Origin of the sequence: Coleofasciculus sp. C1-SOL-03 (assembly GCF_040220555.1) — a bacterium.
Classification (GTDB): Bacteria; Cyanobacteriota; Cyanobacteriia; order Cyanobacteriales; family Coleofasciculaceae; genus Coleofasciculus.
In genome coordinates, this window is record NZ_JAVJUO010000004.1 from 1 (window position 1) to 57,671 (window position 57,671).

General features: G+C 46.1%; 50 protein-coding genes (1 of these 50 running past the window's edge). 30 read left to right on the forward strand and 20 right to left on the reverse strand.

Features of this window, described 5'->3' with window-relative positions; genetic code table 11:
* Positions 1–59: 59 nt before the first annotated feature.
* The 5 genes from RIE73_RS00205 to RIE73_RS00225 all read right to left on the reverse strand — a co-directional run bounded on the left by RIE73_RS00205 (position 60) and on the right by RIE73_RS00225 (position 5,338).
* Positions 60–599 (reverse strand): RloB family protein, encoded by a 540-nt coding sequence (locus RIE73_RS00205; protein WP_446399252.1) that lies wholly within the window; start codon positions 597–599, stop codon positions 60–62.
* Positions 600–602: 3 nt separating this feature from the next.
* On the reverse strand, positions 603–1,898 hold the full coding sequence (locus RIE73_RS00210; RefSeq protein ID WP_446399253.1) for an AAA family ATPase: 1,296 nt from the start codon (positions 1,896–1,898) through the stop codon (positions 603–605).
* Between the two features lie 250 nt (positions 1,899–2,148).
* Positions 2,149–4,254 (reverse strand): M3 family metallopeptidase, encoded by a 2,106-nt coding sequence (locus tag RIE73_RS00215; RefSeq protein WP_446399254.1) that lies wholly within the window; start codon positions 4,252–4,254, stop codon positions 2,149–2,151.
* A 365-nt stretch (positions 4,255–4,619) separates the two neighbouring features.
* Entirely contained in the window at positions 4,620–5,051 is a 432-nt protein-coding gene (locus tag RIE73_RS00220; RefSeq protein WP_446399255.1) for an HHL1-like protein, read from the reverse strand.
* A gap of 125 nt (positions 5,052–5,176) precedes the next feature.
* Complete coding sequence (locus RIE73_RS00225) at positions 5,177–5,338, reverse strand: hypothetical protein (RefSeq protein ID WP_446399256.1); 162 nt, start codon at positions 5,336–5,338, stop codon at positions 5,177–5,179.
* Between the two features lie 281 nt (positions 5,339–5,619).
* On the opposite strand from RIE73_RS00225, the gene RIE73_RS00230 reads away from it, so the two are divergent.
* Positions 5,620–6,753: a LuxR C-terminal-related transcriptional regulator gene (locus tag RIE73_RS00230; RefSeq protein ID WP_446399257.1), complete on the forward strand. Its 1,134-nt coding sequence runs from the start codon at positions 5,620–5,622 to the stop codon at positions 6,751–6,753.
* Positions 6,754–6,910: 157 nt separating this feature from the next.
* Here RIE73_RS00230 and RIE73_RS00235 read toward each other — a convergent pair whose 3' ends face one another.
* The gene (locus RIE73_RS00235; protein ID WP_446399310.1) at positions 6,911–7,420 is read right to left on the reverse strand and encodes an N-acetyltransferase family protein; all 510 of its coding nucleotides are present in this window, start codon (positions 7,418–7,420) and stop codon (positions 6,911–6,913) included.
* Positions 7,421–7,495: 75 nt separating this feature from the next.
* Here RIE73_RS00235 and RIE73_RS00240 point away from each other — a divergent pair, with 75 nt between their 5' ends.
* Both RIE73_RS00240 and RIE73_RS00245 read left to right on the forward strand, forming a co-directional pair.
* The gene (locus RIE73_RS00240) at positions 7,496–8,797 is read left to right on the forward strand and encodes an ArsB/NhaD family transporter (protein WP_446399258.1); all 1,302 of its coding nucleotides are present in this window, start codon (positions 7,496–7,498) and stop codon (positions 8,795–8,797) included.
* Positions 8,798–9,068: 271 nt separating this feature from the next.
* The gene (locus RIE73_RS00245; RefSeq protein ID WP_446399259.1) at positions 9,069–10,937 is read left to right on the forward strand and encodes a PAS domain-containing sensor histidine kinase; all 1,869 of its coding nucleotides are present in this window, start codon (positions 9,069–9,071) and stop codon (positions 10,935–10,937) included.
* Positions 10,938–11,042: 105 nt separating this feature from the next.
* Here RIE73_RS00245 and RIE73_RS00250 read toward each other — a convergent pair whose 3' ends face one another.
* The gene (locus RIE73_RS00250) at positions 11,043–12,350 is read right to left on the reverse strand and encodes a septal ring lytic transglycosylase RlpA family protein (protein WP_446399260.1); all 1,308 of its coding nucleotides are present in this window, start codon (positions 12,348–12,350) and stop codon (positions 11,043–11,045) included.
* 399 nt (positions 12,351–12,749) lie between these two features.
* Between RIE73_RS00250 and RIE73_RS00255 the strand changes: the two genes are divergently transcribed.
* The 4 genes from RIE73_RS00255 (at position 12,750) to RIE73_RS00270 (ending at position 16,970) form a co-directional block, all read left to right on the forward strand.
* Positions 12,750–13,733, forward strand: coding sequence for a pyruvate dehydrogenase complex E1 component subunit beta (locus RIE73_RS00255; RefSeq protein WP_446399311.1), 984 nt, complete (start codon positions 12,750–12,752; stop codon positions 13,731–13,733).
* A gap of 226 nt (positions 13,734–13,959) precedes the next feature.
* The gene (gene secD / locus RIE73_RS00260; RefSeq protein WP_446399261.1) at positions 13,960–15,366 is read left to right on the forward strand and encodes a protein translocase subunit SecD; all 1,407 of its coding nucleotides are present in this window, start codon (positions 13,960–13,962) and stop codon (positions 15,364–15,366) included.
* A gap of 197 nt (positions 15,367–15,563) precedes the next feature.
* A complete protein-coding gene (gene secF, locus RIE73_RS00265; RefSeq protein ID WP_446399262.1) occupies positions 15,564–16,532 on the forward strand; it encodes a protein translocase subunit SecF in 969 nt (322 codons plus the stop codon).
* A gap of 21 nt (positions 16,533–16,553) precedes the next feature.
* On the forward strand, positions 16,554–16,970 hold the full coding sequence (locus RIE73_RS00270; RefSeq protein WP_446399263.1) for a hypothetical protein: 417 nt from the start codon (positions 16,554–16,556) through the stop codon (positions 16,968–16,970).
* Positions 16,971–17,123: 153 nt separating this feature from the next.
* Here RIE73_RS00270 and RIE73_RS00275 read toward each other — a convergent pair whose 3' ends face one another.
* Positions 17,124–17,816: a DUF4388 domain-containing protein gene (locus RIE73_RS00275; protein WP_446399264.1), complete on the reverse strand. Its 693-nt coding sequence runs from the start codon at positions 17,814–17,816 to the stop codon at positions 17,124–17,126.
* 686 nt (positions 17,817–18,502) lie between these two features.
* Between RIE73_RS00275 and RIE73_RS00280 the strand changes: the two genes are divergently transcribed.
* Both RIE73_RS00280 and RIE73_RS00285 read left to right on the forward strand, forming a co-directional pair.
* Positions 18,503–20,422 carry an AAA-like domain-containing protein gene (locus RIE73_RS00280; protein ID WP_446399265.1) on the forward strand — a complete coding sequence of 640 codons (1,920 nt, stop codon included), beginning with the start codon at positions 18,503–18,505 and terminating at the stop codon, positions 20,420–20,422.
* 673 nt (positions 20,423–21,095) lie between these two features.
* Complete coding sequence (locus RIE73_RS00285; protein WP_446399266.1) at positions 21,096–21,278, forward strand: hypothetical protein; 183 nt, start codon at positions 21,096–21,098, stop codon at positions 21,276–21,278.
* 132 nt (positions 21,279–21,410) lie between these two features.
* On the opposite strand, the gene RIE73_RS00290 is transcribed toward RIE73_RS00285, so the two are convergent.
* On the reverse strand, positions 21,411–22,001 hold the full coding sequence (locus RIE73_RS00290; RefSeq protein WP_446399267.1) for a hypothetical protein: 591 nt from the start codon (positions 21,999–22,001) through the stop codon (positions 21,411–21,413).
* A 543-nt stretch (positions 22,002–22,544) separates the two neighbouring features.
* Positions 22,545–23,528, reverse strand: coding sequence for an RNA polymerase sigma factor, RpoD/SigA family (locus RIE73_RS00295; RefSeq protein ID WP_446399268.1), 984 nt, complete (start codon positions 23,526–23,528; stop codon positions 22,545–22,547).
* A 126-nt stretch (positions 23,529–23,654) separates the two neighbouring features.
* Between RIE73_RS00295 and RIE73_RS00300 the strand changes: the two genes are divergently transcribed.
* On the forward strand, positions 23,655–23,828 hold the full coding sequence (locus RIE73_RS00300) for a hypothetical protein (RefSeq protein WP_446399269.1): 174 nt from the start codon (positions 23,655–23,657) through the stop codon (positions 23,826–23,828).
* A gap of 665 nt (positions 23,829–24,493) precedes the next feature.
* Here the strand turns inward: RIE73_RS00300 and RIE73_RS00305 are convergent.
* The 3 genes from RIE73_RS00305 to RIE73_RS00315 form a co-directional block, all read right to left on the reverse strand.
* Positions 24,494–25,132 (reverse strand): pentapeptide repeat-containing protein, encoded by a 639-nt coding sequence (locus RIE73_RS00305; protein WP_446399270.1) that lies wholly within the window; start codon positions 25,130–25,132, stop codon positions 24,494–24,496.
* A gap of 24 nt (positions 25,133–25,156) precedes the next feature.
* The gene (locus RIE73_RS00310; protein WP_446399271.1) at positions 25,157–26,542 is read right to left on the reverse strand and encodes a DICT sensory domain-containing protein; all 1,386 of its coding nucleotides are present in this window, start codon (positions 26,540–26,542) and stop codon (positions 25,157–25,159) included.
* Between the two features lie 169 nt (positions 26,543–26,711).
* The gene (locus tag RIE73_RS00315; protein ID WP_446399272.1) at positions 26,712–28,295 is read right to left on the reverse strand and encodes a photosystem II high light acclimation radical SAM protein; all 1,584 of its coding nucleotides are present in this window, start codon (positions 28,293–28,295) and stop codon (positions 26,712–26,714) included.
* A gap of 509 nt (positions 28,296–28,804) precedes the next feature.
* Here RIE73_RS00315 and RIE73_RS00320 point away from each other — a divergent pair.
* The 6 genes from RIE73_RS00320 to psb34 all read left to right on the forward strand — a co-directional run bounded on the left by RIE73_RS00320 (position 28,805) and on the right by psb34 (position 33,301).
* Complete coding sequence (locus tag RIE73_RS00320) at positions 28,805–29,191, forward strand: DUF1830 domain-containing protein (RefSeq protein ID WP_446399273.1); 387 nt, start codon at positions 28,805–28,807, stop codon at positions 29,189–29,191.
* A 105-nt stretch (positions 29,192–29,296) separates the two neighbouring features.
* On the forward strand, positions 29,297–29,731 hold the full coding sequence (locus tag RIE73_RS00325; RefSeq protein WP_446399274.1) for a DUF4079 domain-containing protein: 435 nt from the start codon (positions 29,297–29,299) through the stop codon (positions 29,729–29,731).
* A gap of 246 nt (positions 29,732–29,977) precedes the next feature.
* Positions 29,978–30,328, forward strand: a complete 351-nt coding sequence (locus RIE73_RS00330; protein WP_446399275.1) for a hypothetical protein — start codon at positions 29,978–29,980, stop codon at positions 30,326–30,328.
* 50 nt (positions 30,329–30,378) lie between these two features.
* Positions 30,379–32,322 carry a glycine oxidase ThiO gene (gene thiO, locus RIE73_RS00335; protein ID WP_446399276.1) on the forward strand — a complete coding sequence of 648 codons (1,944 nt, stop codon included), beginning with the start codon at positions 30,379–30,381 and terminating at the stop codon, positions 32,320–32,322.
* Between the two features lie 88 nt (positions 32,323–32,410).
* Entirely contained in the window at positions 32,411–32,962 is a 552-nt protein-coding gene (locus RIE73_RS00340; protein ID WP_446399312.1) for a Uma2 family endonuclease, read from the forward strand.
* A 159-nt stretch (positions 32,963–33,121) separates the two neighbouring features.
* A complete protein-coding gene (gene psb34 / locus RIE73_RS00345) occupies positions 33,122–33,301 on the forward strand; it encodes a photosystem II assembly protein Psb34 (RefSeq protein ID WP_446399277.1) in 180 nt (59 codons plus the stop codon).
* A gap of 131 nt (positions 33,302–33,432) precedes the next feature.
* Here psb34 and RIE73_RS00350 read toward each other — a convergent pair whose 3' ends face one another.
* Complete coding sequence (locus RIE73_RS00350; protein ID WP_446399278.1) at positions 33,433–34,200, reverse strand: tetratricopeptide repeat protein; 768 nt, start codon at positions 34,198–34,200, stop codon at positions 33,433–33,435.
* 371 nt (positions 34,201–34,571) lie between these two features.
* On the opposite strand from RIE73_RS00350, the gene psbP reads away from it, so the two are divergent.
* From psbP to RIE73_RS00385, 7 genes are all read left to right on the forward strand, one after another.
* Positions 34,572–35,111: a photosystem II reaction center PsbP gene (gene psbP / locus RIE73_RS00355; RefSeq protein ID WP_446399279.1), complete on the forward strand. Its 540-nt coding sequence runs from the start codon at positions 34,572–34,574 to the stop codon at positions 35,109–35,111.
* A 96-nt stretch (positions 35,112–35,207) separates the two neighbouring features.
* Positions 35,208–35,792, forward strand: a complete 585-nt coding sequence (locus RIE73_RS00360) for a Maf family protein (RefSeq protein WP_446399280.1) — start codon at positions 35,208–35,210, stop codon at positions 35,790–35,792.
* 121 nt (positions 35,793–35,913) lie between these two features.
* Complete coding sequence (locus RIE73_RS00365; RefSeq protein WP_446399281.1) at positions 35,914–36,339, forward strand: hypothetical protein; 426 nt, start codon at positions 35,914–35,916, stop codon at positions 36,337–36,339.
* A 15-nt stretch (positions 36,340–36,354) separates the two neighbouring features.
* Positions 36,355–37,926 (forward strand): hypothetical protein, encoded by a 1,572-nt coding sequence (locus tag RIE73_RS00370; protein WP_446399282.1) that lies wholly within the window; start codon positions 36,355–36,357, stop codon positions 37,924–37,926.
* 304 nt (positions 37,927–38,230) lie between these two features.
* Positions 38,231–39,391 carry an RRXRR domain-containing protein gene (locus RIE73_RS00375; protein ID WP_446399283.1) on the forward strand — a complete coding sequence of 387 codons (1,161 nt, stop codon included), beginning with the start codon at positions 38,231–38,233 and terminating at the stop codon, positions 39,389–39,391.
* 168 nt (positions 39,392–39,559) lie between these two features.
* Positions 39,560–40,360, forward strand: coding sequence for a hypothetical protein (locus tag RIE73_RS00380; protein WP_446399284.1), 801 nt, complete (start codon positions 39,560–39,562; stop codon positions 40,358–40,360).
* A 45-nt stretch (positions 40,361–40,405) separates the two neighbouring features.
* Positions 40,406–41,158 (forward strand): hypothetical protein, encoded by a 753-nt coding sequence (locus RIE73_RS00385; RefSeq protein WP_446399285.1) that lies wholly within the window; start codon positions 40,406–40,408, stop codon positions 41,156–41,158.
* Between the two features lie 415 nt (positions 41,159–41,573).
* Here the strand turns inward: RIE73_RS00385 and RIE73_RS00390 are convergent, their stop codons facing one another.
* The gene (locus tag RIE73_RS00390; RefSeq protein ID WP_446399286.1) at positions 41,574–44,471 is read right to left on the reverse strand and encodes a tetratricopeptide repeat protein; all 2,898 of its coding nucleotides are present in this window, start codon (positions 44,469–44,471) and stop codon (positions 41,574–41,576) included.
* Positions 44,472–44,735: 264 nt separating this feature from the next.
* Between RIE73_RS00390 and RIE73_RS00395 the strand changes: the two genes are divergently transcribed.
* Positions 44,736–45,287, forward strand: coding sequence for an REP-associated tyrosine transposase (locus RIE73_RS00395; RefSeq protein ID WP_446399287.1), 552 nt, complete (start codon positions 44,736–44,738; stop codon positions 45,285–45,287).
* A gap of 147 nt (positions 45,288–45,434) precedes the next feature.
* Here the strand turns inward: RIE73_RS00395 and RIE73_RS00400 are convergent, their stop codons facing one another.
* Complete coding sequence (locus RIE73_RS00400) at positions 45,435–46,436, reverse strand: caspase family protein (protein ID WP_446399288.1); 1,002 nt, start codon at positions 46,434–46,436, stop codon at positions 45,435–45,437.
* Positions 46,437–46,668: 232 nt separating this feature from the next.
* Here RIE73_RS00400 and RIE73_RS00405 point away from each other — a divergent pair, with 232 nt between their 5' ends.
* The 3 genes from RIE73_RS00405 to RIE73_RS00415 all read left to right on the forward strand — a co-directional run bounded on the left by RIE73_RS00405 (position 46,669) and on the right by RIE73_RS00415 (position 49,294).
* Complete coding sequence (locus RIE73_RS00405; protein ID WP_446399289.1) at positions 46,669–46,797, forward strand: hypothetical protein; 129 nt, start codon at positions 46,669–46,671, stop codon at positions 46,795–46,797.
* 296 nt (positions 46,798–47,093) lie between these two features.
* A complete protein-coding gene (locus RIE73_RS00410; RefSeq protein ID WP_446399313.1) occupies positions 47,094–48,275 on the forward strand; it encodes an aldo/keto reductase in 1,182 nt (393 codons plus the stop codon).
* Positions 48,276–48,481: 206 nt separating this feature from the next.
* Positions 48,482–49,294 (forward strand): EAL domain-containing protein, encoded by an 813-nt coding sequence (locus RIE73_RS00415; RefSeq protein ID WP_446399290.1) that lies wholly within the window; start codon positions 48,482–48,484, stop codon positions 49,292–49,294.
* A gap of 72 nt (positions 49,295–49,366) precedes the next feature.
* Here the strand turns inward: RIE73_RS00415 and RIE73_RS00420 are convergent, their stop codons facing one another.
* The 4 genes from RIE73_RS00420 to RIE73_RS00435 form a co-directional block, all read right to left on the reverse strand.
* Positions 49,367–50,224, reverse strand: coding sequence for a glutamine amidotransferase-related protein (locus RIE73_RS00420; protein ID WP_446399291.1), 858 nt, complete (start codon positions 50,222–50,224; stop codon positions 49,367–49,369).
* Between the two features lie 526 nt (positions 50,225–50,750).
* Positions 50,751–53,000 (reverse strand): CHASE2 domain-containing protein, encoded by a 2,250-nt coding sequence (locus tag RIE73_RS00425; protein WP_446399314.1) that lies wholly within the window; start codon positions 52,998–53,000, stop codon positions 50,751–50,753.
* Between the two features lie 68 nt (positions 53,001–53,068).
* Positions 53,069–53,908, reverse strand: coding sequence for a DUF928 domain-containing protein (locus tag RIE73_RS00430; RefSeq protein ID WP_446399292.1), 840 nt, complete (start codon positions 53,906–53,908; stop codon positions 53,069–53,071).
* 14 nt (positions 53,909–53,922) lie between these two features.
* Positions 53,923–54,057, reverse strand: a complete 135-nt coding sequence (locus RIE73_RS00435) for a hypothetical protein (RefSeq protein ID WP_446399293.1) — start codon at positions 54,055–54,057, stop codon at positions 53,923–53,925.
* 307 nt (positions 54,058–54,364) lie between these two features.
* Here RIE73_RS00435 and RIE73_RS00440 point away from each other — a divergent pair, with 307 nt between their 5' ends.
* The 3 genes from RIE73_RS00440 to RIE73_RS00450 form a co-directional block, all read left to right on the forward strand.
* Positions 54,365–56,113, forward strand: a complete 1,749-nt coding sequence (locus tag RIE73_RS00440; protein ID WP_446399294.1) for an NAD+ synthase — start codon at positions 54,365–54,367, stop codon at positions 56,111–56,113.
* A 103-nt stretch (positions 56,114–56,216) separates the two neighbouring features.
* Positions 56,217–56,915, forward strand: coding sequence for a PEP-CTERM sorting domain-containing protein (locus RIE73_RS00445; protein ID WP_446399295.1), 699 nt, complete (start codon positions 56,217–56,219; stop codon positions 56,913–56,915).
* A gap of 170 nt (positions 56,916–57,085) precedes the next feature.
* Positions 57,086–57,671, forward strand: partial view of a response regulator gene (locus RIE73_RS00450; protein ID WP_446399296.1) — the 5' end (the start) only. Its footprint extends 1,268 nt past the window's final position; only the first 586 of its 1,854 coding nucleotides appear in the window; it begins with the start codon at positions 57,086–57,088; its stop codon lies beyond the right edge, outside the window.

Below are 57,671 nucleotides of genomic sequence, written 5' to 3' on the forward strand. Positions count from 1 at the left end.
ATCGTTGTCCTGGGAGTATCTTTCTCACGCTAGGTGCTAGGTTTTTTACAAATCCTGTCTTATTTTCTTGCACAACAGCCGCAGAACAACTGCCTCAAAGCCTTGAAATATAAGGGTTTCCGACTTGTGCAGCAAGCCCTATTTAACTGCTCGATCACTTGTTTGCAATTTTCAAAGGGACTACTCGTATAGCGGAAATGGAGTAAAAACCAAAACTCAAAACAGGGAATAGACAGAATTGGCTTAATTGTGTAGCGTGAATAGCCATGAGCGTCATTTTTAGCTTCTTGATATTCTGGTCTATCCCCATCAAATAGGCAAAATACTTCATCATATTTTGGCTTGCCCTTCTTTTGATTATCTCTCTGGTTTGCTTCACAGAGCTTAATAGCATTTTTCACGATATCGACGCAAGAGCCACCAGAACCTGAAGCTACCTTTATAGTAGTTGTCGGTAATTTTAAATCCTCTTTTAAATCAGAAAAATAATTGTATTCTGTTTCTTGACCTTCAACAACAATAAGAATGAATTTCTTTGGTTGCCTAGACGATTTCTTTCGCTTTAGTTCTCGATCAGATTTTCCTCGCTTCTTTGGCATACCTTAAATATTGAGTCCACCGATAAATGGAATAGCTCCATATCGACCTTTTAAATAACCTTTTTGTAGGGATTCATCCTCACAAGGCTGGAATTCTACCAATGAGTATAGCTTGGTCATACTTTTGTCTTTTTCTGTAAACCATATCTGATCGGGACGGAAAATTTCTCCATCGAGAAGACTCGTATCATGAGTTGTGAATATTAATTGAGCCTGGTTTTTATTGATTTCTGGATTATTAAACATTCTAGCTAATGCTGTTGCCAAAATTGGATGTAGGCTTCTATCCAGTTCATCTATGACTAAAGAACATTTTCCCTTCTGAAGAACATCTAGTAATGGTTGAGCGAGTTCAAATAAACGTTTAGTGCCTTCAGATTCGTCCTCCAAGTTAAGTGTTATTTGTTCAGAATCCATGGTTCTATGGATAATTTTAACATCGGGAACTTCCATGTCTTTGAATTGTTCCCAATAAGAAAATGGGGTGTTCTTTATTGCTTTTTTGCCCTCAGATGCTGAAGGAAAAGGGCGCATCTCTATTTTTATATCTGATATATCAAGATCGGCTTGAATCAGAATGTTAACGACTTTTTTGCAAAACTCTTTGTCTTGTTCACATCTATCAGCAGTGTATAATCCCGAAAAATACGGGCTAATTAGTGGGCTGATCATATTTAAGTTTTCTTCAAACCAATCAAATAAATTTGTTAATTGAGGGTGGTTATTTTGTGCAGCATGAGAGAGGAATAAGGAATTGGAACGCACAAAATTTTTAATTCGTTCTTTTTCTCCTTTTAATCCCGCGCCAAACGACCATTCATAACCATCATCTGCCTGGAAGTCTGGATTGTCTGGCTTATAAGTACGAGAGAACCAAGTCTGGGCACGTTTTTTGGGATAGGCAAGTAGCCATTCTTCATAAACTCGGTTTTCGTCTAAAGTCAGTCCATATTCATAACGAATTTGATTATCTATAAAAATAACTTCCAAGTCCGTAGGTCGCTTTTGACATTCAGCATCAAGTAAAAAGGGTTGAATATCAAACTTATCACCCTTTTGCATTCGAGAGGCTGAACTAACCACAATATTCCGTAATGTCTGCATGGCTCGCAGTAAATTACTCTTACCAGAGGCATTCGCCCCATAGATGACAGCACTGGTGAGTAAGTGTAGATCCTTCGTCTTCGGCATAGGGAAGCTATTACTACTGAGCATCGCTTCATCTTCAGATGCCACCATACTGAAGGTTTGCCGTTCTTTAAATGAACGATAATTTTCTACACTGAACTCAACCAGCATAACTGATGTCTCACTTCATTAACTATTGAGTCTCATTCAAACATTACACTATGGAATTATAGCGGTTCTTCTACAGGGTACAAACAAATTATGGATTATATGTAGGGGCGCACCGACGTGCGCCCTTCGGATATAAATAAACAGTGGAGTAAAGGGCGACCCGATCCAATTAAATGGAATAGAGTTTTTGATTAATGCAAGCGGGTCGCCCCTACAGGGTGGTTTCGCGATCGCACCAGACCCAATTTCGTCAAGACGCCGCCACTAATCCACTATGACGCAGTAACGGTTCCGTACTCGGTTCCCGTCCTCGGAATTGCTTGAATACCTCCATCGGTGGTATACCACCGCCTAATGCCAGTACCGTATCCCGATACCGCTTTCCTGTATCCGCCACAGCCGTTTCATTCTCTAAACCGACTTCCTCAAAGGCGGCGAAGGCATCCGCACTCAAGACTTCTGCCCATTTATAACTGTAATACCCAGCCGCATAGCCGCCCGCAAAGATATGGGAAAAGGCACAGAGGAAGGAATCTTCCGGTAAGGGTTGTAACACGGTGGTGGTTTTGGCAATCCGGTGACGGACATCACTGGGACTTTCTTCCCCACCGGGCTGATAACGGTGGTGTAGTTCGATATCCACTAAACTAAAGTGCAATTGCCGTAACATGGCACTACCACTCATGTAAGTCCGGGCTGCCAAGAGTTTCTGATAATAATGTTCGGGTAGGGATTCCCCGGTTTCGTAGTGCTTCGCCATTCCCATCAGCGTGGGGCGATCGTAACACCAGTTTTCCATAAACTGGCTGGGTAGTTCTACGGCATCCCATTCCACATTATTAATTCCGGCTGCACTAGCATAATCCACTTTGGTGAGCATGTGTTGCAACCCGTGACCAAACTCGTGGAATAGGGTTTCGACTTCACCAAAGGTCATTAAACTGGGTTTACCATCAATCGGTGGCGTTTGGTTGCACACTAAATAGGCAACAGGTAAGCGCGTTGTTGTTGTCCCTGCTTCCGTGAGTTTGGCACGCCCCACACAATCGTCCATCCAAGCGCCTCCACGCTTCTCAGCGGGACGACTGTACGGGTCTAAATAGAAAAACGCGATCGCACTTCCTGTTTCATCGGTAACTTGGAAATAGCGGACATCTTCATGCCAGACGGGGGCTTGTCCATCCGCAGGCGTAACTGTTACCCCAAACAGTCGCTTGATTAAGCCAAACAAACCATCCAGCACTTGAGGTAACGGAAAATAAGGACGCAATTCTTCAGCACTGAAAGCAAACTTTTCTTCCCGTTGACGTTCTGACCAAAAGCTGATATCCCAGTGTTTCAACTCATTGGCTTCGGGGACACCTTTAGCCGCCGCAAATTCTTTCAACGCCTCTAAATCCTTAACCGCCGCATCGTAACTAGCACCACGCAGTTCTTCCAGTAATCCCTCCACCGCCTCAACATTCGGTGCCATTTTGCTGGCAAGGCTTAATTCAGCATAACTGCTAAACCCTAACAGCTTTGATTTTTCTTGACGCCGTTCTAAAATCCGCTCAATCAGGGGACTGTTATCCAACTCCCCAGAAGAGGCGCGGCTGACAAAGGCTTTATAGAGTTTCTCGCGCAAGTCCCGACGGGTACTGTGCTGCATGAACGGGATGTAACTGGGATAGTCCAGCGTGATCCGCCAGGGACCCTCTTCCGGAGTCGCCTTTTCTTCCCCAGCAGCACGGGCGGCTTGAGCAGCTAAACTCTTTAAGCTAGGGGGTAAACCCTCGACCTCGTCTGGACGGGTTAGGGTCATGCTAAATGCCTTGGTTGCATCTAGGACATGGTTGGAGAACTTCGTGGATAGTTCCGCCAACTCCATCTGAATTTGATTGAAGCGTTCCCGCACTTCTCCTTCAAGTCCGACACCCGACAGTTCAGCATCTCGAATGGCAGCTTCTACGATGCGTTTTTGGGCTGGCTCTAAGCTACGCCATTCATCCCCATCCTGCAAGGCTTTAAAGGCTTTGTATAAGGGTTGACTTTGGTTAAGCCTGTTGATGAATTGAACGACTTTGGGTTGAACCGTTTCGTAAGCCTCACGCAGTTCCGGGCTATTTTTCACCCCCATCAAATGACCCACGATGCTCCAACTCCACCTGAGGCGTTCTGTCAATGCTTCTAGGGGTTCCACTAAACCGTCCCAGGTTGGTATTACCTTTTCTTCTAGGGCGGTTAATTCCTGCTCGAGTTCAGCTAATAGCTGCGTCATCGCAGGCACAATATGTTTAGGTTCAATTTGGTCAAAAGGAGGGAGTCCCTTGCCACGGCGTAATGGATTCTCAGTCACAGTTGGATTGGCAATCATGAGTCGTATCGGGTTACAAAATCAGACTGAAACAGCATGTAATGGTGATCCAAGGCAAGCAGCTATTGCCGCTTGCCTTGTATCAAACTAACGCCTGAAGCTTCCCTGGGGAAGCGGTGAGGCGCGAAAATTAAATAATTAGCAAGAATATTTTTTGACGTCAGTGATCCTTATCATCGTGAAGATTAATTTGAATGGTAGGAGGCAAAGATTGAGTTTATGCCTCAGTAGTGGCGTGACCCAGCTAAAATAGGGCTTTGTTTGTAGTCAGCACTTTAGTGTTCTAACGCATAGCTGGAGAGGGCTAAAGCCCTCACTACAAGCTTCCTCTGCTCCCCCTCAACACAAGACTTATTCAGCAAACCCTACTTACGCTGGAATACCGATGAGAAACGTTCTTTAACTTGGCTGACAGTGGATTGAATCAAATTCCCTGGTGTTGCTTGGGGACGAGTTGCCACAACGATGGGTTCATCTTTAAACTCTTTGAGTCGATGACCATATTCCAACTCGCTTTGGCGCTTCCGCAGTTTGGGGAATAGCCGAAATATTCCTTTGAGTAACTCCTCTTCTTGCTGAAATAACGCCTGGTTGATTTGACTGCTGCGATTCACTGCCATTGAGCCAGCCGGTAACCAGTTTTGCTCTCCCTTAATCCGGACATAAATATTGAACTCCGGTAATCCCGACTTTTGCATTTGATCATACTTGCGGGAAGCGGCTGCCCGTTTGACTTTGTTTTTCTTGGCTTTGTGCTGTTTGGGTTGGACTTTGCCAAAGCCGAGTTGGGTGGTCATATTACGTTACTCCGATAGTGTCTTAACAAAAGTTTACATCATTCTCAGGAAACTTGTGCCGCCAACGTTTGCTGATGAGTCTGAAATACAGACACCGCATATAGCACTATGCATTGAGGTTAGGACTATAAAATTGGGTGAAAAGGCAACAGGCAATAGGCAATAGGCAATAGGCAATAGGCAATAGGCAATAGGCAATAGGCAATAGGCAATAGGCAATAGGCAATAGGCAATAGGCAATAGGCAATAGAGAAATGTCCTAACGTATCCCCGTAGGTGCTATACAAGAAAGGGCGCACGTCGGTGCGCCCCTACAGATAAAAGGGAATTTTGGTGAAAAATTTAGTATTTTCTCAAAGAATTACAAAAATTGCGGTGATTATGCCTCATAAGAGCGCTTTTTGTGCTATAATTACCTAATTTAACCTCCGAAGAATCAAAATTAGCCTACTTTTACCAACCAACAGGATACACTCAGATTTTTTCTTCCTGGCAGACTCAGACACTGGGAAACTGAGCCAGAATTCATCAAAATAAAAACAAACCCATCTAATTTGCATGAGCGAGCATGAACCGTTGGCAGTTTACCGAAGCCTTTGAGGGATTGACACCACGACGCAGGCAAGTGCTGAAATTGCTATTGGCTGGCGTTTCGGATCAGGATATCGCTCAATCGTTACATATTGAAACATCAACGGTGAGAAAACACGTTGAGAATATCTGTTCAGCTTTTGGGCTGAGAAATGAGTTTCCTGATGAACGGCGTTCTAAACGAGGAGAGTTAATTGCGCTGTTCGCTAAATATCAACCTGAACTTGTAACCCGGCAAACCTTGAGTGTGAGTCACCAAAGGTCATCTGAAGTTGTAGATGATGATAATCGCAAGATAGTCAGACACGACGATACAGAAATTCGGGTGACGAGTGAAGTGAGATTAACGGTTAAAGATGTGTCCGATTCTCTATTGAGCAACCGTGATATCTTTATCCTGATTGATCAGAGTGGTTCTATGGTGAGAAAGGATGAAGATACCGGAAATCAAACTCGGTATGAATATCTAGCAGAAGTTGTGGAAGGACATATCGCCGCCATTCTGTCAGTCAGTTCTGAATTAGGGACTAAAGCGGATGAAACCATTACTATGAAGCAGGAGGAATTGGCTGACAATCGCGTTTCGGTTTACTTCTTCAGCCGGGAACGAGTCAAACCCCAACCCATTGTGATTAACGATGCCTCCCAGGTTTGGAAGCTGTTTGTCAAAAACCAACCCAAAACTAAAACCTTTGTTGCGCCGACTTTAAATCATTGTGTTAATACTTGGTTAACCGAAGGGAAACCCAATGGCAAAGGAGCATTTTTTATTATTTATACCGATGGTCAGTTTGATGATGAAGAGGTCTTTGTTCGATGTATTGCTTCAGCTTGTACCAAAATTGACGATCATAAAGATATCAAGTTTTTTGTTTTGGGATTAGGGAAAGATATTGATATTGAACATTTTTTGGCGTTAGACTTTAATGTTAATCAGACGATGAAATTTAATATTTTTGTCTTTGATTTAGTCAATGAAGTCGATGATATTATTGAGCTTTTACAACGCCAGCTTACTGATGACCCGTATCTAGCATTTCCGGATTGGGTCAGAATTCGCCATCCTGATTTAGTTGAGAAGGTTATGCAAGGGAACAAGGAACAGGGGTGATGAGGGAGATGAGGGAGATGAGGGAGATGAGGGAGATGAGGGAGATGGGGAAGCTGGGGAAGCTGGGAAACAAAATTTCTATAGCCCATTACCCTATTCCCTGTTCCCTGTTCCCTATTCCCTGTTCCCTGTTCCCTAACAAATGACAAATGACGAATCAACCAACTCGACGTCCCATAATTACTAAATCACGCTCAATGTGTCCCATATCCGCTATTTGAGGTAAATAACCCCAGCGTTGAAAGCCATGTTTTTCAAACAAGTGCAGGCTGGGTTGGTTGTGAGCAAAGATTAAGGCAACTAAGGTATTGAGTCCTAATTTGGGACTCTGGTTAATGGCGCGTTGCAGCAATTGTTGTCCTATCCCTCGACGCCGAAAATCGGGAGACACATAGACGCTAAGTTCAGCCGTAGCATGGTAGGCTGGGCGGACTAAAAAAGCCTGAAAACTGAGCCATCCAGCAATTTGACTTGTAGAATTAGATCGTTCATGGCAGTCCATGACCCAAAGAGGATATCGGGTTGGTGTATGTTCTTGATACCAACTGATACGACTTTCAACTGAAATCGGTTCTAGATCGGCGGTGGCAATGCGACTGGGAACAGCCGAATTGTATATATCCACGATCGCGGGCAAATCTGCCTCAGTGGCGTCACGGATATACATTAAGGCAGGATTAGGGCTACAAATCATAGAATATTGGTGCTAAAGGGTCATCTGCAATGAAACAGGCTTCTTTTTGTGGCACTATTGATTTTTCTGTTCACGCTCCTCTTGATTGTCTGGCATCTGCAAGGATTGGGCATTGGATTGGATACATTGACAGGGACGATGTTTACCCCGGTTAACAGTGTGTCCTTGACAGAGGTGCTTACGGTTAGTGCAACGGTGGGAAACACGATCCTCACGTTAATTGCCCTGCTCATTCTGTGCCGGATTCTAGATCACGCCGGATTATGGCGCAGGTTAGCGCTACAGCTAGCGGTTTTGGGGATCAGTCAAGGACGTCTACTTTTCCTTTTATGCAGCCTTTTGGGGGCATTGGGAACGATTGTTTTGACTAATGTGGGTATGGCATTAATCTGGATTTCTCCAGTGATGGAGATCCTGTGTTTACTACGCCTCAGGGCGAAAACCGTGTTCGCTGTTGTCTTTACGGTTAGTTTTATCACTGAAGCAGCTAGCTTATTGTTCCCTGTGAGCAATCCGGTCAACCTGCTTGCGGTAAACTATAGCGACATTTCAGGGTTTCGCTATATTCTGGTGATGACCCCGGTGACATTCGTCGCGATCGCAACCAGTTTAGCGAGCTTCTGGTTCTACTTCCATCGGGACATTCGATGCACCTACAAACTCACTCACCTGCCGCTACCCCACCAAGCCATTCGTGATCCGTTGGTTTGCCGATGGGGTATGGTTATTTTAGCCAGTCTACCTCTGGCATACTGGATTGCCCAAGACCATACTCTGCCGACTTGGATCGTTGCGGCGATCGCAGCGTTGATTCTGCTAGGATTGGCAGGACGCTGGTTTTACCCCAATACCACGCCAATTATTTCTGTGGGCAACGTTTGGCAGGAAATTCCCTGGCGATTGATTGGATTTAGCCTCCTGATGTATGGTGTCGTCCTAGGTTTAGGTCAAATTGGCATGAGTCATGTCATCACCCATCAGCTAGAAGCCCTCTCCAGTTGGGGATTAACCTTGACAGCCATCGGCACAGGTTTTCTGGCTACTGGGCTGTCAAACTTATTTCAAAATTTACCCACGGTGTTGCTAAATGCCGTAGCTATTTCCGACACAACCACTGATCCAGCGATTCGCGAAGTGATGGAGTATGCGAATGTGATTGGATGTACTCTAGGTGCCAAAATTACGCCTCTGGGTAGTTTATCCACGTTAATTTGGTTCCAGGTTTTAGCGCGTCAAGGGTTACGCCTACATTGGTTGTACTCTATTCGCCTGAGCCTAATTCTGACGTTACCCATTTTATTTCTCAGCTTACTGAGTTTAGCTCTATGGCTTCCCTGGCTGATTGTCTAAGTTTTGATTTGTCTTTTGTCTTTTGAATTGAGAGAATAAAGCTAGCGATAAAAGTCCAAAAGCTTTATCATTACTCAAGGGTGTATCTGCTTGCCTGACCACGACAGCGTTTGAAAAAAATAGATAGACTTCAGACGTCTAGCTGTTATTCGGCTTTTCCAGATCACATAGCGACTCTGCCAAGTCGGTTTAGGTATTTGAGAGACCTGTAGTATCATTTTGAGTTTCTCTCACTCACATAATTGAGTCTCATCAATCCGGTAAGTAATCGATGATCATCCAAACAGCAGAACCCCCTATCCCTAAATCTCAGGGAGATACAACACAAAAGCACCATGCGTTTTGTAGCAATCAAGACAAATTTTTAACCCTGACCCTCGATTTGTTTTTCATTGCCAGTCCTGATGGCTATTGGCAGCAAGTTAACCCAAGGTGTGAGCGAATCTTGGGATATAGTAGCCAAGAATTTAAAGCCCGCCCCTGGATTGAATGGGTGCATCCAGAGGATCAGCAGATGACCTTGAAGCAACTGCAAAAGCTGAGGGACTGTGAGGAAATCGTCTCCTTTGAAAATCGCTACCGCTGCAAAGATGGCTCCTATAAGTGGCTGTTATGGAACATCACCTTATGTCACACGCAGAACCAAATTTATGCGGTTGCTCGCGATAACACCCAACGCCGGGAAGCTGAAGCCGCACACCGGGAAAGCGAAGAACGGTTTCGTTTATTGGTCGATGGCGTCAACGACTACGCCATTATTATGCTCGATCCACAGGGTAAGATTGTAAGCTGGAATCCGGGTGCCGAGAGAATTAAACAATATCGCGCCGCAGAAATTCTCGGTCAACATGTCCATTGTTTTTATACCCCTGAAGATATCGCCCAAGGACAACCGGACAAGTCCTTAAAAATAGCCGCACAGCAAGGTCGTGTGGAAGAGGAAGGGTGGCGAGTGCGTAAAGATGGCTCCACCTTCTTCGCCAATGTGGTGATTACTGCCCTACGCGGAGAAGACGGACAATTACGGGGTTTCGCTAGGGTAACACGAGACATTACCGAACGCAAATTTGCTCAGGAAACCTTAAAACAAACCAATGATGAGTTAGAAAAACGAGTTGCAGAACGCACGGCTGAACTGTTGCAAATTAATCAACGGCTGAAACAAGAGATTGCTCTGCACCAACAAACTGAAGCCGCCTTGGCAGCCGAAACCCACTATGTCACAGATTTATTACAGAAGTTGCAACAAACTCAAACCAAACTGATTCATACCGAAAAAATGTCAAGTTTGGGGCAAGTAGTGGCCGGGGTTGCCCATGAAATCAATAATCCGGTCAGTTTTATTTACGGCAATATCGATTATGCCATCTGTTATCTGCAAGACTTAATGCATTTAGTCGAACTCTATGGCATTCACTATCCTCAACCTGTTGCCGATATTCAGCAACAAATTACAGACATTGATCTAGATTTCTTGATGGCAGATATGCCCAAGCTATTGGCTTCAATGAAGGTGGGAACTAACCGGATTCGGCAGGTGGTTTTATCCCTACAGAAATTTCTCAAAGCTGATCAAAATGAAATGAAGCCAGCCGATCTGCATGAAGGACTGGAAAGTACTCTGCTCATTTTACAACATCGGCTGAAACCCAGCGTTGAACATCCGGAAATTACTGTGATTAAGGACTATGGTACATTGCCTCCAGTTGATTGTTATGCAGGACAGATTAATCAAGTGTTTATGAATTTGCTGACCAATGCTGTAGATGTATTGGAAACCTCAGGTGGAGATACTCCTCATCACATCAAAATCAGCACTGAGGTTCAGGAGATTAGTATTAAGAAACCTGGCGCGAGTTATTGCCAAAACGTACCTCATGCGGTGATTCGGATTGCCGATAATGGTCCGGGGATGAATCAAGATGTCTGCCAAAAACTTTTTGAGCCATTTTATACGACAAAATCTGGGGGCAAAGGAACAGGATTGGGTTTATCGATTAGCTATCAAATTATTGTAGAACATCATGGGGGTCAGTTAACCTGTCGATCTCAACCGGGTATCGGATCAGAGTTTGTTATCGCGATTCCGATTACTCAAATAACGACCAGGCGTCCTGAATTGTCACTTGCGCCAAGTTAAGTAGTAAGTAGGTGGACACAATTAAAGTTAACGGTTGAGATTAGGGAACAGGGAACAGGGAACAGGGAACAGGGAACAGGTAAGGTAGATTTTAGGTTAACTTTTTCATCTTCCTTGTTTCTTTAATTCCCAATACCCAATCTTTTCGCGTGGTTTCATCAGTGTCGCTTCAAAGGGAATAACTCCGACCTTTTCACTCTGAAGCGAACGAGCGGCTTGTCGGGATAAATCTAGGGTTCTTCCGGGAATATAAGGACCGCGATCATTAATGCGAACAATCACACTCTGACCATTGTCTACATTTTTGACTTTTAAATAGGTATCAAAGGGTAACGTCGGATGAGCCGCCGTCAGATCATGCTGATCGTAAAGTTCCCCAGTCGCCGTGTATCGACCATGAAAATAGGGTCCATACCACGAGGCTATGCCTTCAATCGTCGTCGGGGTTTCCACTAAGTTATACATCTGCTGTTGGGCATCTGCCACACTTAAGGGTGATTGTCCTAAGGCTAGGCGCAAATTATTTGCCCATTCAATTGCCAGAAGTTCTCGATGCTGATCTAAGTCTTTGGTTAAGCTATCATCCACTTTAAATAATAAGCGATCGCCTGCTTTCACTACAGGTATTCCATCAGACAACATAGCTCGTACCGATGCATTCATCTCAGATACATCAGATGCGTTACAGAACAACAGCGTGAGATTTTTCGCCATCTGTTCAGCCTGCTTTTGAGTCGGCAATTGGGCGATCGCTCGTCCTTTCACCACAACCTGGAATTGCTGCTTTTCCGGTACATCTGCTGATTTTTTCTTCCTTTGGGTATATTGCAAAAAGCCTCGTTTTACTCCTCTTGCTTGACTCTTTTTTCTGCCGCGAGTCCCGGTTTGAGCGAGTGGACGGATCAGGACAACCTCTTCAGTCCAGGTTTTATCGTTTGATTCAGCCGATTGACCCCACGAAAACAAATTCTCGATCAGTTTCCAGATTTTCTGGGGTAAACTTATGTCGGAGAGATGTCCTGAAGTTGATGAAGCATGATAGGTGGATTGGGATTTACCCCGATCATGGGGAGAATCTGACTTGGCGGGACAGGTAACCGATTCAGCTGTGTCCCGAAATGGATGAGTTCCGACAGTAGCAGTTTGGGCGAAGGGAAAGGATAAACTGCCTAAATCCGCAGTGAATCCTGACTTAGCAAATGTCGTTACTGGAGACGGGTTAGACCAGACGTCTGAATAAACTGGAGCGGAAAAAAAACGAGAAGTTGGTTGTTCGAGTGGGCTGTTAACAACGGATAAAACTTTAGCAGGCAAAGCATTGGCAATATAATCGGGTACTCTTAATAGACCTTGGCTGGATGCCAGCAAACAGCCCACCCAAGATGTTGTCCAAACTAATCCGAAAAAAGTCATGATATTGAATAATCCTACCGTAGAATGCACTGCCGAGACTCATACCGCCATTCAGTATACAGACATCTGTAGTTTTCTGCTCATTTTTAAATCGTCGGACACAACGTCGGACACAATGAAAGACAAGGGAACAGGCAACAGTAAGATTTATTGCAAGTACGTAGAAGTATCGGCATCCTGATGATTGATTACCTTGCTGTTTTAGCATACACAAAATTCATGGCGCTGGCTTATTAATAGGAAATTCTAATTGATGGAATTTTAATTTATTAATTAATAAAACCTAATTCGTCATTTGTCCTTGGTTCGCTCCCCTGCACCTCCACTCCCCAGCCCCTCTGCTTCCCCTGCGGCTTATGCAATGCTAGGATGACATTTGCCACGTCTGGTGAGGTATTGATGGCAGAAACACTTTTCTTTAATGCGTTGCGTGCGGCTATTGATGAAGAAATGGCTCGTGATGACACGGTATTCGTGCTTGGTGAAGATGTGGGTCACTACGGTGGCTCCTACAAAGTGACCAAGGATCTGTATAAAAAATATGGTGAACTGCGAGTTCTGGATACTCCTATTGCCGAAAATAGTTTCACTGGTTTAGCCGTGGGCGCAGCGATGACAGGGTTGCGACCAATTATTGAAGGCATGAATATGGGCTTTCTTCTCTTGGCATTTAACCAAATTGCCAATAATGCTGGGATGCTGCGTTACACGTCTGGCGGTAATTTCAAAATTCCCATGGTGATTCGCGGACCCGGTGGCGTAGGACGTCAGCTTGGGGCGGAACATTCTCAACGCCTAGAAGCCTATTTTCAAGCGGTTCCGGGTTTAAAGATTGTCGCCTGCTCAACTCCTTACAATGGCAAGGGATTGCTCAAAGCGGCGATTCGGGATGATAATCCGGTTTTGTTCTTTGAGCATGTTCTGCTCTATAACTTAAAGGAAGATTTGCCAGATAAAGAGTATATCCTGCCGTTGGATAAAGCCGAGGTTGTCCGAGAGGGCGAAGATGTCACCATTCTCACCTACTCGCGGATGCGTCACCATGTCACCCAGGCGGTGAAGTCTCTAGAGAAAGAAGGGTTTGATCCAGAGGTAATTGACTTGATTTCTCTGAAGCCCTTGGATTTTGAAACCATTGGCGCCTCGATTCGCAAAACCCATCGGGTGATTCTGGTGGAAGAATGTATGAAAACTGGCGGTATTGGGGCGGAGGTGACGGCATCAATCAATGATCGGTTTTTCGATGAACTAGATGCTCCTGTCTTGCGGCTATCCTCCCAAGATATCCCTACTCCTTATAATGGTACTCTGGAAACCTTGACCATTGTTCAACCCCAACAGATTGCTGAGGGAGTAAAAAAGATGCTGGCACTTCAGATCTAACTCAGATCTTGCACCACTCACCTTAAACCGCCTTGGGTTTAAACCCAAGGCTAAAAGCTCAAGTCAGCTAAAGCTGACTGGATAGGGATTTCGCTCTACTCAGCGTGGACAGTAGCTCGCTTGTCAAGACGTTGAGTTCTTGGCGGATGGGGGGGCTTACTGAAAATGGTGCAAGATATGAATATAAACAGATTAAGATAGCATTTGTTGCGGCGAGTCATAAGTTATGCAAAGACAGCGTTCGTTAGTAGCCCTGATTCTAGTCCTGATCATTCTGGCAATTGTGGTGCTGGTGAAAATTCCTCTCCAGCAGGGACTTGATTTGCGGGGTGGTGCCCAACTGACAATTCAGGTGAAAACCACAGAGGAGATTACCGAAATTGCGCCGGATCAGTTGGAGGCTGTTAAAACTGTGGTTGACCGTCGCGTGAATGCTCTCGGTGTTTCTGAATCGCAAGTGCAAACCATTGGCTCAGATCAAATATTGGTACAACTCCCCGGTGTGAATGATCCGCAACAGGCGGAACGGGTGCTAGGGGGAACCGCACAACTGGATTTCCGCAAGCAAATACCAGGAACAGAACCCCAGCTTCAGATTGAGCAACAGTTGCGTCAGGAATTGCTATTTGAACAAGCCGCCCTCCTGGAAAGTGAAGAGAATGGTGATCCAGAGGCGATCGCCGAAAATCAAGCGGCTTTGGAACGCTCAGACGCCGCGATCGCAGAATTGTTTGAGAAGACAAATGTAACCGGGAAAAACCTCCAAGATGCCTTCGCGCAACCGAATCAAACGGGTAATGGTTGGCAAGTTGCGATCCGTTTTGATGCTGAAGGGGGACAGGGATTTGCGGAACTGACGAAAGATTTGGCAGGTACTGGACGCAGTATTGGGATTTTCTTGGATGACTCCTTGATCAGCGCCCCCACCGTGGGTCCAGAATACGCGGAAACAGGGATTAGTGGTGGTAGTGCGGTGATTACCGGGAATTTTGATGTGCAACGGGCGAGTGACTTAGCCGCTCAACTCAAAGGGGGTTCGTTACCGTTACCTGTGGAAATCGTAGAAAATCGCACCGTCGGTGCTACCTTGGGACGAGATAGTATTCAAGACAGCATTTATGCCGCGATGGGCGGTTTAATTTTAGTCTTGGTGTTCATGGGCATCTATTATCGTCTCCCCGGTTTAATTGCGGATGTGGCGCTGAGTATCTACGCCCTACTCACCCTAGCCGCTTTTGCCCTAATTGGTGTCACATTAACCCTTCCTGGAATTGCTGGGTTTATTCTCAGTATTGGCATGGCGGTGGATGCGAATGTGCTAATTTTTGAACGGACGCGAGAAGAGTTACGCGAGGGGAAAACTCTGTATCGCTCTGTGGAATCAGGCTTTTATCGAGCATTCTCCAGCATTTTGGACTCGAACCTCACCACGTTGATTGCTTGTGCGGCTCTATTTTGGCTAGGGTCCGGTTTAGTTAAGGGCTTTGCCGTTACCCTAGGGATTGGAGTGGTGATCAGTCTGTTTACGGCGGTTACCTGTACTCGCACATTCATGCTGTTGTTGGTTTTAGGATTTCCTGGGGTACGCCAGAAGCCGCAACTGTTTTGTCCGAATCTGTCACCGTCTCAGTGAGGGGGTGATCGGGTGATCGGGTGATCGGGTGATGGGGTGAGGGGGAGATAGGGTGAGGGGGAGATGGGGTGATCGGGTGATCGGGTGATGGGGAAGATGAGGAAGTTAACTCAAAACTCTACCTTACCTGTTCCCTGTTCCCTGTTCCCTGTTCCCTGACGAATGACATAAGACGAATGACGAATGACAAATGACAAATGACCAAATTTAGTGTAATCAAACAGCGATCGCTCTGGTGGATAGTTTCCGCCGTAATCATCTTGGCGGGTATCGCTTCCATGGCGATTTCCACGGCACAACTAGGAGCGCCTTTGCGTCCTGGTCTTGATTTTGTCGGTGGTACACGCCTACAAGTTGAACTCGATTGTACTGTACCCGGTAACTGCGACGAACCGATAGACCTAGCAGAGGTGCGTGAGATTCTCAATGAACAGGATCTGGGTAATAGCACGATTCAGCGCATCGGTGCTGAACAACAAGGGTTGACGATTCGCACCAAAACCTTGGATGTTGAACAACGCAGTCGGTTACAAAAAGCCCTCAGTGAAAGGGTTGGAGAATTCGATCCAGCCGCGACTCAAATTGATACGGTAGGTCCGATCATCGGACGGCAGTTATTTACATCCGGTTTACTGGCTTTACTCGTCTCCTTTGCTGGGATTTTGGTCTACCTCTCGTTCCGGTTTCAGTTTGACTATGCGTTTTTGGCGTTTATCGCTTTACTTCACGATATCCTGGTCACGTTGGGCATTTTCTCTATTTTGGGTTTAGTCCAAGGTGTAGAGGTCGATAGCCTTTTTGTTGTCGCCCTATTGACGATTATTGGGTTTTCTGTTAACGACACAGTGGTTATTTATGATCGCATCCGGGAAGTGATTGCCAAGCATCCCGACCAACATATTGATCAGATTGTTGATGATGCGATTAATCAAACCCTTAGCCGATCCATTAATACCACGTTAACCACCATACTGACGTTGGTGTCTATTTTCCTATTTGGTGGAGAAACCTTAAAATATTTTGCCCTAGCCCTAATCGTGGGGTTTATAGCAGGTGCATATTCGAGTATTTTTATTGCCAGTACCCTATTAGCATTGTGGAGAGAACGTACAGGTCAAACCCAAGCCACCCAGGTTATCGAAGCTGACTTTTTGGACAAAGCATAATTGGAATTGTCTTTAACTATAATGGAGCCGTTAGATACTCAGACTTCTCACACTACTCCAGATCACCTTGAGCCAACAATACGGGTAAAAATTCAGCGACTTCATCAACTTACGGTGTATGGTCGTTGGTTATTCGTGGGTATTCTTTGGATTAGTGTCGCGCCGCTGAGTCTCTGGGGTTGGCGGTATGAGTTGTCGTTGTTGCAAGAACATTTTACCTGGTCAGGTCTACGGTACAGTATTGCATTTAACCGTTTACCAATTTTGGGTCTAGCTATCTGTGTGGGGATGACAACGGCGGTTTTAGTGTGGCAAAGTCGCAACATTTTATTCGGAATTCCGCCTGCTGAAAAGCAACGTTTAGCACATCAGGTGCGTCGGATTTGTCATCAGGGTCCGAGTCATCCTCTGTGGAAATGGGTGTGCGATCGCACTTAAAATTTTGTCATTGGTCATTGGTCATTGGTCATTTGTTGAAGATGTTTTGCACTCTAATCGGGGCGGGTTTTGTGATATTAGGGTGACAAGCAAACGTTAATAGTAAAACCCGCCCCTACAACTGTCAATAATTCTTCCTCATCTCCCTCAGTGTCACCTACTGACACATTGAAACCTCCCCGATACCATCATTGTGGCTTGGGTTGCGGATAGACTTAAACCTGTCATTTCCAGTGCAGGTAGAACCGCTTTCAATTCAAATTTAAACTCAGCATCCTTGAGTTGAAATAGGGGAACAAGTTGCTCTATGATTTGAATCTCAAAGATTTGTTCAAGTTGGGCGCTATCCAAAACGCCATGACTTTTCAGCCATAACCCTAAAGGTTGATGATTTAGGGAGCAACGTTGTAATAATTTGCTCAACACGCGATCGCTTACCCATTGATCTCGCCGAATCAGGGATATCAAACCCCTTCTATCGAACCGATTAGCGGCGGCGACAATTCGACCTTGAGCGATCCAAATGTAGTAATTAGGAAAATGTTGAATATATAAGGGAGGGTTTATCTGCTGTTGTTTTGTTACCAGAGGTAACCGTTGTTCACAACTCGTCCTGACTGTCTGTTGAGACGTGCCATGGCGTGTTTTGAGGGTTAACTCCCTATTGTTATCTTTTTCCTTTCCGGTGTCTCCTCTAACGCCTAGGTTTGACTGCAACGTTATCTCAGATGCGACGCGGACAGCGCTGAAGGGGCGAATCGCGAGTACACCTGTTTTCCGCCCTTGTTCGAGCCACTGAAAAATCGCTGGTAGAGGAAAATCGGTTAACGTGCCTTGAGTACTCATTTTTTTATCCTGATAACTAGCAAGTGTAAAGTAGAATTTTGAATCTTGACCAAGTTGGGATTCACCCCAAAGTTTACCACAATGATTGTCCACTATTTTGTAATCCAGAGCTAATCCAATTCCTATTCATGGATACTCCTGTTTACTAAGTAGTCAAGCACAACAAAACGGTACTGTATTAATTTTTACAATTTGCCCTCAAATCCTTACTATTTCCTATTCCTTACTGTTCCTAATCTTAACCGTTAACTTTAATTGTGTCCACCTACTTAAATGAGCTTGTCGAGTTCAAAATAAGCAGGTTTATAGAATCTGTAAATCGTTATTCTGTGCGTCTCAATCTTTTCCTTCTCTGTTTCTTAAGCGAGAATTATTTCCGTTTACATTATCCTGCTTTTTTAAGTTTTCCATGACAAGTTTACTCTTGTGGATATCAAAGTTAAAAGATGTGTTAAATACAACAAAAAAATTGTTTTATTAGTTCAATTAGATAAAACAATCTGTTACGGTTTCACTCTACTGAGCCCCTTTTGCCGTGGCTGTTGGATAGTGTCCTAGAATTTCCACTCTGAATGTTCCCAATTCACCCCAAGTAGTCTTTTTGTTGGAAAATGTTGGTTTTTGTCAATCTGTCTATTAGAATAAATGTAGAGTACCTGAGTGAATTCAACGTATAATGATACTCAATGAATAGTACAGACGCGCTAGCTATCCTGAGTGCAATGCTTCGTGATCCGCCACTGAGTAATATTCAAGAACAAGTCTTTCACCTGACTTGGCAAGGGTTAACTTACACGGAAATTTCGGCGAACATTGGATATGAAGAGAGTTATATTCGAGATGTTGGTGCTAAACTTTGGCAACGCCTTTCTCAGATTATTGGAGAAAAAGTTACTAAAAATAATATCAATACAGTCGTTGAACACTATATTATTAACCGTAACCAAGCTATCTCAGCACCTTTGCCTCTAAGCCACTCAAGTTCTACGATGTTAAACCAAACCCGAACCCCTGATCGGTTAGAATTCCCTGGCAGTCCCCTGCCCCTTAACTCAGAATTTTACATCAATCGCCCCCCTGTAGAAGAACTTGCTTATGCGGAAATTGGCATACCGGGCAGTATCATTCGCATCAAAGCGCCCTCGAAGATGGGGAAAAGCTCTCTGCTGCAACGGATTATCGCTCACGCTAAGGCGCAAGGCTTCCGCACCGTTAATCTTGACTTCCAGCAAGCGGAGGAATCAGTTTTTGTCAATCTGGATAAATTCCTGCGCTGGTTCTGTGCGAATGTCGCTCGCCAGTTGCAGCTTCCCCCGAATTTGGATGACTATTGGGAGGAGGATATTGGCAGTAAAGTTAGCTGTACCTTCTATTTACAAGGATATGTGCTAGCGGAAATTGATACGCCGATTCTGCTGACATTGAATGAAGTGAATCGGCTGTTAGAGTATGACAAAATCGCCAAAGATTTTATGCCGTTAATGCGTTCTTGGCATGAAGAAGCCCAACTAGATCAGGGGTTTCAGCAACTGCGCTTTGTCGTGGTGCATTCAACGGAAATTTATACATCATTAAATATTAATCAATCTCCTTTTAATGTGGGGCTACCCCTGGTTTTACCAGAATTGACGTTAGAGCAAGTGCAGGAATTAGCCCATCGTTATCAACTCGATGGGATGGATGAGTCTCAAGTCGCCGACTTAATGGCAATGGTGGGAGGACATCCTTATCTAATTCAACTGGCACTTTATAACCTGCGTTACGCTAATCTCAGCTTACCGCAGTTATTAGAAGAAGCACCAACCCTGGCAGGAGTCTATAGTCATCATTTGCGGCGTCAATTCGCCACCGTGGAAAAGAATCCGGAGTTAGTCGCGGCGTTGCAACAGGTGGTTATGGCAACAGAGAGTGTGCGTCTCGATGCGATCGCTGCGTATAAATTAGAGAGTATGGGTCTGATTACACTCCGGGGAAATCAGGCAACAATTCGCTGCGAGTTATATCGGCGTTATTTGAGGGAACAACTCTCCTTGGAATCACCCCCTGATCCGCGTGTTGGACAGTTAGAGCAAGAGAATCAACAGTTAAAATATTTATCAAGAATTGATGACTTAACCAGGCTGGCAAATCGGCGCAACTTTGACGATCATCTCGCTCAAGAATGGCAGAGATTAGCGGAAGAAGAGGTTCCCCTGGCGCTGATTTTAGCGGATATTGATTTTTTCAAGCTGTTTAACGATGCGTTTGGTCATCTGACGGGAGACTTTTGTTTAGAGCAAATCGCCCAAGCGATTCGAGAGTGCGTCAAGCATCCAGAGGCTTTAGTTGCCCGTTTTGGCGGGGAGGAATTTGCCATAATCGTGCCGAGAATGGAGAGGGAACAAGCGGTGCAATTAGCAGAGCAAATTCGAGAACGTGTCAAAGCCTTAAATATTTCCCATGATCCCTATCGGATGTGTGGCTATTCATCAATTATTACTCTGAGTTTGGGTGTGGCTTCAATGATTCCCCATCCAGAGAGTGATCCTTTAAATCTAGTGCAGATGGCTGATGAAGCACTGTTTGAGTCGAAACGACAGGGACGCGATCGCGTGACGTTCAGATAAAGACGTGAAGATGGCACATCTGTCAATTGTAGGGGCGGGCGCGAGCCACTCAATCTTGGATCTCATCAATAACATTTGCCGCAAAACCCGCCCTGACTAACCTCAAAACCAGGTTCCTCAAACTCTTACAAATAACCAATAAGACAAATGACGATCACCGCCGTTTTCCATTGCGCCTAGGTATTTACATTCGCCAAGGGCGGGTTTTGAACTCACCTGATTATCAATCGCCAGACAAACGTCCTGAAACCCCCCCTGCATACATTCGCCAAGGGCGGGTTTTGAACTCACCTGATTATCAATCGCCAGACGAAAGTCCCTAAACCCGCCCCTACACCTATAATTACGGCTTTTCATTTTAGCCAGTTAAGATTTGATTTTTGTTGACAAGATGGCTAGGGTGTAGTATAGAGTTTGGGCGCGATCGCCTAAATGCTCCTGTTGGCAAAGTCGAAAAAACCTATTCCCCAACACCCTTGGAACTTTCTGCGCCATCATGAAGTTGTAGGGGCGGGTTTAGGGATCAATCGTCATGGTTTCCCCCAACTGGAGTACAAAACCCGCCCTGCCTCTAAATCGGGCTTGCTGCATTAAAGTGGCGTGGTACAGCAATCCCTAAATCTCATTCATCATCCAAAATGGAATATAGCGTTGTCATTAGATAGAGTTACCCATGAACATCCCTACTGCCCTAGTCAATGAACTGAAGCTCTACCTCAAACACCGAACCGACAATGGTGATCTAGAAGCGCAAACCTTGTTGACTCAAATCGAACAGTTTACGAACTCACCCACAGCCACAGAGGAACAAGCCTTATATTCCCAACCGCCAGAGGGATTAGAGGTAGGGTGTTAAAATGAATGCCACTGACTGGTATGCTGGTGGGCAATGCCCACCCTACGGTATATTAAAGGTTTCGGCGATTTCCTAATGCTTATTTCAGTGCCATTCGTGTTAAGATTTTCGTCATTTGTCATTTGTCCTGGGTTAGAGCAAGTTTTCCCGACAGATATTCAACATCCGCTGATCATTCTCACTCAGTTGACCCACAGGTTGATACTGATCAAGCTTAACGGTGTAGGGATAGGTTAAGGATTCGTAAGTGCGGTCTAAATTTAGCTGGCTCCCCCTCGCCGCTACTGAGGTTTGTTGCTGATTCTCAATAGTATGAGCTAAAGCAGTTTGATCGTAGGGGTTGACAACTCGGAGATTCATCTGTTTAGATTCTAGAGTGCCATGAAAACAGCTAAATTCAGAGTGAGGTAAGTAAAGTGCCCCAACTAGCTTTCCTTCATTGGCTTGAAATACAATATATTCTTGACCAATCTGATTCGGTTGAGACGATTGACCGTAGAGGTACGTGCCATCTGGGATAGACCTGGCTGAAGCGGATACAGTAGATGGATTTGTTTCTCCTGTAGAGTCCACGGTTTGCTTGAGTTGTTGAGCGGCGGCGATGGGTCTACTAGAGACATTCATTGTTAGTCCTACCGTAAGTAGTAACCCGGTTAGGGGTAAACGCCAAGAAAAAGACGGTTGACGTTGGGACTGAAAAAACTCAATGAATCGGCTAATCACCGTGGTTACCTCCTTTAAAATAATATCGAAACACCCTTAAAAAATTTGGAATCCTAGCACACAGTTGGTAGCCGCCCTAATTTGTTAAAGTAGATTTACGCTAAAGTAGACGTTAACAAGCATTCTTACTTTCTATCTAACCTTGAACCTGTATCAGGTTTGCCCTGCGTTTATCCGGTTTTTCAACCGTCACAGCTTGTATGGGCAAAATTGCGCGGGTTTGTATTTGGATTGCAGTATTCATCTCTCTCTAGTTAAACAATAAGGGATGATGCTTAAGTGGTGATTCCCTCGAAGGAATGAAAGTGAACTTATCCAGTAGAAGGTTTTTCTACGGACATAGTATTTTCAGCAGCTTCAATCGCTAGTCTGGGGATTACTTAAGAAATTAATATTTTTTTACAAAAAAAAAGTGGTAGCGTATTTGGCTACCACTCAATAGCTTCATAGCTTAGATATTAGGAAACAGTATCTTTGAATACCTTCCTAAACTTAGCGTAGGGGATGCCAGCGTTGATGGCGAAGACAGCGCAACTACAAACCTTAACTGGCTATGTATTCTCGCACAGTGGCATGGCGTCGTCTGAGTTGGGCTAAGGCTTGATGTTCTAACTGGCGTACTCGTTCGCGACTGAGATTGAGTCTCTGTCCGACTTTTGCCAGAGAGAGTTCATTCCCATCTTCTAAGCCAAAGCGCAGTGCTAAGACTTCCCGTTGTTGGGGGGTTAATTCTGCCAAGAGATTATCTAAATCTTGGCGCAGGGATTCCTGGGTGGTGTAATGAACCGGCGTCGGTCCACTATCTTCCAACAGATCAGATAATTCGGTATCTTGGTTATCCCCTACCCGCACATCCAAGGATACGGGTTGACGGGCGATGCTCAAATATTCGCGAATTTGCGACGGTTCTAACTCTAACTCTTGACCAATCTCAGTGGGTGTCGCGTTCCGCCCCAATCTCTGAGACAGTTCCCGTTGCACTTTCTTGATCTTATTCAGCTTTTCGGTAATGTGAATCGGTAACCGAATCGCACGGGCTTGTTGGGCGATCGCACGAGTAATGGCTTGACGAATCCACCAGTACGCATAAGTGGAGAATTTATACCCTCGCGTGGGATCAAATTTCTCCACGCCTCGCTCTAATCCCAGGGTACCTTCCTGAATCAAATCCAGGAATTCCATGTTACGCTTCTGATACTTTTTGGCGATCGCTACCACTAGGCGCAGATTCGCTTCAATCATTTTGCGCTTGGCTCGCGTTCCCTGGTTTATAATTTTCTTAAGGGCTGATTCCTCTAAATCAACGTGATCTGCCCACTCCTGCATCGTCGGTTCGCGCTCTAAGGTTTCCGCTAAGGCATCTTTTGCCTCCAAGAGCGGCATCATCTGCTGCACTTGCTTACCATAGACAATTTCTTGCTCATGGGTCAGTAGTGGCACGCGACCGATTTCGTGCAGATACGTGCGAACCATATCTGCCGAAAATGTGGGCTTGGTCGTTTTGGGTTTGGTGTTAACAGTGGGCATCTGTGAGTAGTGACTCCGTAAACGAGCAATAAATCTGTCGCGGATTTTGACCTCAAAAGCAAAAGCTATAGCCATCTCTCACCTTGAGGATACGTGCGCGAAGCGGTTGTTCACATCTACTAAAAGATGTATAGACTCCTACCTGTATTGAGTTGGGTAGGAGATCTCACCGTAGATCAGGAGTTAAAGGGATTGACTCAGTTAATTGTCTCTTCGTTGATTCTGCGGCGTTTCCCAGCTTTCTCTAGGCTAGGAACAGGGCGAATGCGAAGTCAGTATGAGTTTGCCTTAACTCTATAGTATTACACCTTTAGACGACGGTAAAGAGGTAAAGGTTCAACATTTCCCAAAAATGATCCGGGTGTCGCATCTGCTACTTTTCCTCCTGACACCGATAGGGTCTAACAGGTTGACATTCTCTCCTAGTTACTATCATCACCTACAACACCGAGAAATGAATAGGGTGGAATCGGGGAAATAACCGAACTGAATGGGGGACAGATATCCTCCCAATCTAGTGCTGTGCGGTTAAAGGGAGTTGGGGGAACTTATCCTTGATTTTTCCTCCCCTACCAAATCCCCTCCTATCCTGTTCAGACCTATCCTGTTCAAATGACAAAGATTTTTGTAATGCAACTCAATCCAACTCAATAGCAATAAGCTAGCAATTATAGCAGAAATGAAGGCGAAATCCAAGGGTTTATGTCAAACTCTTATCATTTGTCTTTAGTCATTTATCTTTTGTTATGCCAAATCGACGGAAGGAACCCCCTTTTGAACTTAGGGACTTTTTCCTTCTACCCCTTGGAGCCTTGGAGCATTAGACCTTTCTGGTACTAGTGCAAGAAGGCAGAAATAACTGAACAGTTAACATCTCCCCCAGCTCCCCCAGCTCCCCCAGCTCCCCCAGCTCCCCCTGCTTCATCGTATCTACGAAGCTGCTCAAGTATTTTTGCTGCGCTGCACTAGGAGCGATCAGCCAAAGACGTTCCCACCACACAACTCCGTTCTAACGTCGCACCGTTGACATTAGCCTCATCAAGTTCAGCACAGAGCAAATTCGCTCCCGTCAAATTCGCCCCCCCCAGATTCGCCCCCCGCAAATCCGCTTCCTCAAAATTGGCATCACACAAGCTAGCGCCTTGTAAATCCGCTTGGGATAAATCCGCCCCCTTAAGATTAGCACTGTTGAGATTCGCCCCCCGCAGATCAGCGCCTCGGAAATCGACGCCCTGGAGGTTGACCCCCATCAGATTCGCGCCACTCAAAAATGCGCCAGCAAAAGATACCTGGGTCAAATTCGCACCCATTAAATTCGCGCCTCGGAGATTGCTCCCGCGCAAATCCGCCCCCGTCAAGTCAGCTTGCATCAGATTAGCGCCCAAACAATTTGCCCGCACATCAGCCGACATCAATTGAGCGCACAGCAGTTTAGCACCATCCAGACGGGCACCGTTGAGATTTGCTCTCACCAAATTCGTACCCACCAGACTCGCCCCTGCCAAATTAACCTGTTCCAGTTGACTCCCAGACAAATCTTCGTCATCTAGACTAGCCCCTGAGAGTTGCTTGATTTTTCCTGCCCGAATTGCTGCGATTTCCATCAATTTTCCTGAATTACTCAAACATTAAGACGAAACATTAGATTGTGCTTCCTGATCGGAATGGGAATCAAGCAACCACATCCCGGCGGCGATTTTAGGTTGGTTTGCCTGTAAACTCATCCCCTGTTGCATTCCCATCACCAGTAGTTCTAGAGCCTCAAGCAGTTTGGGGTCAAATACTGTACCTGCTGACTCCTTACAGTCGTTAAGTGCTTGTGCCAAAGGAGCCTCTTGGGATTGATGAACCTTCACCTGTTGTTGAAATGTGGTAATTAGTGCTAAAATCCTCGACTCCAAGGGAATTGCATCATACGCCAAACCATCCGGTTGTCCGGAGCCATCCCAATGTTCGGTTTGGTGGGTAATAATATTAGCAATTGCCTGTAATTGGGGCATGACCCGCAAAACCGAGGATTTTGGCATTGCCTCTTGTTGAGAAACCGCCTGTTGCTGCACCGTGGATTTTGTCGGTTCTAGGTCATCGTTGACCCCTTGTAACGGCGCGAGGCGATGCAGCAATCCCGCTAATCGCAACCGTTTGATTTGCCACGCGGGTAAATCGAGCAATTGACCCATCGCTTCACACAGGGTTGCCACTTCCGCCGCTGCCATAGGATTAGTTACATCGGCTTGATCGATGAGCTGTGCCATCCGCAAAAATGCCTGCACCTTATTTGACACTAGATTATTATCTAAGTCTTGCTCGGAACGGGGCAAGTTCTGAATTTGCTCATCCTCAGCTTGGTGTAATTCTTGTTCAAAGCTTTCCAGATAATCGACGACGCGAGACACAACCTGCCCAATATCATCGCGTTTTTTGCTACCGAAGGCAGCCGTAATCTTTTGGGCTTGGTCGGTTAGGCGCTGTTGTAACTGTTGATCATAACCCTCAATATGGGCGATCGCTAAATCGACTGTTTCCCGAACCAATTCCGGCTCAAATGTCCAGAACCCATAAAACTTGCGCTCCCGATCATCTGTCGGTTGTCCTTTGCTGCCGTAATCCTCGGCAGATAACTCTTGACATAAGACCATTGCTGTGTATGTCTCTGACATAATAATCAAATGCCATTCTTGAGCCACTGGATCAGAAGCATCCAAGTTCAATAGTCTCACATTAGAACGTTGGCTGGTGGGATGTTCCCCAAAACCAGTCTCCGCTGTCGCCAGAATCACCACTTGAGACGACTGTTGGGCTAAATCGCCATAGCGTTCTGCCTCTTGCATATACCATTTCCCCTGCTGAAATGCTGCAATTAGCAGAGGTTTTCCTTCTGACTCTAAGATGAAGTCTTCCAAGGCATGACACAGGGCAATCAGGGTGTTTTTGTGATAAACACCAAAATTCAGCGGTCGCTTACCGCCGCGATGAGCTGTGTCTAACTTTTGTAATATCGAACCTTGCAGCATGATCAAACCTTGTCTGAGGGGTTCAGGGGAAAGTGGGTGTGTAGAGACGTGCCATGGCGCGTCTGGGAACAGGGGAGAATTTTAACCCATGATTTTATGTTAATTATGATACATTTTAGGGTGGAATTTCTCCAAGCTGTTCGAGTTAACGATAAACGGATAGAATCAACTACCCCGCTGTAACCAGTTGTTTAGGCGGCGTCTTAGCTGAGGCTTCAATCGGAGCCGCTAATGCCTCCTCTAAATCCGCACAGCCCAAACGTTCCTCTAAAATTTTCATCACTTCGCGACCAAAATCATCGGGATTTTGCCGCCACGCTTGCAGACAAACCTCGCCAAAGAACGAGCCTAGGGGTTCGGGATTCCAGAGTAGCTTTTTCGCTGTCCAAGGCATTAAACTCATTGGATCATAGTCTTTTTCGAGAATATCGTTCTCAAAGGCATAAGCTTCCAAATGAGTATGGGGTTGTAGTCCGATAAAGAAGATCGCGGGTTCCACCTTGTCAGCACCAAAGATTCGCTCTAACTCCCGGTGATAGGCAATGGTTTGGCGAATGGTGTCCGGTCGCTCATCTATTACATTAAAGGAATAGTTGACCGAAACCAAGTCATTAAATCCCGCTGCTTTCAAATCCCGACAATTTTGCAGCACGGTGCGGAGGTTGTACCCCATCCGCATCTTGCGAACTAATTCCTGGGAACCACTGGTAATGCCGATTTCAAAGTAGTTCATCCCAGTTTTTACCATCAAGTCGCATAATTGCGGGGTGAGATTATCGGCGCGAATATATGCCGCCCAGTGAATGTCTGTCATCCCGGAGTCGAGAATTTTCTGCAACAGTTCCACCGCATCGTCGATAAACTTCCGCGCTGGGATAAACTGAGCATCGGTAAACCAGAAGTTGCGGATACCTCGGTCATAAAGCTGGCGCATTTCGGCGACAACTTCATCGGCGGGATTAATCCGCACCTGTTTGCCTTCGACTACGGTGTAGATGCAGTAGCAGCAGTTGTGGGGACAACCGCGTTTGGTTTGTACACCTATATAAAAGTCGCTTTCTTGGAAATAATAGTCGAAACTCGACCAGATACTTTGGATATAGTCGTAGTTACAAGCGGTTTTTTCTAGGGGAGTCGGGCGTTCATGAATCATGCGATCGCGCGGCTGTGTTTCACCCACAACATAACAGCGCTCATCAGCCAAGGCGTCACCCCGCAGGAGTTTCTCCAGGAGGGTTTCGCCTTCACCCACGGAGACAATGGTTCCTTTGGGGAGTTTCGTCTCCAGTTGTTCATAAAAGACGCTAACCGCACCGCCGCCAACAATCACCCGCGCTTCGGGGTTGTAGGTACGAGCGCGTTTAAGCCCTCGGCGAATCAATCCTAGGTTACGCCACAGTTCACTATAATAGGCGGCGGCTAGGCGTAATCCCCCAATCGCCCCCCGTAACTTGACCAAGGGGTTATTGGCGTAGTAGAACTCGAAGGCATTTTGTAACGGGTTCCCCCCTCTACCGCCAACTGGCGCATAGATTTGAATATCGCGCCAGGAGAATACCAACAGCGTCGGTTGGAATTCGTCAATACAGGCGTCGAGCGATCGCGCAAAATCCAGGGGCGGTACAGTACCTAAGTCAAAGATACGCTGTTGTACCTGGTCGAAGAGTTTATGAACGTGATCGGCTAAATAAACAACCCCAATCGGAAAAATTGGGTTGCAGGGGAGGCGCACATAAAGAATTTTGGGTGACATTATAAGTTTTATCTAGGGTAAATCGACGTTTATGAACAGAGTGGGTTGGGTTGAGCGCGGCAGATCTCTCTTCCAACTTTGGTGAAAACCCGGTGTACGCGGACGTTTGCCTCTTGACCGACCCGGGGGAATGACATAGCCCCAACCTAGCTTTCTCAGATAATTGATTTCTTTTTCACATAACTTAACTTTACTTTAACAAGATCGCGCCCTGACCTCAAGCTTGTGCTATTTTTTTTTGTCGGGGGCATATCTGGGAGTCTGAGCGAGGTAATCTAAGCGATCTTACCTAAATCGCCCCAATTGAGGGGCTAAGCCTTAGGTATAAATTCTCATGCCCACAGATAGAATAAGTTGACCACTCAGCGGCGATCGCTCCGACGCGATTTCCGACAGGATTAGTGAAAATACACCTAAATTGGTAGTCGGATTTACAACAGGTAAGGGATCACAAGTGCTAAGTTAGGTGAAGTAATAACAAGAACGATTCATTTAGAACCTCAGCAGTTATGACTCAGATACTTGATCCCCTACCTTCTGATAATCAAACTCACATTGTCTGTTGCTACGTCAATGCTACGAGTCAGATTCAAATTGCTCGGATCACCAATATTCCCAATTGGTACTTTGAGCGCGTGGTGTTTCCGGGACAGCGCTTAGTCTTTGAAGCCTTACCCCAAGCGCTCTTGGAGATTCACACAGGCATGATGGCAAGTGCGATTCTCTCAGATACCATCCCTTGCACTCGCTTACTTGTGGCTCAAGACGGTAATTCAGCGTCCTCTGATGCTAAAGACGTTTTACCACCAACTGACGATAAAAAGATCACGGCAGAAACAATTCGTAATAATAACTCAGCAAACGAAGCGCGTTTAGCTGTGGCAACAGTTAGCTAGATAAAAAAAGCCAGTTAAAAACAAACGTTAAGGGGGTTGTTCAGCCGAGCAACCTCTTGCGTTACCATTGGGGACAGTAACAGGCTGAATTTGAGGCATGAATTTGTGAATCTGCCGGATTTTATCTGGTTGTGGAAAATAGCGGCTTGGTCAATGGGTTTGTCCTTAGCCGCGTATGTACTGTTGGCGGTAACGGGCAGTGTTCTGTTCGCCAACCATCGCGCTCAACGCCCAAGACCCAAATGGTTACGACCCTTACACTACATCATCGGTTGGGTCATGGTCAGTTTGGTCTTGCTGCTTTTGGCAATTGGTTTAGTGGGGACAATCGGTCATTATGGCAATCTTGGACATTCGGGACACTTGATTGCCGGGTTATCGGTGGTGGCATTGGTGGCGGTATCCGCTGCAAGTTCCACCCAGATTAGTCCCCAAAACCCTTGGGCGCGGGCAGTTCATCTGGGAACCAATATTGCTTTATTTGTCGGATTTGCCTGGGTGTCCTATACCGGATGGCAGGTGGTGCAGAAATATTTGTGAGCAATGTAGAGACGTAGCATGCTACGTCTCTTGCTACGTCTGGGAGCAGGAGTTAATGACAGTGGAGAGGAGCGATATAATAGAAAGTCGTTAGCTCACTAGATATTGTAATCCGGTGAGACGGTTGCCACTATACCTGAGAAGGATTAGCTGGAGAGGGGGTCAGTCGAGTAAAAAAAGCCAGTACAAAAACTATCTAATATGTAGGTGGGACATAAGTCCTGTAGACTTTACAGGGAAACAACCATGAATAAATTAATTGGATTAGTGATCATTGCTGCCGTTGTAGTCGGAGCAGCTTTAGGTTGGCAGGGTATATCCCTTCCGTTTTTGGGAGGACTCTTTGGGGGTGAAAACCGCACAGCGAACCAAATCATTGAGTCGGTTCCAGACACGGCAACCGACCAAGGAACAACCGCTGAAGCCGGAAATCAGCCTACTCAGCCAACGGCTCAGGCTCCGGCGACGATTGGAACCGTAGAGCAAGCCCAAACTAATCAGGGTACAGCCCAAGCCCCTCAAACAACAGTGGGTCAAGCCGATACAGGCGCTGATGCAGCCACCGAGGAGTCCGAACCGATTACGGCTCTCTGGTAACGTGATCAAATCTGTATGGACTGGCTAGGGCGCGTCTAACATTTTATCTAATGAACTTTTCCAGTGATATTTTAATTGTGGGCGGTGGCGTGATTGGTTTGGCACTCGCCCTAGAGTTGAAGTGGCGGGGGGCGACAGTCACGGTATTAACCCGCAATTTTAAACAAGCAGCGACTCTAGCTGCTGCTGGGATGTTAGCCCCTCATGCAGAAGCCATTCCCGACAGTCCGATGCGGGAATTATGTGGGCGATCGCGATCGCTCTATTCCCAATGGTGTACCAAACTGGAACAGCTAACGGGTGTGGCGACAGGATACTTGCCCTGCGGCATTCTCGCCCCAGTTTATCAAGAGGCTTCAGCGTCTCACCCTGAGGTTGGCAATTGGTTAGATAAACAGGCAATTCATCTATATCAACCCGGTTTAGGGGCAGATGTGATTGGTGGTTGGTGGTATCCCGAAGATGGGCAAGTCGATAACCGCGCCTTGGCACAAGCCCTGCGATTAGCCGCTCAAGAATCAGGGATTGACCTGCGCGAAGGCGTTACCGTTGAGGCAATTGAGCAGCAAAATCGTCGCGTTTGTAATGTCAGAACCTCGATTGGTGAATTTCAGGCTGATCACTATGTCTTAGCAACAGGGGCTTGGTCAAACCAACTGCTACCTGTACCCGTGTATCCAAAAAAGGGTCAGATGCTGTCAGTCGAGATCCCAACCCATCCCCATCAGCCCTTACCCCTGCAACGGGTGCTGTATGGACCTGATACCTACTTAGTGCCGCGTCGAGATGGGCGATTACTGATTGGTGCCACCAGTGAGGATGTGGGATGGCAATCGGATAATACGCCAGGGGGAATTCACTCCTTACTCTCACGGGCAATACGGTTATATCCGTCCCTACAGGATTGGTCAATACGGGAATGCTGGTGGGGATTTCGACCCGCCACCCCCGATGAATGTCCGATCCTGGGAGTCAGCCCTTGTGAAAATCTGACTCTAGCGACGGGACATTATCGTAACGGTATTCTCCTCGCCCCGATAACCGCCCAGCTATTGGCAGACTGGATGGAAACGCAAACCGCTGATCCGCTATTAGACCATTTTCGATACGATCGCTTTTATCATCAATCCTGCTCAAATTTAATGATCAGTTCTCCAATTACGCCCGTATCTCCCCAAACCCCCTCGGTTACAGAACCAGCGACATCTGACTCGTTAATCATTGCCGGTCGAACATTTCACTCCCGGCTGATGACCGGTACAGGGAAATATAGCACCATTGAACAAATGCAACAGGGTATTGCGGCGAGTGGGAGTCAGATTGTTACCGTAGCCGTGCGGCGGGTGCAAACCAAAGCGCCGGGTCATGAAGGATTGGCAGAAGCGCTGGATTGGACAAAAATCTGGATGTTACCCAACACCGCCGGCTGTAAAACCGCAGAGGAAGCGGTGCGGGTGGCGCGGTTAGGTCGGGAAATGGCAAAGTTATTGGGGCAAGAGGATAATAATTTTGTCAAGTTAGAGGTGATTCCCGACCCGAAATATTTATTACCTGACCCGATTGGGACATTAGAAGCGGCTGAAAAACTGGTGAAAGAAGGGTTTGCGGTACTGCCGTATATTAATGCTGACCCTATGTTAGCTAAACGATTAGAAGAGGTGGGCTGTGTCACCGTGATGCCTTTGGGTTCGCCGATTGGTTCGGGACAGGGGATTAAAACGGCGGCAAATATTCAAATTATTATCGAAGAAGCAGGGATTCCGGTGGTCGTGGATGCGGGAATTGGATCGCCCAGTGAAGCCGCCCAAGCCATGGAAATGGGGGCAGATGCCTTACTGGTGAATAGTGCGATCGCCCTAGCCAAAAATCCGGTGGCGATGGGAAAAGCCATGGGTATGGCGACTGAAGCGGGGCGTTTGGCATTTCTGGCGGGGCGAATTCCGATTAAAAGTTATGCCAGTGCAAGTTCACCGTTGACGGGGACGATTAGTTAGGGACTGTTGATTTCTGGGGAAGCTGGGGAAGCCAATGTAGAGACGTAGCATGCTACGTCTGGAAGCTGGGGAAGCAAGGGATACTGTGATGACCGTAACTACCGCCAAATGGACGCTAGATGACTATCACCGCATGATTGAAGTCGGTCTTTTAGCCAATCGTCATGTCGAACTGTTAAATGGAGAAATTATTGAAATGCCCCCGGAGGGTCCCGAACACGCTTACCTGGGAGATGAAAGTGGGACTTATCTGAGCCAACTTTTAGGCGATCGCGCTAAAGTCCGGGAAGGTCGTCCTATTACCCTACCGAACAATTCAGAACCTGAACCTGATTTGGCGATCGTCAGACCTCTGGGACGAATCTATCGCCAGCGCCATCCCTACGCTGAGGATGTGTTTTGGCTGATTGAGTTTGCTAACACCAGCCTTGCTAAAGATTTGGAGATCAAGCGCAAGGCTTACGCCGCTGCTGGAATTGAGGACTATTGGGTTGTCAACTTAAAAAACCGACACCTGAAAGTGTTCCGTGAACCTGTTGATCGCGACTATAGCCGCCAATTAACCCTGACGATGGGAGAAATTCAGCCCTTGGCATTTCCTGATGTTCGGGTTTCGGTACAACGATTATTAGAGGGTTAGTGCAGTAGAACCGGGAACAAATTTGTCCCAGCTTGGATTGGTCGCCCTTGTACTAATGCCACTTTTTAGCAACTATAACAATTTCTTATCCAAATAAGAGAGTATTTATACTGAGAGTTTGTTACAATTCTATAAGATGAGTAAAGAAGGTTATCATTCATGCCCTATACCACAGAAGAAGGCGGACGTTTAAATAACTTTGCCCGTGAACCCAAAGTTTACCAAGCTGAACCACCAACCAAAGCCGAGCAACGCAACTATGTATTCCTAGGAATTGCGGCTCTAGTTTTAGTTAGTGGATTAATGTACGTCGCTGTCTCTGTATCCAGCGTTAGCTAAGTTCTGCGAATCCCAAAATCGGGAACACCCCTGTTAATCCAGCGATTTTGGACTAACAACGATGTGAAATCTGATCAAGGATTACGCGAAACATTAGTTCGATTTAGCCTAACTTACCAAAATCAGTAGGGTCAGGGGTTTGCTTCCCCTTGCATCACTTGCAGTTCATTCATAACCGTTTGATAACTGTCTGATCTGCCTTGTTCTTGAAACAGTTCAGCCGCTTTCTGTAAATCAGCCGTAGCTGCGTCGAGATTATCTAAGCTGAATTGAGTCCGACCTCTACTGTAATACGCTTCGGCAAAGTCGGATTGCAGTTCAATCGACTTCGTATAATCAGCGATCGCGTCTTCATATTGTTCCAGGCGATTGTGGGTTAGTCCCCGATTATAATAAACGCGAGCATTGTCGGGATTGATGTCCAGCGCTTTGGCGTAATCGTTGAGAGCCGCTTCAGAATTGCCTAATTGATCATAAACTTGTCCTCGACTCATGTACGCCGTGTCATTATCCGGTTCAATTTCAATCGCCTTGGTGAAATCCGCGATCGCTTTTTGATAATCTTGGCGCACAAAATGGGTATAACCTCGGTTACTATAGGCTTGACTGAAATCGGGATTTAACTCAATGGCTTGGGTATAGTCATAAATGGCAGCGTCGTAATTACCCAGACTATGATAAGCGTAGCCGCGATTATAGTAGGTATCCGCATCTTCGGGATTCAGTTGTAAAGCATCACCGAAGTCAGAAATTGCACCCGCATAATCACCCTTTTCTAATTTATCGACGCCTTGGTTATACAGTTGTACGGCTTTTGACTCTTCTGACGAGGCTTCCTGCACAACCCTGATTGGCGGTTGAGCGCAAACCGCTTCCGAGAATCCAGTCAGGACAGTCATTAATCCAAGAATGGTCAGTATGCGATAGGTTGGGTTCATCGTTGTTTTCGTTTTTCGCTTTAATGTAATGTTAAGAGGGTCAGCTTGAGCAAGTTTTACAGTATACCGACGTAAACCTTCCTAGAGTGGTTCCTTTGAGCATGAGGGCAAGGGAACAGGGAATGGGGAACGGGCAACAGTGAGGATTTGAGGCTTGTTACCATTTCTGAGTACAGCAAATCCTGACATAAGACATAAGACGTAGCTTGCTTCTTTTCGGGAGCGAGTTCTCAGCCGTTAACTATTGTCCCTACCTACTGAAAAGCTCAATCCTACTCAAGTGTACCCAGAAGATGAGACAATCAAAATGCACCAATTCAAAGGATAAAAAGATGCTCAAGACCATTGCCGCCATTTTGCTGCTCGTATTGAGCTTAGGTCTGCATGGCTGCACCGTCGGCGTGAGTGGACTGAAAAGCTATGTCGATACGGCTGACGGTTATGAGTTTCTCTATCCGAATGGTTGGGTGCCGATTAAAGTCACTGATGGACCCGATGTTGTATTTCGGGATTTGATCGAGCCAACCGAAAATGTCAGTGTGGTGATTAACCCCGTTCCCGAAAATACAAGCCTCACCGATTTAGGAACGCCTGGGGAAGTCGGTTACCAACTCCAACAAAATGTGCTGTCGGCAGCAAATTCTAATCGTCAAGTTGAATTAGTTGATGCTAAGGCGCAATCACAAGGAGATAAAACCTATTATCTTCTCGAATATAGCGTTCAACTCCCCACTCAAAATCGGCATGACCTAGCCACAGCCGTCGTTAGCCATGATCAGCTCTATACCCTGAATGCTTCAACTACCGAAGAACGTTGGGATAAAGTCAAAGACTTGTTTACCCAAGTTGTTAGTTCGTTTAATGTTTATTAGATTAGGGATCATTTGTCAAGATCAATGCAACAAACATAACAAATGATGTAGTTTGCTTCTTTTGGGGAAGCGAGTATGACATAAGACGAATGACGAATGAGAAAATTTGTTTTAGCTTCCGCTTCGCCAGCACGCCGCCGTTTATTGCAAAATGCTGGCATTGAACCAATCGTTTGTCAAAGTGATTTTGATGAATCTCAGGTTAAAGTTACTGATCCGGTAGAGTTAGTCAATACATTGGCATGGCACAAAGCCCAAACCGTTGCGCCTAAATTTAATCAGGCGCTAGTGTTAGGCTGTGATTCAGTGTTAAGCATTCAGGGTGAAATCCACGGGAAACCTGCCAATCCCCAAGCAGCGATCGCCCGGTGGCAGATGATGCGGGGTAGAGTGGGCGAACTTTATACGGGTCATGCCTTAATAGATGTATCTGAGGATAAAACAATTGTCCGTTGTGGGATAACACGAGTCTACTTTGCCAATGTTAGCGATCGCACGATTGCAGCGTATGTGGCGACAGGCGAACCGCTTAAATGCGCGGGCTGCTTTGCGCTGGAAGGGCGGGGCGGCTTATTTGTCGAAAAACTAGACGGTTGCCATAGTAATGTTATTGGTCTGAGTTTACCCCTGTTGTACCAGATGCTGAGTGAGCTAGGTTATGGCGTGACGGATTTTTGGTAGTCAAGGAACAGGGAACAGGGAACAGGGAACAGGTAAGGTAGAGAGTAGAGGCGGAAGTTTGCTATAGTCAAAGCACTTTGAGTATATTGTTGAGCTGATATAGCTGGAGCAGATTAATTACATGACAACCAGCGAAGAATTTAAACAGAAACTAAAGGCAGGGAATATTGGGGACGCCTTTACCCTAGCCTTGTCGGAATCGGTGGAGTTGGAAATTACGACCTGGGTGGCTTCCGCCAATTCGCCCCAAACAGAGAAGCCGGCGGCTAATTCCTGTATGCGTACCCGGATTAATATTGTGGAAGGCTCCATCGATAATGAGGTAGGATCTCAATTTATCGGCAATGGTCCCTACACGGAACTACGCCAATTTCATACCCAGCAAGTTCAGGAAGGACGCCAGATTATCCAGAATAATCTGGAAAACTTGCAACAACTGTTTACTGTGTTGACTCGCGTGCAGTATCAACCTCAACAGTCAACCCAGCCGCGTCTTCGGGAGACCAATCCAGCTTTGTCGCCTTCGAGTCAGGATAATTTGCCCTAATCTTGAATATAGAGGTTGACAAATCTGGCAGTTTCTGTATTAGTAATCGCCCAAATTTCAGGTGAGTGTATTATGGCGTCGAGTGAGGATTTTAGGCAACAACTCAAAGCAGGCAAGGTTGAAGAAGCGTTTGCTGGGGCTTTGGCGGAAGCCGTTCAGTTGAAAATTACCACCTGGGTGGCTGCTGATACTGAAGCACACGCCGAAACAGCTGCCCAACCGGGTTATCGCCTGCAAACTCAAATTAATACGATTGAGGGAGCGATCGCGAATGAGATTGGGGATCAGTTTATTGGCAATGGTCCTTACCGAGATCTCCTCCCCTTTCATGTAGACCAAGTGGCACATGGCAATCAGCTGGTTGAGAATAATATTAAAAGCTTGCAAAAGCTTTTTGAGATTTTAATCGCGCTGCAACGTGATCAGACGGGGTTGAGTGAGGTAGACTACCCGTCCTTATCCCTCCCTCCTGAAGAGACAGCCGCCCCGCCGGATGCGGGAATCGCCCCTATAGCCGCCGACTTGACCGCCCAGACGCCAGAGTTGACGACTCAGGAGACTCAGGAAGCGGTCGTTCCTGAATCGACTCCCTCGCCAGAGACAACGACATCGTGGGAGGAACAAGACGAAGCCGAGGAAGAAGATGAGGAAGATGAGGATGACTCGGTGCTAGATTTACTGGAGTCATTACCCCCTCCTCCACCCCCACCTCTAGAGGAGGAAGAGTCCTCAGTCACTGAGGATGTGAGAGACGAATTCATTGAAGCAGAAGCTGAACCTGAACCAACCCCAGATCGCCCCACAGCGGAGTTAGACGAGGAAGATTGGCAGGTTCTCAACGAAGATTGGGGAACCTTGGAACTTGAGGAATTGGAGTCGCCCCCCTCGGCTGAACCGGATATCCCACCCCAGACAGACATTGAACCCACACCGAGGGAACCGGAATCGGCGAACAAAATGCCCAGTTTGGACTCCTTAGCAGAACTCCAAGATACAGACGACGATACCGACTGGGATGATTGGGTAGTAGATGAACCGGAATTAGGCGATCGCTCTTTTGCCCAGATGGAGACGGATGAAGACTGGGGTGATTTAGTAGAAGACTTTGACCCCTTTGCTGCACCTCCACCTGTGGAGGAGTCTCCCTCGGAGTTAAATATTCAGGAAGACTGGGATGAATTTGCCGTTGAGGAACTTGAACCCTATTCCGATTTAACTGAGGTTGATAGTGAGATTGAATGGTCAGACTTGAGTGAAAGCCAAACCGCTGAGTCTAGCCGTGATCCCCTGGAAGGGTTAGGTGCTTTACCCGAAGAGTCTGAGGAAAAAGAACTGACGTCAGAATCATCTGATCCCATGGATTTATTGGGGGATCAAAACCAAGCCGCCGAAAAGGTGGATGAAAATGTGAATGAGCCGGATTATGAATTCGAGGAACTCTCCTTGGAGGAATTTTCCATGGATGATTTTGATCCCCTAAGCCATCCAGAGGAAGACTGGCAGGAGAAGCCTAAATCAACGCAGCCAGGAGAACCACCACCGCCTCCACCTCCTAGCCCCTTTCAGGATAAACATCAGGAACCCTAGGGGAAGCAGAGGAAGCAATGTAGAGACGTAGCATGCTACGTCTGGGAGCTGGGGGAGAGATTCCGACTACGTAGAGCGATACAATTCATGAACCGCGCCTTACTTCGTGAAGACGCGGATTGGCAGAGATAACCTGCTCCGAAGTCATGAATAGGGCATGAGTTGGTAGGGGATAATCACTTCCGAACGCTTCTCTAGTTCGGATTACATGTAGGTTCAGGAATCTCTGAACACCCTCTAATTCCAGGACACACCCCTATCAATGCCTTAAGAGACGTAAACATTACACGAATGGATTATCTCTATGAATCGTGTTCCAGTAGTTAGCAAACAAGGAAAGCCACTGATGCCTACCAAGCCGTCTAGGGCTAGACGGTGGGTCAAAGAAGGTAAGGCGGTAGGAAAATGGTCAGACTTGGACATTTACTATGTCCAACTCACCACACCACCATCGGCTGAGGAAGTGCAGCCAATCGCTGTAGGGGTCGATCCGGGTAAGTCCTACTCCGGTGTCGGGGTTCAGTCCCGAAGGTGTACCCTGCTGCAACTACACCTTATCCTCCCATTTGGGCGGGTTAAAAAACGGATGGAAACCCGCGCCATGTTACGACGGGGACGACGGGGACGGCGGATTAACCGGAGCGTTCCGTTTAAGCTGCGTAACCACCGACAATGCAGGTTCGATAACCGCAAACAGTGCAAACTTCCCCCATCTATTAAAGCCTCCCGACAGTTGGAATTACGGGTAGTCAAAGAGTTGGCGGCGATATTTCCAGTAACTGCAATTGGGTATGAACGGGTCACAGCCGACATAGATCAGACTAAACGCAAACGCGCCAAGTCGGGGAAGGGTTTCTCCTCGGTGATGACAGGTCAGAATTGGGCGATATCCCAGATGGAAAAAATTGCCCCTGTCTATGTCCGGCATGGTTGGCAGAAGAATGGTAACGGCACATCCCAACTCCGAACCCAACTAGGGTTAGAAAAAGATAAGGCGAACAAGTCCATAGCTAAACCAGAGACCCACGCAGTTGATGGAGTGGCGTTAGCTTGTGGATATTTCGTCAAGTATGTCCCATTTACTGGCTTTAACTCCCATGGTTATACCCACAAGGGCAGCGTCAACGTGACCCCTTCCCCATTTAAAATCATCACCCGTCCTGGTGCAGTTAAGCGGGGGAAAGAGTACGGATTTTTCCGCCGTCAACTGCACTTTGAAGTCCCAGATAAGTCTGGAGTCAGGAAGCGTAAGGGTGGGACGATTACACCTTATGGAGCAAGGATTGGTGATTTGGTTAGAGCCGAGAAAGCTGGGAAAGTCTACATCGGCTACGTCAGCGGATTTACCGATACCAAAAAGAAAAAGAATGTTTCCGTTTGCGACTATACCTGGAAACGTATCGGGCAATTTGCACCCAGCAAGATCAAGTTAATCAGGAGGAATAACGGTTTATGCGTAGCGTAAAAAAATTGGATGCCTTCATTCTTCGGGCATCCCGCTATCCCTCCTCGCCCTACGAGAGTTGAGGGCGAGGATTCCCGCAAATACGTTGAGTCACGAAGGTTTCCATTTTCGGGAAATTTCGGTAGATGATTGGATGACTGAACAGGTGTTCTAAAAAGGTGTGGGTTGATGACCAATCGCAATCGACAAGAGCATTCAGATGTACCCGTCTCTAAAAGCCGAGGCAATAATTCGGGTGTGAATCGAAATATTAATCATTTCTTGCAGTCGTTAGGTGACACACTGATCGACTTCACGGCGCTAGAAGTGAATACGATCGTGGTGGATCATATTAGTGGTCATAAGTTTATTGCCTGGGAAGCCTACCGGGATATTTACCCGATTTCGCCAGAGTATTTAGAACAACAAGGTATCCACGAGTCATTACGCGATCGCTACTTGGAGTTACGCACCAGTCTAGAACGGGAGTATCGGGGGCTGTTGAATGATCCAACCTCGGAACTTCATGATCCGACGGTGTATGAGCAGGATAACTCCAGTTTCGCCCATGACTTTGAGCGTACTCCCACTCGTCTCCCCAATCCCCTGGATCTGAAAAGTCCAGAGACAATTGTTGCTATTCAACGACTGTTAGGGAACTGTCGTTTTTTACGCGGGTTGCGTAAACTGGCGGAACTCAAAGCCGCTTTGGATGATCGGAATCAGACGGTACTACGTTTAGTTTCTCAACAACCCGATCAAGTTGAGATGATTCAACGGATGATCGCCACGGATACGATTTGCGCTCAAACCGTGATTCAACTCGATGGCGATGTGATCAACCGTTATGATCAATCCCTGTTTCACCATCCCCAGAAAGAGGTTATTCTGCAAATTCACCGAGAGGGAGTCATCGCCAGTGAACGACAATGGCGGGGACTGTTGGAGTTTATTATTGGTCTAATCAAAGCTACACTACATAAGTCCTAAGGTATAGCGCTGCACGCAGGGAAAAGGAAACACGGTTTGACGTTTATGAATCAGCATCCTCGTTTAGCATCACCGTCTCACCTGCTTTCTCCACGTCAGAATTTAGCGATCGCCTCTTGTATTCAAATTGAGGTAGAACGCATTTCTCGCTCTCAGGTTCTGTTTCACGGAATTCGCTTCACCTTAGATAAAGAGATTCTACATCAGATTCAACAGGCTCAACAGATGGGGGATTCCTTGAAGCTTTCCCGCCAATTACTCACAGATTTGCGATATTACGCTCTCATTGATGACGAAAACCGTTGGCAATCGGGACTCAGCTTTTGTACGTACTATCAGCGCGGCAACTCCCAAGAGGCGCTGATGCGAAGTGTGATTGGTATGGATGGTGATATTATGCATCAAATCCAGCGCAATTGTCTAGAACGTCCCAAGTTTTCCCATCAGATTTCAGCGGCGCATTATTGGTTAATTGAACAAATCATGAGTCAGTTGCGTTTTGGTACATTTTTGCCGTTAACTCGGTTAATCAATGGACTCGCCTTGGGATTGGCGTTGCTGATTGCTATGCTGCTAGTGATTCCCTTTATCCCAGTTTTCCTGAATACCCCTTTTATGCTGATTGCTGCTTTGGTAATGATTGGCTTATTTTTCTTTGGGTTTCGACACTTACTTTATTTATTACGTCCAACAGCAAACCAATGGATTATCCGGCGAATTTTAGGCGGATTTCTATCTTCCAAACCTGGCTCCAAGCGTTTCGCTAAGCGACTTTTAACCCGATTGTTTTCTGCTTGATGATCTTAGCGTTACCATTCTCTATTCCCCACGCCCTATCCTGATCACAAGACGGAAAGAATCCAAAAGCTTGCCAGTAATTGATTAGCCTGTCAGAGGATTTTATGTCGGGAGTTCCAGAGTGATAAACCTTAAAACGCTGATCCGATTGTGAGCGATTCGCGCTTGTTTGTAGTAAGCACAAAGCGTGCTTTAACGCCTAGCTAGAGAGGGCTAAGGTTCCCTCACTACAAAACAAATCTATTCCATCATTTTAGCTGGGTCACGCTAGTAGCGTAACGCACCATTGCCAATCCCTTGTCAAGTAAGCTTTTGTCTTCACTATTGCAAGAAAGCCTATTGCCTATTCCCTGGCGCGTAGCGCTATATGATTGATGTACGGCGTAAATCTTGCCAGCCACTTCCATCAGCGCCATCAGGGAGAATGGTCTAATCTATAGTGCAGGAGTTGCAGATTATTACGGAAAGTGACAGTATTAGGATGATTAGATCCTAACGTGCGATCGGCAATGGCTAAAGCCTCTAGATAAAGCGGTTCCGCTTCCTCATAGCGTCCTTGAAAAAGGTAGAGTTCTGCTAAATTATTCAGGCTAGTCGCAACATCGGGATGATTGTCTCCCAGCAGGCGTTTTCTCAGTGCTAATGCGTTTAGATAAAGGGGTTCAGCTTTCTCGTAGTGTCCTAGATTCTCGTAGAGTCCTGCTAAATTATGCAGGCTGGAAGCGACATGAGGATGATTGTCTCCCAGCAGGCGTTTGTACAGTGCAAAGGCTTCTATTAACAGAGGTGCAGCTTTCTCGTAGCGTCCTTGACAATAGTAGACTCCTGCTAAATTATTCAAACTGGAAGCGACATGGGGATGATTTTCTCCCAGCAGGCGTTTGTACAGCGCTAAAGCTTTTAAATAAAGAGGTTCAGCTTCCTTGTAACGCCCTTGAGCATTGTATAGATAAGCTAAATTATTCAGGCTGGAAGCGACATCGGGATGATTGTCTCCCAGCAGACGTTTAGTCAGCTCTAAGGCTTCTATTAATAGAGGTTCAGCTTTCTCGTAGTGTCCTTGAGAATCGTAGAGTGCTGCTAAATTATGCAGGCTTCGTGCGACAGAAGGATGATTTTCTCCTAGCAGGCGTTTGTACAGTGCTAAGGCTTTTAGATAAAGAGGTTCAGCTTTTTCGTAATGTCCTTGAGATTTGTATAATCCTGCTAAATTATGCAGGCTAGTAGCGACAGAGATATAATCTTCTTCTAGCAGGCGTTTGTACGATGCTAAGGCTTTTAGATAAAGAGGTTCAGCTTTCTCGCAATGTCCTTGAGATTTGTATAATCCTGCTAAATTATTCAGGCTAGTAGCGACAAAAATATAATTTTCTGCGAGGAGAAGTTTTTTTAGTTCTAAAGCCTCTAGATAAAGAGGTTCAGCTTTCTCGTAATGTCCTTGAGATTCGTATAATCCTGCTAAATTATTCAGGCTAGTAGCGACAAAGATATAATTTTCTGCGAGGAGAAGTTTTGTCAGTGCTAAAGCCTCTAGATAAAGAGGTTTAGCTTCCTCGTAGCGTCCTTGAGATTCGTATAATCCTGCTAAATTATTCAGGCTAGTAGCAACATCAAGATGTTTTTTTTTCAGCAGGCGTTTGAATAGTGCTAAAGCCTTTAGATAAAGCGGTTCAGCTTTCTGGTAGCGTCCTTGAAAACGGTATAATCCTGCTAAATTATTCAGGCTAGTAGCAACATCGGGATGATTTTCTCCCAAACGCTGGACAGTGACGGATACACAATCCTTACGCCAAGGTTCAGCTTGATTATAGAGTCCTTGACCTTCATAAAAACGACTCAAACCACCAAAGGGCGAGATTAAATCATCATCCGTCAACCAGTCTTGTTGACTCGTCGCCGCTTCTGCAATATGAGGAATAACCGGATTGACTGCTTTAATTTCTGCCAATGTCGGCGTCTGCGGAATTCCCTTAGCCTCCCCTACCATCACCCGACAAAATTCCCGCTTCAACCCATCCGCTATCCCTGACGCTTCCCGTTTACTAATCAAGAATTCCCGAATCAGCGGATGTAATTGGTACAACTCCTTCCCTTGACGCTGCACTAAATGCAGATTCACCAACCCATAATCCCTAATTTCCTCCAACTCCTCTGCATCAATCTCCGCCAAACACCCCTCCACCAATCGCCAGGGAATTGGCGTAGCCGCAAATAAACTTAACCCTATCCCCAATTCCCGCGCTGACTCATCTAATTCTTGCCAACTCAACTCAAACGCATCTCTTACCCCCAATTGCGCCGTCATATCATCCTCTGACTTCGGCTTTTTCAGCGCTAACTGTTCCAACCGTTTCGCCTGCAACCGAGATAACATTTCCTGTAACGATAAATCCCGTTTTCGCCGCAAATATCGCCCCACCAATTCCAAACCCAAAGGCAAATATCCCAACCAGCGACAGAGTTTCCGCCCTTCCCAGGGTTCCTGTTGCAGCCGTTCTCGTCCAATCAGTGATTCTAACAACGCCAATGCTGCTCTCGGTTTCAGCACATCCAGGGGTAACTGGCGAATCGACGCCCCCAAGTCTAACCGCGTCGTGATGAGCATCCTAAACCGAGAAGCCTCCGAGGGCAAATACTGCCGCACTTGCTGATAATCCGTGACATCATCAATAATAATCAGCACCTGTCCCGGCGGTAGCCAATTTCGCCAGCAGTACCCCACCTGAAGCGGTAACTCTAACCCCTCTGGAATCGATAAGGGTAAATAAGTTCTGGCAAATTGGACAATCTGAATCCCTAAATCCACCCCTCGCCCATCCAACCAGCACACCCCACCCTCATACACCGATTCTGGCGGAACATTTTCCCGATGGGAATAGCGCCTAGCATATTGCAGCGCCAATTCCGTTTTCCCCACACCTCCCATCCCCGCCACCGCAGAAATGGCAACCTGCTGATTATCCTGTAACTGTTGATGTAGCGTAGCCAAGGCGGATTCTCGTCCCACAAATTGAACCACACCACTGAGGGGAAGATTCTGGGGAATTCCTGTGGGTTGAGGCTGAAGCTCTGATACTATCTCTTGTAAGATTGCCTTAATCGTCTCGGCATCAGCACCATAATAGGTCGGATTAATTTGAATATCCCCAGCCTGACCAATGTGACCGATATTAATATTGTGATCTCCCTCTTGCGCCACAATCTGGTCACCGCGAACAATCACCGCATCCCGCAGCGCGATAATATCGGCTTCAGTGTAGGAATGGGTAGCGACTCGATTAAGAATTGCCTGTAATTGCTCAATCTTGGTCATCAGAACTCGTAGGGTGCGTTAGCGACAGCGTAACGCACCGAACCCACCATCAACCGTAGAACCGTAGGGTGCGTTAGCGACAGCGTAACGCACCGAACCCACCATCAACCGTAGAACCGTAGGGTGCGTTAGCGACAGCGTAACGCACCGAACCCACCATCAACCATCAAAACCCGTCGGATACCTTAACAAAGTAACGCACCGAACCAACCATCAAAACCCGTCGATGGTATTTTAAAATAAACAACTCACCCCAAAATACCCATGCCTAACTACCGCCGAACCAAACATCCTGGTGGTACTTATTTTCTCACCCAAGTCACACATCATCGTCAACCTTGGCTAATCAGCGATATCGCACGACTTGCACTCCGCACTGCAATCACCCATGTTCGTCAAAACCATCCCTTCACTATCAACGCCTTTGTACTTTTACCCAATCATTTCCATTGTTTATGGACATTACCAGCAGGAGATGGCGATTTATCAACTCGACTGCGATTAATTAAAACCTTTGTGACGAAACGATACGGCAACCAATTAGAAATTTATGCCGATATTTCTGCCTCTCGACAAAAACGACAAGAAGGCAATCTATGGCAAAGGCGATTTTGGGAACATCTGATTCGGGATGATAGAGATTTGGCTAATCATTGCGATTATATTCATTACAATCCGGTGCGACATCAATTATGCCAGAGTCCGCAGGATTGGCAATTTTCAACGATTCATCGATTTATCACTCAAGGTGTTTATCCGCCTAATTGGGGGATGAGGGAAGTTCCAGAGATGTTTAACAGTATTTGGGATATATAGAAGCTAAAAATGGTGCGTTACGCTGTCGCTAACGCACCCTACGATTTTGCAATTTTACTTAAAAACGGTGCGTTACGCTGTCGCTAACGCACCCTACGATTTTACGATTTTACGATTTTACAATTCTACGATTTTACGAATTACGAATTACGAACTCTTCTCTATCCTAATCTCTCCAGCATGGGCAATATTCCCGAAATTCACATTACCCGAACCCGAACTATCAACGGTTTGAGTTCCCGACGCTATAGCCACATCTCTACCTGCAATAACTCTCCCCATCGTTTCAGCCACATCCGCTTCTACCGCTTCCCATCCATTCTCCGGTAAACCCTTCCCTCCCCGCAATAGTGACACCGCAAAATCCTCGGTGGCTAAATCAAAGAAAGGGATTTGTTCTTGCTGATACTCCTGCTGCACCGTTTCGGGAACCGCTTTCCCCAGATAATTCATCAAATTCGACACCCGCACCACTGTATCTCCCGGTTGATTTCCCGCCCCTTGTAGCGCTTCGATTAAATGATAGGTGTAGACACTCATCGCCCCATCTGCACGAATCCAAGACGACTGTGTGCCTCTCGACGACGTAAAAACAACTCGTCCTTCTCCCTGTTTCAGTTCCGCAATAAACTGTTTCGGTAACGCCGTCTGTGCAAAATCTGTGGGCAGTTTAATCGGTACAATTTTATCCTTGGCTGTCGCCATACCTTGAGCATGACAACTATCAATAATCACTAGCAATCGTTTGGCACAAATCTGGCGTATTGCTTCCGTAAAGGCTTGAGCCGACACCGCCGAGTCGGGGATATCCACAGCTTCAATATCATGTTGAATTAAGTAGTATTCACCCGTCGATTGATCCAGCCACCCGTGACCCGAATAATAGATAATAATTGTCGCCTCCGTATCCGCCGCCGCTTGTGCTTTCAGCCAGGTTAATCCATCAACTATCGCCTGACGAGTTGCCCCAGCATCATATAATAAACGGATATGCTGTTCATCATTCAGATATCCACAAAGATTCGGGTCAGTGAGAATCGACTGAATGGCGTGCATATCCTTTACTGTCACCGGGAGTGACCATTTCGGGTAAGCGGATTCACCTACACCAATCAGTAAAGCGTAACCATGAGGAAATGTATTAGTCATTGGTTATTGGTCTTCTGTAAGGGATTGAAGATGAGTAGCATCACTTAATCGAGTTTATGTTAGTTTTACCTACTTCCTTAGTCGGGGGATAATGTCCAGTCAAACACTGTGACTCTCAATAGCTGAATCCCTTAGCTGTTACAACAGGTTAATTATAATGGCACTAAAGTGCCTACTACAAACCCCGTTTAAGTCAGTGACATTTACTTTAATTATAGACAAGGGTTAAAACATGATGGAATGCCAAACATTACGATGCCAAATGGAGTTAGAGACGATTTGGGAAGAAGGCGAGGGGGAACGTCAAGGCGCGAGTCAAGCCTATCTGTTCATCTTTGGTGAAATTGTGATCACGTCCTGATACCCAGTTACCTTCTAATCATGTCATTGGACAGCGTTGCGGAGACTCTAAGTAAGTTGGTGGAAATAATCTTAACTAGATTAACTTATGTAAACAACCCTCAAACCCTTACTGTTCCCTGTTCCCTGTTCCCTGTTCCCTAATCTCCACCGCTAACTTTAATTGTGTCCACCTACTTGCCTTTTTTCCACCGTCCCCATCGCCAGATATTTTGGCTTTGGCTTAAAGTGAAGATAGGTTGAATACAAATTTTTAAGATTCACCCGTTAAGGACTTGACTTCTAAACGTTTTTATGATGCAGTACAGACGATTTGGACGCACCGAACTACACATGCCAGTATTCTCTTGTGGCGGAATGCGCTATCAATTCAAATGGAAAGATATGCCCGCCTGGTTAATTCCGAAAGATAATCAACGCAACTTAGAAGCAACCATTCGTCGCTCGATTGACGTGGGAATTAATCATATTGAAACAGCGCGGGGTTACGGCACATCAGAAATGCAGTTAGGCAAAATTTTGCCCAAATTTCCCCGTGATCAATTAATTGTCCAGACCAAAGTTAGTCCTAAACCAGACCCCAAAGAATTTCGGCGTCAGTTTGAGCAATCGTTGAAATTCCTGAAACTCGACTATGTTGATTTGCTGGGAGTTCATGGTATAAACACGCCGCAATTGCTCCATGATAGCATTCGTCCGGGAGGCTGTCTGGATGTAGCGCGTCAGTTACAAGCCCAAGGAAAAGTGCGGTTTATTGGCTTTTCTACCCACGGTGCTACGGATTTAATAGTCAAAACTATTGAAACCGATCAGTTTGATTATGTCAATCTGCACTGGTACTATATCAATCAGTTTAATTGGGCGGCAATTGAAGCCGCAACTCGTCACGATATGGGCGTTTTTATTATTAGTCCGTCGGATAAAGGGGGAATGCTGTATAAACCGCCACAGCGATTAGTTGAACTTTGTCAACCCTTGAGTCCAATGGTATTTAATGATTTATTTTGCCTGTCTCATCCCCAGGTGCATACCTTGAGTTTAGGTGCATCTCGCCCGAGTGATTTTGATGAACATTTGAAAGCCGTTGAATTATGGGATCAGGTTGATGACATATTACCCCCAATTGTGGCACGATTAGAAGCCGCCGCGATCGCACGCCTGGGAGAAGACTGGTTCAAAACCTGGCACATCGGTTTACCCAGCCACGAGGAAACCCCTGGCGGTGTGAATATCCCGGTGATTTTGTGGCTGAGAAATTTAGCGATCGCCTATGATATGGTTGAATATGCTAAAATGCGTTACAACCTCTTAACCAATGCGGGACATTGGTTTCCGGGTGCTAAAGCCGATCAAATCAGAAAAATCAACCTTCAGGCATGTTTACACCAGAGTCCCCATGCTGATACAATTCCTACTTTACTGGAAGATGCGGATCAGCGCTTAGGGGGTACAACCGTTAAACGCTTATCCCAACAATAAACCCATAGCGATTCGACTTGAGTCGCAAATATTTTGGTGAGTCAAAGGAACGCTTAACTGGGAACAGACGATTCCATAACTCATTGAGAATTGCCACATCAGTTTGTTTCGCCCCTCATTCACGCTTAACTGTTATCCCTATAACCTGTTCTCAAATCACCTTTCTGGTAGCATTTAGGTAAAGAGCAGCAGGTGACAAATTGGAGGTGAAAAATGTGCAACAAAATCTCTGTCAAGAATCAACCAGTCGTCAAGCCTTACAATCTGCCCTGACAGAAGATCGGTTTTGCTTATACTTTCAACCGATTTTCCCTCTCCTTCAGGGAGACGAGGGTCATGTTCACAAGGAAATTTTAATCCGCATGGTGGGACAAGATGGTAGAATTATCCCACCCAATTACTTTCTTCCCTGTGCCGAAGAATCAGGATTAATGCCATCCATTGATCGTTGGGTGCTGGAATCCTTTTTTAATGGCATTTATCACCCGAGTAAATGTATGGGTTGTTGGGCAAGGGATTATTATTGTGGGTGTATTATTGCGTTTAACCTGTCTGGTTCCAGTGTCAATGATGACAACTTTCTCGATTTTCTGGAAAACGCCGTGATTAATCATCCGGTTCCTCCCAGTAGTTTAGTCTTCGAGATTACTGAAACGGTAGCCTTAATCAATCTAGACAGAACCCGGCAATTTATCCAGCGTTTGCAAAACCTGGGTTGTCAGTTTGCTTTGGATGATTTTGGTACAGGCATGTCCAGTTTAGCCTATCTTAAAGAATTACCGTTAGATTTTGTCAAAATTGATGGCATGTTTGTGCGAGATCTCGTGCATAATCCTATCTCTGAAGCGATTATCTCGGCGATTGTCCAAATGGCTAAGGCGAAGCAAATTAAGACGATTGCTGAATACGTGGAAAATGTGGCAATTTTGGAACGATTGCAGGCGTTAGGTGTGGATTATGCCCAAGGGTTTTACTTAGGGAAACCTACCCCAATTCTTAAGCGAACACCAATTTTTTAGAGCTGAATAAAGCACAAGAGAACTGGTATAATGACTTCTAGAATTAGTCTGGGGATGTGATTTTAAGCAATATCAAGCGGCTTGTATGAGACAGGGGTGGTGAGCAGCAAGTTGACGAGTGCCAGTGGGTTCCGGTATCCAGATGTCCAAAAAATCTTTGCACCAGTTTTCCATCGCGTGCTCATAAAGCGCGTACATTTGCATCTGTTCCTGCGGAGACTGAGCGCCATTCAGGTTCAGCCAACCTTGACCAATTTCAGTAATCCAGTGACGAATGATCTCTAAAGTGGCTTCCGGATGAAACTGCAATCCATAGGCATTTTTGCCATAGCGAAAAGCTTGATTGGGAAAGGTGTTACCTTGTGCCAGCAAAACCGCATCCTTTGGAACCTCAAATCCCTCGCAATGCCAATGATAGACATGTAACGGATTCCTCAAATAAGTTTGTCCAATTTCTGTTGGTTTGATCGGAAAAAAACCGATTTCTGCTCTCTTTTCAGGATGGAGAGCTACGGTTGCACCAAGAACGCGAGCTAATAACTGAGCACCGAGGCAAATTCCCAGAAATGGTTTTTGGGAATCGAGGGCTTTGGGAATCCATTCCAGTTCTGTACGAATAAATGGTAGAGTGTTACTATCGTTAGCGCTCATCACACCACCGAGGATGATTACGGCTTCATGACTGTCTAGGGTTGCGGGTAGGTTTTCTTGAAAACGTGGGCAGCGAATATCAAGTCTATAGCCTTTCTGCCTGAGCATAGGTTCAATACGCCCAAGTTTGGCATGTTTTGAATGAGTGATAACTAGAACGTTTTTCTGGGTTGGGTTCGAGGAAGCTAACAGCATTTGACTGATGATGAGTGTAGGTATTATACGGAGAATCGAAAGGATTAACTTAGGCGCGGTAATTGTGAAATCATCCTCTGACATTTGACTCCAAAACTATTCGGATTACTGGTTGCCAGACTGATGCTATCGGTTACGTTACAATTATTCCTATTCCCAGAGTTTAATCATCACGATTCTCTAATGAATTTGGACTAATAGTCAGGATTAGAAAAGGCAAAGCTTTGATGAGTAAATACAGTTGTATTTAATGAATACAACAATTAATTTGAGCTTTATTACTAAATAGCTTAGAATATCTCTGGCAGACTTGACAAGATATGGCGTTAAACTTTACTAAGTTTAAACAGTTGACCGGAAAAGTATGAAGGATTTATCAAGCTATTGTTTAAAATATGTAACTTCTTAATGAGTGATTACTATGCAAAATTTTATGAAATATTTCAAAAGCATTTATGTCAGCTTTTTACCTGAGGTACACAGACAGATCCCCGACTTCTTCAAGAAGTCGGGGATCTTGCTTAGAGACTGTACCTCATCAACCCCCAAATCTGCTGTAAATACCGAACAGCTTACTCAACCCGAATCTCTAAAATATTATCGTCTATTATTAACTTTCGTTGTGAAGTTGGCGCAGTAACTTATAACGATTAGATAACATCGTTTCTATAGTCGGCGGTAAAAAAGTAAAATGAATATAAAACGACTGAGCATCACTGGGTTTATTTAACACTTTGGCATAGATATCATCACTGACCGAAATTAACCGATCATCAACCATAAAATTTATTTTTATATTCGTCAAAGGCGCCATAACCTGTTCTGAGCGAATCTCGCCACCTTTGGCAGAAAGCTTGACTAAACTTCCGCGAAAAAATAGATCACTGACATGCTTATCCTCCAAGAAGGTGTAATGTAAACGGATCGGGTCAACCAAGGGTAGAAATTGCTCGTCAGGTTTAGCTAAAAACAAATAGTAAGGTTGGCCAATTCCTCCCACTTGATACAAGGGAATAGGTTCGGGCAATCCTTTGGGTTGAACCCGCATTTTACTATCAATTCTTACCTCTGATTTCGCCGCATTTAGAGTAGACTGAGAGATAAGAATTTGGCTGTCTGTCGTATAGGATTCGATGCGATAGGTTAAGTTAACCTGACTACCCACTACTCCATATTTGGTTCGTTTCGGTGAGCCAATATTGCCGACGACAACATCCCCGGTATTAATCCCAATACCCATATTCAATGGGGGTAAACCCAGATGCTTCATCCGTTCATTGACCGATTTCATTGCCAACTGCATCGCCACCGCACAGGCGATCGCGCGTTGGGCGTCATCGTCACGCAGCGTCGGCGCACCAAACAGAACTAAAATTCCATCGCCAAGAAATTCATCAATTGTTCCTTGGTATTGGGTAATCACATCCGTCATCGTGGCAAAATAAAAGTTGAGAATATTCACCACCTCTTCTGGCGTTAACCGTTCAGTCAGGGCAGTAAACCCTCTTAAATCTGATGTTAAAATCGTAATCTTGCGCCGTTCGCCACCTAGTTTAGCCCCTTCAGGATTTTCTAAGACATTCGCCACAATTTCATTGGTGAGATAACGTCCAAAGGTGTCACGAATTTTACCCACTTGATGGGCAAGATAACTGGTAATTGCTACCACTGAACCCGATAAAGCCAACAGAGGCGGAATCACCGGAATCCACCAGCCGATTACAAACGCGCCATAGGTACTTCCTAAGACAATACCCCCTGCCAAAAGTAGCCTTAACAATCGTTGTACCGATACCCGTTTTCTTTTCCCCCGATACCGTCCCTGCCAGGTGACAATAGCACCTACAGTAGACCAGAAAAAAATCCATAGATTTTCTGGCAGTTGAGACCAGGTTTGAATCAGGGGGCGTCCTGCTAACGCTGCACTAATGATTTGACTGGTAATATTGGCATGTAACTCTACCCCAGACATGCGTTCTGGCAAAGCGAACCAACTGCTACTGTAGGGCGTAAAAATCCAGTCTTGGAAACTCTCACCGACAAAGCCAATCAGAATAACGCGATCGCGTCCCCAATCTGAAGGGATACGATCCTCTAGGAGATCATCCAATGAGATGGTTTCAAAGTGTTCCTTGCTGCCTCGATAATTCAATAAGATTTGATAGCCACCCGCATCTGTGCGGACATAGCCCCCATCATTTTGTTGGAAGCGAGAAAAGGTGCTTTTTCCCAGCCGCCAGGTATTCGGTTTTCCCGGTATTTCTTGAGGGTTAATACCTTGAGCATCCAGATAGAGAAGGGCTAAATATAATCCGAAACTGGGAATAACATTTCCCTGGGTATCTTCAACTTGCAAAAGTGCGCGTCGGACTTTAGTATCGGCATCAAAAACAACATCATTAGCACCGACTTGTCCTTGGGCTTTCAATACTGGGGGTGGGGCGACAGCATCCTGACGCTTATCCCCAACCACTTTCTCAATTCCTACCAGATTGGGGGTTGTTTCAAAGACTTTAACTAATTCCTGATGACCCGGTTGTACGGGTAAATCCCGATAAACATCCAGACCAATGGCTTTGGGGTTATGGGTTTTAAGTTTAGTAATAGCTTGAGCATAAATCTGATCCGGAAGAATCGGTTGCCCAATTTTTTTCACATCCTCCTCATCAATCCCCACAATTCCAATTCGCTGATCCAAGGGTTCGGAGGGACGCAAACGCATATATTGGTCATAAGCTGCCCATTCCCACGTTTGCAGCATTCCCGTCCACCGCAGGAGAATGATCAAACCTGTAACTGTTGGGGTAACGATCCAAACGCCGCGCCATTGCCAAAGCCACCGCTTACAGGTTTTGTACAGTTGACCCTTCGCTTTGTTTAAGGGCATGGTATTGATATTAAGGTTTAAATGCCGAACAGCTTACTGGGTTAGAGAGTGGAATCTTTCAGTTGTCTCATCGCCTCAACATCTTCCGTCTCATCCGCCGCTTCCGTCTTAACCGAACAGGAGTCAACCAAACACTCAACGGGAATCTCACTCAACTCCACCGATGTTAATAATTCTTGCATCTCATCTGCGATCGCGGAATCCTGGGGAAATTGCTGATAGAGTCGAGCTAAAATCATCAGCGTTTCTGCCCAAATCGCTTCTTTGGCATAGGTAGAGGCTTCCTCTTGGAGACGTGGTTTGATCCATGCCGATTCATTGGCGAGTGCATCAAGAAGGAATTGGAGTTTTGTGGGCGAGGTGATCCCGTTGTGCATCGGTTGACGCTGAATCAACCCTCGAACAAAATGATCCTTACTGCGATCATCCGTGTTACAGACTAAGGCAAAGGTCCAAAGATACCGTTTTTCCGTTGCCAAAGAGATGTGATCGGGAAGCTTCAGTTCTACGATACTGGGACTTTGCTGTAGAGGTATCCTGGTGTAATATACTTCATCGCCGTCCTCGTTTAAAAGCAGAAAATCGGCTGACTGGGCTTGCGTGGGGGGAACATACCAAAACAAGCTGGGGTGAGGGGATATAGTGGTCGTTAGATTATTCGTTGGCGTTAGCGCCGTTAATTTGATCTTGCCGCTAACACAAGCTTGACCCCGTTGTCCGCCCCCGCCAGTTCTGCCAGGGGCGTTAATATCTTCTCCTGGAGGAAACTCTAAACTAATATCGAACGACTGTGCTTTGACTCCAGGTGCAGCGAAAGCCAACGCTAACCAGATCGTTAGTGTAATCCCACCGAGATAGGTAAAATGCTTGAGACCACCCATGCTTTAATGTTCTCCTAATCCTGAGATTTACTGCCACAGTCACTTTCAACCTGATTCGGCTGAGTCTTCCCAGTTCTCAATCCCACGGCGTAACCGAGGATCATTGACTCCAATGCCTGACGGCTACCACCACCGCCAGTTCTTGTCATCAGGTTTGACAGGTCGGCAAAAGCCTGTGATTAAATGTGAGTTTTACCCACCCCGAGCGAGACTGTTTCAAATACCTGCTTGTCTATATTCTATAGCTGTCTTCCTCAAGATTAGGAGGTTCTTGAACAACTCAAACAACCTCGTAACAGTAAGAAACCTTCTGCCCTGAAACCTGGGGCTAGAGTTTGGGGTGGAAGTTGCAGGGAAATTACAAAAGTCCGATTGATACCGAATTAGACAAAGACGGAATGACTAACGACGAATCCCATGTTAGCTTGAACCTAGCCAGCCTATTGTGTGTCCCCCATGAAACTTGCGATCGCACAACTCAATCCCACGATTGGCGACTTAACTAGCAATGCCCAAAAAATCCTGGATGCGGCAAATCAAGCGGCGCGTCAGGGAGTTCGCCTTTTACTGACGCCGGAACTCTCCCTCTGTGGATATCCGCCACGAGACTTGCTATTAAATCCCAGTTTTATGGAGTCCATGGCAGACTGTCTGGACAACTTAGCCGAACAGTTACCCTCAACCCTAGCGGTTTTGGTGGGAACGGTGACAGCGAATCCTAAAGCGAAGCGTTCCGGCGGTAAACCGTTATTTAATAGTATTGTCCTGTTGGAGGACGGTAAGATACAGCAGGTGTTTCACAAGCGCCTGTTGCCCACCTATGATGTCTTTGATGAGAACCGCTATTTTGAAGCTGGAGTCCAGAGTAATTCCTTTACCTTAGAGGCGGAGTCAGCTACCCCGATTAAAATTGGCGTGACGATTTGTGAGGATCTCTGGAACGATGAAGAGTTTTGGGGAAAGCGCACCTATCAGTTCAATCCGATTACCGACTTAATCCAGCAGCAGGTTGACTTAATTGTGAATCTCTCCGCCTCCCCCTATAGTGTAGGCAAGCAACAACTGCGGGAAGCTATGTTGCAACATAGCGCCAAGCGTTATCAGCAACCGATTCTCTACACCAATCAGGTAGGGGGAAATGACGACTTAATCTTTGATGGAAACAGTGTGGGATTTAACCGCGCCGGGGAAATGGTTTGTCGCGCCTCGGCTTTTGCTACCGATATTTTGCTGGTAGAGTTTGATCCAGTCCAACGAGATTTACGCCAGAGTGCGATCGCACCCGCCCCAGACAGTACCAACGCCGAAATCTGGTTCGCCCTAGTTCTAGGAGTACGAGACTATGCCCGCAAATGTGGCTTTAAACGGGTAGTGATTGGTTTGAGTGGGGGAATTGATTCATCCCTCGTCGCTGCCCTTGCCACGGAAGCCTTGGGAACCGAGAATGTACTCGGTGTTCTCATGCCATCCCCCCATACGTCTAAACACTCGATCGATGATGCCCTAGCGTTAGCCAAAAATTTAGGGATTAAAACCCATACCTTGCCCATTGGCGACTTGATGCAGGGGTATGACCAAACCTTAGAACCCCTATTTGCCGGAACGGAATTTGGCACAGCTGAGGAGAATATTCAAGCCCGGATTCGGGGGAACTTGTTAATGGCGATCGCGAATAAGTTTGATTATCTGCTAATCTCCACGGGGAATAAGTCAGAGATGGCAGTAGGATACTGTACTCTCTATGGGGATATGAACGGTGGATTAGCGGCGATCGCAGATGTTCCCAAAACCCGTGTCTATTCCCTCTGTCAATGGCTGAATTCTACCAAAGCCAAGGAACAGGACAGCCAAGCCACTCCAGAGCCATTATCGGATACTCAGCCGGAAATTATTCCCGCGCATGTCTTAGCCAAACCTCCCAGCGCTGAACTCAAACCGGATCAAACGGATCAAGATTCGTTACCGTCTTATGATATCTTGGATGATATTTTACAACGCCTGATTCATGATCATCAATCTGCCCAACAAATTATCGACGCCGGACATGATCCAGAAATCGTCCATAAAGTGATGCGAATGGTAGCGCGGGCAGAATTTAAGCGCCGCCAAGCACCACCCGGATTAAAGATTACGGATCGGGCATTTGGTACGGGTTGGCGGATGCCCATTGCCAGTCGTTGGGTTGCGGCAAAAAAATCTATCTAACGAGAGAACTCAAACTTTACAGGAAGGTAGATGTATATCATGAAATCTATATTACACTGAATAGCATAGTAAACTTTTGCATAACGACCACGAACACTAAACTATGCGTCTCAAAAAAACATCAACAGTTCTCGGATTAGCCGTTGGCAGTGCGTTAGTCCTGTCTGCTATGCCCGCAGGAGCGGTAACATTTGGCAATGATAGTATCCAATTTGATCAAGATACTGAAGTAACATTCGACTTCACTGGCTCTAATGGTAAATTTGGGTCAATGTTCGGAGTGGTACTCGAAAGCGACCCAGATAACATCATCCCGCCTGTACTCTTTGCCGAAGATCCCGCCTTTGATCCAGGACCCATTGGCGATTTTCAAGGCACATGCGGTGTTGTTGTTCCTGACCCTTGCACAGCTACCTTTACCTTTTTGGCAGGTGAAACCTATAGCTTGGCTCTCAAATCTGATAACGGAACCGTCTACTCAACCGATAGTCTAAATCCTGTCGATCCGGCAAATCCTGCTAGTCCCCAAACGCGCCAGTTTGCCTTTTTCCAGGATGAAACAACACTACCCCCTCTGACCAATGAATCAGGCGAGGGTTCAGTTGATCCCTTTGACAAATTTGCAATTCTGATCGAGGATAAGGGCGGTAGTCGCGACTTCAATGACTTCCGCCTCACGGCTATGGCAACTGAAACCGATTCTCCTGCATCTATCCCTGAACCAGCCACATTAGCCGGATTAGGATTAGTAGCTGGCTCACTAACGCTGATGCGTCGTCGCCAAGCGAACAAGAAGTCTTAGAACATCAAGCTCTAATCGTCAACCCCACGGCTATGGTAGGGGTTTGGGAACCAAATCCCTACTATTAAATTTTATTGAGGATTATGTAGTTGTCAGTCAAAAATCCATAAGAAAAAGGTGAAGATCAAAGGGAATACAGCGTAATCCCATTCCCAATTTCTCCTTTTCCCATGAAGATTCTCATAGTCGATGATGATCCAGTGACAGCTTCACCCCTACTTGAAGCACTCACCGCCCATCACTACCTCGTTGAAGCCGCAACGAATGCCGAATATGGACTAGAACTCGCTCAAACCTCTCACTATGACTTAGCTGTCTTAGATCTTACCCCCCACCACCTCGATGGTATTCATCTGTGTCAAAAACTGCGCCATCAAGGTTCTCAAATGCCGATTCTCCTTCTCAGCGCCAAAGGGAGTAGTGCTGATCGCATTCGCGGATTAGAGGCGGGTGCGGATGATTATGTGATTAAACCCTATGATCTCTCCGAATTGATGGCGCGAATTCGGGCATTATTGCGGCGGCGTCACTCCACGGTATCCAAGGTGTTGACTTGGGAGAAGCTGCGGCTAGAACCGGATACGGGTGAAGTCACCTACAAAGGTGAATTATTACACCTAACGCCCAAAGAATACGGATTGTTAGAACTATTCCTGCGTCATCCTCGCCGTATTTTTAGCCGTAGTGCGATCCTCGATCACATTTGGTCGAGTGATGAATTTCCCGGTGAGGAAGCCGTAACCACCCAAATTAAAG

Coding starts and splice junctions, on each gene's coding strand:
- RIE73_RS00445 (WP_446399295.1), top strand. CDS start 56,217: ATGCGTCTCAAAAAAACATCAACAGTTCTCGGATTAGCCGTTGGCAGT.
- RIE73_RS00215 (WP_446399254.1), bottom strand. CDS start 4,254: ATGATTGCCAATCCAACTGTGACTGAGAATCCATTACGCCGTGGCAAG.
- RIE73_RS00280 (WP_446399265.1), top strand. CDS start 18,503: ATGAATAGTACAGACGCGCTAGCTATCCTGAGTGCAATGCTTCGTGAT.
- RIE73_RS00235 (WP_446399310.1), bottom strand. CDS start 7,420: ATGTATATCCGTGACGCCACTGAGGCAGATTTGCCCGCGATCGTGGAT.
- RIE73_RS00295 (WP_446399268.1), bottom strand. CDS start 23,528: ATGCCCACTGTTAACACCAAACCCAAAACGACCAAGCCCACATTTTCG.
- RIE73_RS00340 (WP_446399312.1), top strand. CDS start 32,411: ATGACCGTAACTACCGCCAAATGGACGCTAGATGACTATCACCGCATG.
- RIE73_RS00320 (WP_446399273.1), top strand. CDS start 28,805: ATGACTCAGATACTTGATCCCCTACCTTCTGATAATCAAACTCACATT.
- RIE73_RS00315 (WP_446399272.1), bottom strand. CDS start 28,295: ATGTCACCCAAAATTCTTTATGTGCGCCTCCCCTGCAACCCAATTTTT.
- RIE73_RS00365 (WP_446399281.1), top strand. CDS start 35,914: ATGACAACCAGCGAAGAATTTAAACAGAAACTAAAGGCAGGGAATATT.
- RIE73_RS00220 (WP_446399255.1), bottom strand. CDS start 5,051: ATGACCACCCAACTCGGCTTTGGCAAAGTCCAACCCAAACAGCACAAA.
- RIE73_RS00270 (WP_446399263.1), top strand. CDS start 16,554: ATGGAGCCGTTAGATACTCAGACTTCTCACACTACTCCAGATCACCTT.
- RIE73_RS00395 (WP_446399287.1), top strand. CDS start 44,736: ATGCCTAACTACCGCCGAACCAAACATCCTGGTGGTACTTATTTTCTC.
- RIE73_RS00330 (WP_446399275.1), top strand. CDS start 29,978: ATGAATAAATTAATTGGATTAGTGATCATTGCTGCCGTTGTAGTCGGA.
- RIE73_RS00435 (WP_446399293.1), bottom strand. CDS start 54,057: ATGACAAGAACTGGCGGTGGTGGTAGCCGTCAGGCATTGGAGTCAATG.
- RIE73_RS00410 (WP_446399313.1), top strand. CDS start 47,094: ATGCAGTACAGACGATTTGGACGCACCGAACTACACATGCCAGTATTC.
- RIE73_RS00440 (WP_446399294.1), top strand. CDS start 54,365: ATGAAACTTGCGATCGCACAACTCAATCCCACGATTGGCGACTTAACT.
- RIE73_RS00250 (WP_446399260.1), bottom strand. CDS start 12,350: ATGACTTTTTTCGGATTAGTTTGGACAACATCTTGGGTGGGCTGTTTG.
- RIE73_RS00275 (WP_446399264.1), bottom strand. CDS start 17,816: ATGAGTACTCAAGGCACGTTAACCGATTTTCCTCTACCAGCGATTTTT.
- RIE73_RS00245 (WP_446399259.1), top strand. CDS start 9,069: ATGATCATCCAAACAGCAGAACCCCCTATCCCTAAATCTCAGGGAGAT.
- RIE73_RS00230 (WP_446399257.1), top strand. CDS start 5,620: ATGAACCGTTGGCAGTTTACCGAAGCCTTTGAGGGATTGACACCACGA.
- RIE73_RS00210 (WP_446399253.1), bottom strand. CDS start 1,898: ATGCTGGTTGAGTTCAGTGTAGAAAATTATCGTTCATTTAAAGAACGG.
- secD (WP_446399261.1), top strand. CDS start 13,960: ATGCAAAGACAGCGTTCGTTAGTAGCCCTGATTCTAGTCCTGATCATT.
- RIE73_RS00300 (WP_446399269.1), top strand. CDS start 23,655: ATGTATAGACTCCTACCTGTATTGAGTTGGGTAGGAGATCTCACCGTA.
- RIE73_RS00430 (WP_446399292.1), bottom strand. CDS start 53,908: ATGGGTGGTCTCAAGCATTTTACCTATCTCGGTGGGATTACACTAACG.
- RIE73_RS00375 (WP_446399283.1), top strand. CDS start 38,231: ATGAATCGTGTTCCAGTAGTTAGCAAACAAGGAAAGCCACTGATGCCT.
- RIE73_RS00255 (WP_446399311.1), top strand. CDS start 12,750: ATGGCAGAAACACTTTTCTTTAATGCGTTGCGTGCGGCTATTGATGAA.
- RIE73_RS00285 (WP_446399266.1), top strand. CDS start 21,096: ATGAACATCCCTACTGCCCTAGTCAATGAACTGAAGCTCTACCTCAAA.
- thiO (WP_446399276.1), top strand. CDS start 30,379: ATGAACTTTTCCAGTGATATTTTAATTGTGGGCGGTGGCGTGATTGGT.
- RIE73_RS00360 (WP_446399280.1), top strand. CDS start 35,208: ATGAGAAAATTTGTTTTAGCTTCCGCTTCGCCAGCACGCCGCCGTTTA.
- RIE73_RS00420 (WP_446399291.1), bottom strand. CDS start 50,224: ATGTCAGAGGATGATTTCACAATTACCGCGCCTAAGTTAATCCTTTCG.
- psbP (WP_446399279.1), top strand. CDS start 34,572: ATGCTCAAGACCATTGCCGCCATTTTGCTGCTCGTATTGAGCTTAGGT.
- RIE73_RS00390 (WP_446399286.1), bottom strand. CDS start 44,471: ATGACCAAGATTGAGCAATTACAGGCAATTCTTAATCGAGTCGCTACC.
- secF (WP_446399262.1), top strand. CDS start 15,564: ATGACCAAATTTAGTGTAATCAAACAGCGATCGCTCTGGTGGATAGTT.
- RIE73_RS00205 (WP_446399252.1), bottom strand. CDS start 599: ATGCCAAAGAAGCGAGGAAAATCTGATCGAGAACTAAAGCGAAAGAAA.
- RIE73_RS00310 (WP_446399271.1), bottom strand. CDS start 26,542: ATGCTGCAAGGTTCGATATTACAAAAGTTAGACACAGCTCATCGCGGC.
- psb34 (WP_446399277.1), top strand. CDS start 33,122: ATGCCCTATACCACAGAAGAAGGCGGACGTTTAAATAACTTTGCCCGT.
- RIE73_RS00385 (WP_446399285.1), top strand. CDS start 40,406: ATGAATCAGCATCCTCGTTTAGCATCACCGTCTCACCTGCTTTCTCCA.
- RIE73_RS00400 (WP_446399288.1), bottom strand. CDS start 46,436: ATGACTAATACATTTCCTCATGGTTACGCTTTACTGATTGGTGTAGGT.
- RIE73_RS00305 (WP_446399270.1), bottom strand. CDS start 25,132: ATGGAAATCGCAGCAATTCGGGCAGGAAAAATCAAGCAACTCTCAGGG.
- RIE73_RS00380 (WP_446399284.1), top strand. CDS start 39,560: ATGACCAATCGCAATCGACAAGAGCATTCAGATGTACCCGTCTCTAAA.
- RIE73_RS00350 (WP_446399278.1), bottom strand. CDS start 34,200: ATGACTGTCCTGACTGGATTCTCGGAAGCGGTTTGCGCTCAACCGCCA.
- RIE73_RS00405 (WP_446399289.1), top strand. CDS start 46,669: ATGATGGAATGCCAAACATTACGATGCCAAATGGAGTTAGAGACGATT.